Annotated in this window: 60 protein-coding genes (2 of these 60 only partly in view); 24 read left to right on the forward strand and 36 right to left on the reverse strand. The window is 33.0% G+C overall.

The window, feature by feature from the left end; translation table 11 throughout:
• The 3 genes in view from LX95_RS08725 to LX95_RS08735 are tightly spaced (at most 6 nt apart) and all read right to left on the reverse strand, a layout consistent with a single transcriptional unit that may run on beyond the window.
• A protein-coding gene (locus LX95_RS08725) for a peptidylprolyl isomerase (protein ID WP_111541054.1) crosses the window boundary here: on the reverse strand, nucleotides 1-514 show its 5' end (the start). It extends 569 nt beyond the left edge of the window; only the first 514 of its 1,083 coding nucleotides appear in the window; the start codon lies at nucleotides 512-514; the stop codon falls past the left edge of the window.
• Between the two features lie 6 nt (nucleotides 515-520).
• Entirely contained in the window at nucleotides 521-1,090 is a 570-nt protein-coding gene (gldI, locus tag LX95_RS08730) for a gliding motility-associated peptidyl-prolyl isomerase GldI (RefSeq protein WP_245924746.1), read from the reverse strand.
• On the reverse strand, nucleotides 1,065-2,093 hold the full coding sequence (locus tag LX95_RS08735) for a DHH family phosphoesterase (RefSeq protein WP_111541056.1): 1,029 nt from the start codon (nucleotides 2,091-2,093) through the stop codon (nucleotides 1,065-1,067). Before LX95_RS08735 ends, gldI begins: the two co-directional genes overlap by 26 nt.
• A 182-nt stretch (nucleotides 2,094-2,275) precedes the next feature.
• Between LX95_RS08735 and LX95_RS08740 the strand changes: the two genes are divergently transcribed.
• A complete protein-coding gene (locus LX95_RS08740; RefSeq protein ID WP_111541057.1) occupies nucleotides 2,276-2,695 on the forward strand; it encodes a nucleoside-diphosphate kinase in 420 nt (139 codons plus the stop codon).
• A 66-nt stretch (nucleotides 2,696-2,761) separates the two neighbouring features.
• Here LX95_RS08740 and LX95_RS08745 read toward each other — a convergent pair whose 3' ends face one another.
• The 3 genes from LX95_RS08745 to recF are packed head-to-tail and all read right to left on the reverse strand — an operon-like array spanning nucleotide 2,762 to nucleotide 4,555.
• The gene (locus LX95_RS08745; RefSeq protein ID WP_111541058.1) at nucleotides 2,762-3,058 is read right to left on the reverse strand and encodes a DUF721 domain-containing protein; all 297 of its coding nucleotides are present in this window, start codon (nucleotides 3,056-3,058) and stop codon (nucleotides 2,762-2,764) included.
• Nucleotides 3,042-3,470: a hypothetical protein gene (locus LX95_RS08750; RefSeq protein ID WP_111541059.1), complete on the reverse strand. Its 429-nt coding sequence runs from the start codon at nucleotides 3,468-3,470 to the stop codon at nucleotides 3,042-3,044. Before LX95_RS08750 ends, LX95_RS08745 begins: the two co-directional genes overlap by 17 nt.
• 2 nt (nucleotides 3,471-3,472) lie before the next feature.
• Nucleotides 3,473-4,555, reverse strand: a complete 1,083-nt coding sequence (gene recF, locus LX95_RS08755; RefSeq protein ID WP_111541060.1) for a DNA replication/repair protein RecF — start codon at nucleotides 4,553-4,555, stop codon at nucleotides 3,473-3,475.
• A gap of 144 nt (nucleotides 4,556-4,699) precedes the next feature.
• Here recF and LX95_RS08760 point away from each other — a divergent pair, with 144 nt between their 5' ends.
• The 7 genes from LX95_RS08760 to LX95_RS08790 all read left to right on the forward strand — a co-directional run bounded on the left by LX95_RS08760 (nucleotide 4,700) and on the right by LX95_RS08790 (nucleotide 10,902).
• Complete coding sequence (locus LX95_RS08760) at nucleotides 4,700-5,482, forward strand: tetratricopeptide repeat protein (RefSeq protein WP_111541061.1); 783 nt, start codon at nucleotides 4,700-4,702, stop codon at nucleotides 5,480-5,482.
• 3 nt (nucleotides 5,483-5,485) lie between these two features.
• Nucleotides 5,486-5,992, forward strand: coding sequence for a 6,7-dimethyl-8-ribityllumazine synthase (gene ribH / locus LX95_RS08765; protein ID WP_111541062.1), 507 nt, complete (start codon nucleotides 5,486-5,488; stop codon nucleotides 5,990-5,992).
• 87 nt (nucleotides 5,993-6,079) lie between these two features.
• Complete coding sequence (locus LX95_RS08770; RefSeq protein ID WP_111541063.1) at nucleotides 6,080-6,364, forward strand: riboflavin synthase subunit beta; 285 nt, start codon at nucleotides 6,080-6,082, stop codon at nucleotides 6,362-6,364.
• 3 nt (nucleotides 6,365-6,367) lie between these two features.
• A complete protein-coding gene (gene mutL / locus LX95_RS08775) occupies nucleotides 6,368-8,227 on the forward strand; it encodes a DNA mismatch repair endonuclease MutL (RefSeq protein ID WP_111541064.1) in 1,860 nt (619 codons plus the stop codon).
• Entirely contained in the window at nucleotides 8,228-8,974 is a 747-nt protein-coding gene (locus LX95_RS08780; RefSeq protein ID WP_111541065.1) for a rhomboid family intramembrane serine protease, read from the forward strand.
• Complete coding sequence (locus tag LX95_RS08785) at nucleotides 8,974-9,867, forward strand: rhomboid family intramembrane serine protease (protein ID WP_111541066.1); 894 nt, start codon at nucleotides 8,974-8,976, stop codon at nucleotides 9,865-9,867. Before LX95_RS08780 ends, LX95_RS08785 begins: the two co-directional genes overlap by 1 nt.
• A gap of 6 nt (nucleotides 9,868-9,873) precedes the next feature.
• Nucleotides 9,874-10,902 carry an endonuclease/exonuclease/phosphatase family protein gene (locus LX95_RS08790; RefSeq protein WP_111541167.1) on the forward strand — a complete coding sequence of 343 codons (1,029 nt, stop codon included), beginning with the start codon at nucleotides 9,874-9,876 and terminating at the stop codon, nucleotides 10,900-10,902.
• Between the two features lie 7 nt (nucleotides 10,903-10,909).
• Here the strand turns inward: LX95_RS08790 and LX95_RS08795 are convergent, their stop codons facing one another.
• The 16 genes from LX95_RS08795 to LX95_RS08870 all read right to left on the reverse strand — a co-directional run bounded on the left by LX95_RS08795 (nucleotide 10,910) and on the right by LX95_RS08870 (nucleotide 27,756).
• Nucleotides 10,910-11,539 (reverse strand): WbqC family protein, encoded by a 630-nt coding sequence (locus tag LX95_RS08795; RefSeq protein ID WP_111541067.1) that lies wholly within the window; start codon nucleotides 11,537-11,539, stop codon nucleotides 10,910-10,912.
• A 12-nt stretch (nucleotides 11,540-11,551) separates the two neighbouring features.
• Entirely contained in the window at nucleotides 11,552-13,132 is a 1,581-nt protein-coding gene (lepB, locus tag LX95_RS08800) for a signal peptidase I (RefSeq protein WP_111541068.1), read from the reverse strand.
• A 39-nt stretch (nucleotides 13,133-13,171) separates the two neighbouring features.
• Nucleotides 13,172-13,891, reverse strand: a complete 720-nt coding sequence (gene dapB, locus LX95_RS08805; protein ID WP_111541069.1) for a 4-hydroxy-tetrahydrodipicolinate reductase — start codon at nucleotides 13,889-13,891, stop codon at nucleotides 13,172-13,174.
• Nucleotides 13,892-13,894: 3 nt separating this feature from the next.
• On the reverse strand, nucleotides 13,895-14,476 hold the full coding sequence (locus LX95_RS08810) for a DUF5683 domain-containing protein (protein ID WP_111541070.1): 582 nt from the start codon (nucleotides 14,474-14,476) through the stop codon (nucleotides 13,895-13,897).
• Nucleotides 14,466-15,374 carry a ParB/RepB/Spo0J family partition protein gene (locus LX95_RS08815; RefSeq protein ID WP_111541071.1) on the reverse strand — a complete coding sequence of 303 codons (909 nt, stop codon included), beginning with the start codon at nucleotides 15,372-15,374 and terminating at the stop codon, nucleotides 14,466-14,468. The genes LX95_RS08810 and LX95_RS08815 overlap by 11 nt, the downstream gene beginning before the upstream one ends.
• Before the next feature lie 6 nt (nucleotides 15,375-15,380).
• Nucleotides 15,381-16,145 (reverse strand): ParA family protein, encoded by a 765-nt coding sequence (locus LX95_RS08820; RefSeq protein WP_111541072.1) that lies wholly within the window; start codon nucleotides 16,143-16,145, stop codon nucleotides 15,381-15,383.
• A gap of 81 nt (nucleotides 16,146-16,226) precedes the next feature.
• The gene (locus tag LX95_RS08825; RefSeq protein WP_111541073.1) at nucleotides 16,227-17,108 is read right to left on the reverse strand and encodes an SDR family oxidoreductase; all 882 of its coding nucleotides are present in this window, start codon (nucleotides 17,106-17,108) and stop codon (nucleotides 16,227-16,229) included.
• Between the two features lie 79 nt (nucleotides 17,109-17,187).
• Nucleotides 17,188-19,317, reverse strand: a complete 2,130-nt coding sequence (scpA, locus tag LX95_RS08830; RefSeq protein ID WP_111541074.1) for a methylmalonyl-CoA mutase — start codon at nucleotides 19,315-19,317, stop codon at nucleotides 17,188-17,190.
• Nucleotides 19,318-19,338: 21 nt separating this feature from the next.
• Nucleotides 19,339-20,700, reverse strand: coding sequence for a methylmalonyl-CoA mutase subunit beta (locus LX95_RS08835; RefSeq protein WP_111541075.1), 1,362 nt, complete (start codon nucleotides 20,698-20,700; stop codon nucleotides 19,339-19,341).
• A 3-nt stretch (nucleotides 20,701-20,703) separates the two neighbouring features.
• Nucleotides 20,704-21,024: an FtsB family cell division protein gene (locus LX95_RS08840; RefSeq protein ID WP_111541076.1), complete on the reverse strand. Its 321-nt coding sequence runs from the start codon at nucleotides 21,022-21,024 to the stop codon at nucleotides 20,704-20,706.
• An 18-nt stretch (nucleotides 21,025-21,042) separates the two neighbouring features.
• A complete protein-coding gene (udk, locus tag LX95_RS08845) occupies nucleotides 21,043-21,651 on the reverse strand; it encodes a uridine kinase (RefSeq protein WP_111541077.1) in 609 nt (202 codons plus the stop codon).
• Nucleotides 21,652-21,987: 336 nt separating this feature from the next.
• Nucleotides 21,988-22,584 carry an HD domain-containing protein gene (locus LX95_RS08850; RefSeq protein ID WP_111541078.1) on the reverse strand — a complete coding sequence of 199 codons (597 nt, stop codon included), beginning with the start codon at nucleotides 22,582-22,584 and terminating at the stop codon, nucleotides 21,988-21,990.
• A gap of 268 nt (nucleotides 22,585-22,852) precedes the next feature.
• Complete coding sequence (locus tag LX95_RS08855; protein ID WP_111541079.1) at nucleotides 22,853-25,351, reverse strand: heavy metal translocating P-type ATPase; 2,499 nt, start codon at nucleotides 25,349-25,351, stop codon at nucleotides 22,853-22,855.
• A gap of 68 nt (nucleotides 25,352-25,419) precedes the next feature.
• The gene (locus LX95_RS08860; RefSeq protein WP_111541080.1) at nucleotides 25,420-25,980 is read right to left on the reverse strand and encodes a helix-turn-helix domain-containing protein; all 561 of its coding nucleotides are present in this window, start codon (nucleotides 25,978-25,980) and stop codon (nucleotides 25,420-25,422) included.
• A 3-nt stretch (nucleotides 25,981-25,983) separates the two neighbouring features.
• Nucleotides 25,984-27,207, reverse strand: a complete 1,224-nt coding sequence (locus tag LX95_RS08865; RefSeq protein ID WP_111541081.1) for a permease — start codon at nucleotides 27,205-27,207, stop codon at nucleotides 25,984-25,986.
• Nucleotides 27,208-27,213: 6 nt separating this feature from the next.
• Nucleotides 27,214-27,756, reverse strand: a complete 543-nt coding sequence (locus LX95_RS08870) for a DUF3347 domain-containing protein (RefSeq protein ID WP_111541082.1) — start codon at nucleotides 27,754-27,756, stop codon at nucleotides 27,214-27,216.
• Nucleotides 27,757-27,938: 182 nt separating this feature from the next.
• Between LX95_RS08870 and LX95_RS08875 the strand changes: the two genes are divergently transcribed.
• Nucleotides 27,939-28,313 carry a S24 family peptidase gene (locus LX95_RS08875; protein WP_111541083.1) on the forward strand — a complete coding sequence of 125 codons (375 nt, stop codon included), beginning with the start codon at nucleotides 27,939-27,941 and terminating at the stop codon, nucleotides 28,311-28,313.
• Nucleotides 28,310-29,572, forward strand: coding sequence for a Y-family DNA polymerase (locus tag LX95_RS08880; RefSeq protein ID WP_111541084.1), 1,263 nt, complete (start codon nucleotides 28,310-28,312; stop codon nucleotides 29,570-29,572). Before LX95_RS08875 ends, LX95_RS08880 begins: the two co-directional genes overlap by 4 nt.
• Nucleotides 29,573-29,809: 237 nt before the next feature.
• On the opposite strand, the gene LX95_RS08885 is transcribed toward LX95_RS08880, so the two are convergent.
• The 3 genes from LX95_RS08885 to LX95_RS08895 form a co-directional block, all read right to left on the reverse strand.
• Nucleotides 29,810-30,511, reverse strand: a complete 702-nt coding sequence (locus LX95_RS08885) for a Crp/Fnr family transcriptional regulator (protein WP_111541085.1) — start codon at nucleotides 30,509-30,511, stop codon at nucleotides 29,810-29,812.
• Nucleotides 30,512-30,837: 326 nt separating this feature from the next.
• Entirely contained in the window at nucleotides 30,838-32,340 is a 1,503-nt protein-coding gene (locus LX95_RS08890; protein WP_111541086.1) for an aldehyde dehydrogenase family protein, read from the reverse strand.
• 211 nt (nucleotides 32,341-32,551) lie between these two features.
• Nucleotides 32,552-33,385 (reverse strand): helix-turn-helix domain-containing protein, encoded by an 834-nt coding sequence (locus LX95_RS08895; RefSeq protein ID WP_111541087.1) that lies wholly within the window; start codon nucleotides 33,383-33,385, stop codon nucleotides 32,552-32,554.
• 264 nt (nucleotides 33,386-33,649) lie between these two features.
• On the opposite strand from LX95_RS08895, the gene LX95_RS08900 reads away from it, so the two are divergent.
• From LX95_RS08900 to LX95_RS08940, 10 genes are all read left to right on the forward strand, one after another.
• Nucleotides 33,650-36,076: a heavy metal translocating P-type ATPase gene (locus tag LX95_RS08900; protein WP_111541088.1), complete on the forward strand. Its 2,427-nt coding sequence runs from the start codon at nucleotides 33,650-33,652 to the stop codon at nucleotides 36,074-36,076.
• 123 nt (nucleotides 36,077-36,199) lie between these two features.
• Entirely contained in the window at nucleotides 36,200-36,406 is a 207-nt protein-coding gene (gene ccoS / locus LX95_RS08905; RefSeq protein WP_111541089.1) for a cbb3-type cytochrome oxidase assembly protein CcoS, read from the forward strand.
• Between the two features lie 3 nt (nucleotides 36,407-36,409).
• Nucleotides 36,410-38,614, forward strand: coding sequence for a cytochrome-c oxidase, cbb3-type subunit I (gene ccoN, locus LX95_RS08910; RefSeq protein ID WP_111541090.1), 2,205 nt, complete (start codon nucleotides 36,410-36,412; stop codon nucleotides 38,612-38,614).
• Between the two features lie 2 nt (nucleotides 38,615-38,616).
• Nucleotides 38,617-38,811 carry a CcoQ/FixQ family Cbb3-type cytochrome c oxidase assembly chaperone gene (locus tag LX95_RS08915; protein WP_111541091.1) on the forward strand — a complete coding sequence of 65 codons (195 nt, stop codon included), beginning with the start codon at nucleotides 38,617-38,619 and terminating at the stop codon, nucleotides 38,809-38,811.
• Nucleotides 38,808-39,779 carry a cbb3-type cytochrome c oxidase N-terminal domain-containing protein gene (locus LX95_RS08920; protein WP_111541092.1) on the forward strand — a complete coding sequence of 324 codons (972 nt, stop codon included), beginning with the start codon at nucleotides 38,808-38,810 and terminating at the stop codon, nucleotides 39,777-39,779. The genes LX95_RS08915 and LX95_RS08920 overlap by 4 nt, the downstream gene beginning before the upstream one ends.
• Nucleotides 39,780-39,817: 38 nt before the next feature.
• Nucleotides 39,818-40,120, forward strand: a complete 303-nt coding sequence (locus LX95_RS08925; protein ID WP_245924748.1) for a cupin domain-containing protein — start codon at nucleotides 39,818-39,820, stop codon at nucleotides 40,118-40,120.
• 16 nt (nucleotides 40,121-40,136) lie between these two features.
• A complete protein-coding gene (gene ccoG, locus LX95_RS08930; RefSeq protein WP_111541093.1) occupies nucleotides 40,137-41,558 on the forward strand; it encodes a cytochrome c oxidase accessory protein CcoG in 1,422 nt (473 codons plus the stop codon).
• A 36-nt stretch (nucleotides 41,559-41,594) separates the two neighbouring features.
• Entirely contained in the window at nucleotides 41,595-41,735 is a 141-nt protein-coding gene (locus LX95_RS14600) for a hypothetical protein (protein ID WP_170116596.1), read from the forward strand.
• A 4-nt stretch (nucleotides 41,736-41,739) separates the two neighbouring features.
• Nucleotides 41,740-42,186: a FixH family protein gene (locus LX95_RS08935; protein WP_111541094.1), complete on the forward strand. Its 447-nt coding sequence runs from the start codon at nucleotides 41,740-41,742 to the stop codon at nucleotides 42,184-42,186.
• 2 nt (nucleotides 42,187-42,188) lie between these two features.
• Nucleotides 42,189-42,899 carry a sulfite exporter TauE/SafE family protein gene (locus tag LX95_RS08940; protein ID WP_111541095.1) on the forward strand — a complete coding sequence of 237 codons (711 nt, stop codon included), beginning with the start codon at nucleotides 42,189-42,191 and terminating at the stop codon, nucleotides 42,897-42,899.
• A 51-nt stretch (nucleotides 42,900-42,950) separates the two neighbouring features.
• Here LX95_RS08940 and uvrA read toward each other — a convergent pair whose 3' ends face one another.
• The 3 genes from uvrA to LX95_RS08955 form a co-directional block, all read right to left on the reverse strand.
• Entirely contained in the window at nucleotides 42,951-45,491 is a 2,541-nt protein-coding gene (uvrA, locus tag LX95_RS08945; protein ID WP_111541169.1) for an excinuclease ABC subunit UvrA, read from the reverse strand.
• A gap of 135 nt (nucleotides 45,492-45,626) precedes the next feature.
• Nucleotides 45,627-46,292: a DNA-binding response regulator gene (locus LX95_RS08950; RefSeq protein WP_111541096.1), complete on the reverse strand. Its 666-nt coding sequence runs from the start codon at nucleotides 46,290-46,292 to the stop codon at nucleotides 45,627-45,629.
• A 3-nt stretch (nucleotides 46,293-46,295) separates the two neighbouring features.
• Nucleotides 46,296-47,966 (reverse strand): tetratricopeptide repeat-containing sensor histidine kinase, encoded by a 1,671-nt coding sequence (locus LX95_RS08955; RefSeq protein ID WP_111541097.1) that lies wholly within the window; start codon nucleotides 47,964-47,966, stop codon nucleotides 46,296-46,298.
• A 729-nt stretch (nucleotides 47,967-48,695) separates the two neighbouring features.
• Between LX95_RS08955 and LX95_RS08960 the strand changes: the two genes are divergently transcribed.
• Nucleotides 48,696-49,553, forward strand: a complete 858-nt coding sequence (locus LX95_RS08960; protein ID WP_111541098.1) for a phosphatase PAP2 family protein — start codon at nucleotides 48,696-48,698, stop codon at nucleotides 49,551-49,553.
• A gap of 86 nt (nucleotides 49,554-49,639) precedes the next feature.
• On the opposite strand, the gene LX95_RS08965 is transcribed toward LX95_RS08960, so the two are convergent.
• The 7 genes from LX95_RS08965 to LX95_RS14610 form a co-directional block, all read right to left on the reverse strand.
• Nucleotides 49,640-50,179, reverse strand: a complete 540-nt coding sequence (locus LX95_RS08965; protein WP_111541099.1) for a hypothetical protein — start codon at nucleotides 50,177-50,179, stop codon at nucleotides 49,640-49,642.
• 47 nt (nucleotides 50,180-50,226) lie between these two features.
• The gene (locus LX95_RS08970; protein ID WP_317047025.1) at nucleotides 50,227-50,754 is read right to left on the reverse strand and encodes a DUF421 domain-containing protein; all 528 of its coding nucleotides are present in this window, start codon (nucleotides 50,752-50,754) and stop codon (nucleotides 50,227-50,229) included.
• Nucleotides 50,755-50,834: 80 nt separating this feature from the next.
• A complete protein-coding gene (locus LX95_RS08975; RefSeq protein ID WP_111541100.1) occupies nucleotides 50,835-51,269 on the reverse strand; it encodes a hypothetical protein in 435 nt (144 codons plus the stop codon).
• An 11-nt stretch (nucleotides 51,270-51,280) separates the two neighbouring features.
• Nucleotides 51,281-52,363 (reverse strand): AI-2E family transporter, encoded by a 1,083-nt coding sequence (locus tag LX95_RS08980; protein ID WP_111541101.1) that lies wholly within the window; start codon nucleotides 52,361-52,363, stop codon nucleotides 51,281-51,283.
• 86 nt (nucleotides 52,364-52,449) lie between these two features.
• Complete coding sequence (locus LX95_RS08985; protein ID WP_111541102.1) at nucleotides 52,450-54,594, reverse strand: catalase; 2,145 nt, start codon at nucleotides 54,592-54,594, stop codon at nucleotides 52,450-52,452.
• Nucleotides 54,595-54,791: 197 nt separating this feature from the next.
• Nucleotides 54,792-54,944: a hypothetical protein gene (locus LX95_RS14605; protein ID WP_170116597.1), complete on the reverse strand. Its 153-nt coding sequence runs from the start codon at nucleotides 54,942-54,944 to the stop codon at nucleotides 54,792-54,794.
• A 215-nt stretch (nucleotides 54,945-55,159) separates the two neighbouring features.
• A complete protein-coding gene (locus LX95_RS14610; protein ID WP_170116598.1) occupies nucleotides 55,160-55,309 on the reverse strand; it encodes a hypothetical protein in 150 nt (49 codons plus the stop codon).
• Nucleotides 55,310-55,536: 227 nt separating this feature from the next.
• On the opposite strand from LX95_RS14610, the gene LX95_RS08990 reads away from it, so the two are divergent.
• From LX95_RS08990 to LX95_RS09000, 3 genes are all read left to right on the forward strand, one after another.
• Complete coding sequence (locus tag LX95_RS08990; RefSeq protein ID WP_111541103.1) at nucleotides 55,537-56,088, forward strand: DUF421 domain-containing protein; 552 nt, start codon at nucleotides 55,537-55,539, stop codon at nucleotides 56,086-56,088.
• A 2-nt stretch (nucleotides 56,089-56,090) separates the two neighbouring features.
• Nucleotides 56,091-56,366, forward strand: coding sequence for a SemiSWEET transporter (locus LX95_RS08995; RefSeq protein ID WP_245924749.1), 276 nt, complete (start codon nucleotides 56,091-56,093; stop codon nucleotides 56,364-56,366).
• 219 nt (nucleotides 56,367-56,585) lie between these two features.
• On the forward strand, nucleotides 56,586-57,602 hold the full coding sequence (locus tag LX95_RS09000; RefSeq protein ID WP_111541105.1) for a helix-turn-helix domain-containing protein: 1,017 nt from the start codon (nucleotides 56,586-56,588) through the stop codon (nucleotides 57,600-57,602).
• 2 nt (nucleotides 57,603-57,604) lie between these two features.
• On the opposite strand, the gene LX95_RS09005 is transcribed toward LX95_RS09000, so the two are convergent.
• Nucleotides 57,605-57,671, reverse strand: the end of a protein-coding gene (locus LX95_RS09005) for a glycosyltransferase family 2 protein (RefSeq protein ID WP_111541106.1). It continues 791 nt past the right edge of the window; the window shows 67 of its 858 coding nt (coding positions 792-858); its start codon lies beyond the right edge, outside the window; it ends in the stop codon at nucleotides 57,605-57,607.

Raw genomic sequence — 57,671 nt, forward strand, 5'->3', positions numbered from 1 at the left:
CTTGTCCTATAGAATCAACAATGTCTTGTCCTACAACTATTTTACCAAAAACAGTATGTCTATTATCTAAATGTTTTGTAGGGGCAAGGGTAATGAAAAACTGGCTTCCGTTAGTTCCAGGTCCCGCATTAGCCATAGAAAGTATTCCTTTGCTTTCGTGTTTTAAGCTTTCGTCAAATTCATCTGGAAACTTGTAACCAGGTCCTCCAGCTCCAGTTCCATCAGGATCACCACCTTGAATCATAAATCCGCTAATGATACGGTGAAACGTTAAACCGTTGTAATACTTTTTACCTTTGTAAGTAGTATCGGCCATATCTTGTTTTCCTTCAGCTAGAGCTACAAAGTTAGCTACCGTTAGCGGAGTTTTGTCATAATACAATTCGGCTACAAAAGTTCCTTGGTTTGTTACAAATTCTGCGTACATACCGTCTTCCAAATCTGGATATTTGTCGTTGCAAGCGAACAAACTAAGGCTTGTAATTAATAGGAGTAGTAAAGTTTGTTTTTTCATTTTTATTTAAGGTTTGTATTGATTTTTTTCTAAAGTAATTGAATTTAATGTGATGGTTGAGCGTATAGGTACGTTTCTTCCAATTTTATCTAGATCGCCATAATAACCAAAAGCTTTGTGCGAAGGGAAAAGAAAAGTAACTGTTTCTCCTACTTTCATCAATTTTAAGCCTTGGCGTAAGCCGTTAAATACATTTTCTTTATCAATTACATATTCTCTCTTTCCTATTTCTTGTTTGGTGTAAATAGGATTTCCTTCGAGCGTAGAAATATTATATTCAAATTCTACAAGATCTCCAAAGTGCGGAGTGAGGGTGTCTTCAATATTTTGATCTTGATAATAGTACCAAAAACCATTAGATGAAGAGATGTAATTATTAGTAGTATCGGTCTTTATAATGTCCGATATTATTTTTTCTTCTTGAGCGACTAGTTTTTTATTCCGCTTGACGGATTCTTGTATAAAAGATCCCGATTTTGAAGCGACAGGTTTTCTGGCTTCGGGTGTTTTGCAAGCAAACGCACAAAGCAGTACTAAAAAAACATACAAATTATTCTTCCCCATGTTCCAATTCATTTTTATAGTTATTTAAAATACGCTCAAAAGAAGTTGTAGTTTCATTTAAAGATAAATCGCTTTTTCCTCCAGCAGCATTAATATGTCCTCCTCCTTCAAAATGTTCTCTTGCGAACTGATTTACATCAAAGTCTCCTTTAGAACGTAATGAGATTTTAACAATACGATCCTGCTTATTTTCAATAAATATAGCGGCAAAAATAATACCTTTTATAGATAAACTGTAATTTACAAAACCTTCAGTATCTCCTTTTTTAAATTGATGAGTGTCTAGCTCTTCTTGTGAGATTGTTATGTAGGCAGTTTTTAACTCTGGTAATACCTTCATGTTACTAAGAGCTACACCCAATAACTGTATTCTGTTAGTAGAATTGGTATCGTAAACCTTTTGATGAATTCTAGAGTTATCGGCGCCTTTATCTATTAAATTAGCGATTACTCTATGGGTAGTACTTGTGGTAGATGCAAATCTAAAAGAACCAGTATCGGTCATTATCCCAACATACAAACAAGTAGCGATTTCTTTAGTTACCTTGTGAGTATCGTCTAGCATTTCTAAAAAATGATATACCATTTGGCAGGTCGAAGAAATGCTAGTATCACTATAGGTGAATTTAGCGTAGTCTGCAGGTGCTTGATGATGATCTATCATTACATAAGTAGTATCGGTTTTATCTAAAACCTCCTGCATATCATTTCCAGTTCTAGAAAAATGATTAAAGTCTAAGGTGAAAATAAGATCGGCATTTGCGATAAGCTGCTTGGCCTTTTCATTATCTTCAGTAAATAAAACCATTTCATTTACTCCTGGCATCCATTTTAAAAAATCGGGAAAATCGTTGGGAGCTACAACTGTAGCATCATGACCTTCTTGTTTTAAATATTGCTGTAAAGCCAGTGTAGAACCAATAGCATCGCCGTCAGGATTTCTATGAGGTATGATAACCGTCTTTTTAGGTTGGGAGAGGAGTGCTTTTAATTCGGCTACTTTTTCATTTTCCATAGGGGTAAATATACAATTTCTTTGGATTTTGAAGGGAATTGACCTATAAATTTAAGCTAACTCAGCTTGCGGTGTTTTCTTTTCCGTCAAGCGGAAATTATTACAAGAATGTTTAAAATAGGGTTAAGACTTGTATATCACATATAAAAAGGTATTTTTGCACCAAAATTAAAAAAAATAACATGGCAGAAAATAGAACTTTCACTATGATTAAGCCTGATGCGGTAGAAAATGGCCACATTGGAGCAATATTAGAACAAATCAACTCTTCTGGTTTTAGAATCGTAGCGTTAAAATTAACGCAAATGACTAAAGCTGATGCTGAACAATTTTATGCTGTTCACAATGAGCGTCCATTTTTTGGAGAATTAGTTGAATTTATGACACGCGGACCTATTGTTGCGGCAATCTTAGAAAAAGAGAACGCTGTTGAAGACTTTAGAACTTTAATTGGAGCAACTAACCCAGAGGAAGCTGCTGAAGGTACCATTAGAAAAAAATATGCAACTTCTATAGGAGAAAATGCAGTTCACGGAAGTGATAGCAATGAAAATGCTGCTATTGAAGGAGCTTTTCATTTTGCAGGTAGAGAAATGTTCTAAACATTATTTACGAGATATGAAAAAGGCTGTCTAATTTAGACAGCCTTTTTTTTGTTTTCTACATTCTTACCTCAATACCAATTTATCAACCAGCTCTTCACCTAATTCTTCATTCATCATTTTTATGATTTTAGATTTTCCGTAGCTTAATTCTTCCCTTAAAACAGAAGAGCTTAATGCTACGAAAAGCGTTTTGCCTTTTAGCTCTATTTGAGTAGTGTATTTCGCTATGGCAGGTCCCATTTGGGCATTCCAAACATCCTTAACATTTACTTTATTTAAGCCTTTTTCTAATTTGTTCTTTTTGACAAATGCTTTAAGTACGTCACTTATATTTTGCTCTTCATTATTTCTCGCCATCAGTAATATATCCTTTAAAATTTTTATAGGTGTAGGTAATTCCGCTTTCGTTTTTCACGACTAGTTCTTCTTCGGTTAACCGAATTAAATATTCTTTCCATTGATCTTGTGAAGTCTCATAATAAATAAAAATACTGTCATTCTCTTCCTTTACGGAAACTTTTTCTTTTGCTCCATTGGTTTTATAACTACCATCAAATTGAGGCTGCATTTTTTGTCGAAAGCCTTTTAGATTTTCTAGATAGAAATAATCTACATTTTCATTAAAGCTAAATTTCTTTTCATTACCATTCTTCTCTTTTACTTTGCTTATTTCCCAGTAACCGTTAAGTTGATCAATTTGAGAAAGGTCTGGTGTGGAGTTGCAAGAGATAAGTAAAAAACTAATCGATAATATTAAAAATAGGTTTCTCATAATTAAGATAAATGAATCATTTGATATTCTTTTGCGTGGGTTTTTACCACATTTTCTGTCCTGTCGGCATGCGTATCGCTTATAAAAAGCTGACCTAGATCGTCTTGAGTTACTAGTTTAATAATCTGCGCTACACGCTCTTCATCTAGCTTATCAAAAACATCATCTAATAACAAGATAGGATTTACTTTGCTTTCTTGTTTTAGAAAATCATACTGAGCTAATTTTAAAGCGATTAAATATGATTTTTGTTGCCCTTGAGAACCGAATTTTTTTACAGGATAACCTTTAATCTTTAAACTTAAATCGTCTTTATGGGTACCTGCGCTACTGTATTGTAGTTTAAGGTCTTTTTGAAGGTGTTCTTGAAATAATTCCGTTAAGGAAGTATCTGTCAGCTGGCTTTTATATTTAAGTTTTACTTTTTCTTTGCCGTCACTAATCGTTGCATAGCGTTCTTCAAAAATTGGAGTGAAAATTTCTAAGAAAGCTTTTCTTTTTTGATGAATACTTTCCGCCAAGGGTAATAATTGAAGGTTGTATATTTCTAAGGTTTCCTTTTCAAAAACTCGATTTGCCGCAAAGTATTTAAGTAAAGAGTTACGTTGAGAAAGAACTTTGTTATAATTAATTAGAGTGGTTAAATATTGCTTGTCACTTTGAGAAATGATGCCATCAATAAATTTACGTCTTACGTCACTCCCTTCCATAATTAAGTCTCTATCTGCAGGAGAAATAATTACAACAGGGATTAAACCTATATGATCGCTAAATTTTTCATAGGCTTTTGCGTTTCTTTTAATGACCTTTTTTTGTCCTTTCTTAGCGCTGACCACTATTTTTTCATCTCTTTCACTTTTTTCAAACTCTCCATCGATGACAAAAAAGTCAGCTTTATGATTAATATTTTGACTGGTTACAGGGTTAAAATAGCTTTTTCCATACGCTAAGTGATAAATACTATCTAACACATTTGTTTTTCCCACTCCGTTAAATCCTACAAAGCAATTGATCTTTTCATTAAAACTGAAAGTAGTGTTTTCGAAATTCTTGTAATGGAGGAGAGATAATTTTTTTAAAATCATAAATGTTTTACAGTCTTCTTTTAAATTGATTTTAGAAAGGCTAAAAATACAAATACAATGCCTAACAACTTCTTTAAAATAACAAATAATTCTCTTTTATATATGAATAAAAATTTTAATTTTGCGGTTCATTAACTAATTTTTATGGCAACATATAAGAAAAGGGGTTACAAGCCTAAAGCAACTAAAAAGAACGATGAGGTAGAAGACAACTTCAACGAAGAAGAATCTACAACCGCAGAAGTTTTCAATAACTTAGATGAAGGTGCTAACAAAACAGAAGAGTGGGTTGCAGGCAACCAAAAACCTATTCTTATTGCAATAGGAGTAGTAGTGGTAGCTGCATTAGCTTACCTAGGTTACTCTAGATTTGTAGAGCAACCAAAAGAATTTGAAGCTGCAGATGAAATTGCACAGTCTCAAATCTATTTTGAAAATGCTTTAGATGCTACTAATAAAGATCAAGATTCTTTATTTAATCTAGCGTTAAATGGAGGAAATGGAAAATACGGACTTTTAAAGGTAATTGATAATTACGGAGGAACTTCTTCTGGAAACCTTGCTCATTATTATGCAGGTGTAGCTTATTTAAACATTGGTAAATATAAAGAGGCTATAGATCAATTAGAAGATTTTAAAAGCGATGATGAAATTTTAGCTCCATTAGCTAAAGGAGCAATTGGTGATGCTTTCATGCAATTAAATCAACCAGAAGAAGCTTTAGGTTACTATGAAAAAGCGGCTTCTATGAGAAAAAATAAATTCACGACTCCTAAGTTTTTAATGAAAGCAGCAATCACTGCTATTCAACTGAAAAAGGGAGCTGATGCAGAAAAGCACTTATCTAAAATTGAAGAAGAGTATAGCGATTCTCCAGAAGCTGAAAATGTACCAGTTTATTTAGGACAAGCACAAGGTTTACAGTAATCTATGGCAACAGCAGGAAAAAACTTATCTGAATATAATAAAGACACTATCCCAAACGCGAAAGATTTTCGGTTTGGGATTGTTGTTTCAGAATGGAATAGTGATATTACTGAAGGATTGTTTCAAGGCGCTTTTAATGTTTTTATAGAGAATGAGGTCTTAAAAGAGAACATCGTTCGCTGGAATGTCCCTGGTAGCTTTGAGTTAATTTATGGTTGTAAAAAGATGCAAGAGTCTTTTGAAATGTTAGATGCCATAATTGCAGTAGGGAATGTCATACAAGGTGAAACTAAACATTTTGATTTTGTTTGCGATGGTGTAACTCAAGGAATTAAAGATTTAAATATCCAGTCTGATATTCCTGTAATCTTTTGTGTGTTAACCGATAATACCAAGCAACAATCTATAGATCGTTCTGGTGGTAAACACGGTAATAAAGGAGCCGAAGCAGCTGTAGCAGCAATTAAAATGGCTCAACTTAGAAAAGACGCCAAATTCTATAAAGGTTAATTTTTTAAAACTTCTTTTCTTTAAAATTTAACCAGGCTTTCTCGGCATTGTTTTTGATTTTCCATAACTTTGAAGCAATAGGAAATCATGGGAATTTTAAAGCGACGTAAGAACAAGAAATTTAGCTATAGCCCTCGTTATTACAATGACGAAGGGAAAGGTAGTCCATATCAATTAGAACATAAATTTGATAAATTCCGTAAAACTGCGGGAGATGCCGGAGGTTTAGTTTATCGGTTTAAATCGGCTTGGTCTGAATTTAGAGATGAATCTGATAAACAAACCAATAGACGTGTGCTTTGGATTATACTTATTTTAGTGTTTATTTTTTTATTTATTATTGATTTTGATCTTTCTATTTTCTTTAGCTAATTCATGACAGATATTATTCAACTTTTACCAGATCATGTGGCCAACCAAATTGCTGCAGGAGAAGTCGTACAGCGTCCAGCTTCTGTGGTTAAAGAGTTGCTCGAAAATGCCATTGATGCTGGTTCTACAAGCATACAACTACTCATAAAAAATGCTGGTAAAACGCTTATTCAAGTTGCCGATAATGGTAAAGGAATGAGTCTTACCGATGCTCGTCTTTCTTTTGAACGCCACGCCACTTCTAAAATTAAATTGGCAGAAGATTTATTTCAGCTCCAAACTAAAGGGTTTAGAGGGGAAGCATTAGCTTCTATTGCGGCGATTGCTCAAGTAGATTTAAAAACTAAGCAAGAAGAGGAAGAGGTAGGTACTCATATTCAAATAAAAGGTAGTGAAGTAGAGTCTCAAGAGGCTTGTGTTACTCCTAAAGGAACGGTTATCCACGTTAAAAATTTATTTTACAATATTCCAGCAAGGAGAAATTTTTTAAAGTCTACCTCTGTTGAAACACGCCATATTATAGATGAATTTCAGCGAGTGGCTTTGGCGCATCCTTCGATTGCTTTTAGTATGCACCATAATGGAAGCGAGATGTTCCAGCTACCGGTAAGTAATCCGCGGCAGCGAATTGTAAATATTTTTGGTAGTAAAACCAATGAAAAGTTAGTGCCCGTAGAGGAAGATACTGAGATGGTGAAAGTGACTGGTTTTGTGGGTAAACCCGAATTTGCCAAGCGAACTCGTGGAGAACAGTTTTTCTTTGTAAACGATCGTTATATTAAATCACCTTATTTAAACCATGCGGTAACCGCTGCTTTTGAAGGTTTACTCAAAGATAAAGCACATCCTTCTTATTTTTTATACTTACAAGTAGATCCTAAGAGTATAGACATCAATATTCATCCTACTAAAACCGAAATTAAATTTGATGATGAACATGCTTTATACGCTATCTTAAGAAGTGCAATTAAGCATAGTTTAGGACAATTTAGTGTAGCTCCAGTATTAGATTTTAATAGAGATTCTAATCTAGATACTCCTTATGAATTTCAACAAAAACAAGCTGAAACCCCTAAAGTGGAGGTAGATAGAGATTTTAATCCGTTTAAAGAGGTAAGTACGAGGACTTCTTCTGGTTCTTCAGTTGGATTCCAATCTAGAAGACAAAGCGCTCCGCAAGAAAGTTGGGAGGCTTTATATACTGGTTTGAACGATCAAAATGATGAAAAAGATTTTTCTAAAGTAGAGTTTGAAAGTGATGTGGTGACGGGTCAACTTTTTGATTCTTCAGCTGTAGCAACTTCATCCACTACATTTCAATTACAAAAAAAATATATTATAAGTCCGTTTAAAAACGGAATGATACTTATTGATCAGCATAGGGCGCATTGTAGAATCTTGTATGAAGATTTATTGAAAAGTATTACCGTAAAAGCAGCTGTAAGTCAGCAATTATTATTTCCATTATCCTTACAACTTAACGCGCAAGAAACCCAAATGCTTCAGTATTTAAGGGAATCATTAGAGCAAACTGGGTTCATTTTTTCAAAAATGGAAGAAGAAGAAATTGAGATTACAGGAATCCCAACGTTAATTCCAGAGAGTGAAGTTTCTATTTTATTAGATCAATTACTTTCTGATTTTGAAAATGAAATTCCTGAAAGTGGATTCCTACAAACCGATTTACTCGCAAAATCATTGGCGAAAAGCATGGCGATAAAAGCAGGAACACATTTAGATACCGTAGAGCAAATTGCGATCGTAAATGGTTTATTTGCTTGTAAAGAACCACAATTAACTCCGTCTAATAAAAAGATTTTTATAACGCTACAAGCGGAAGACATCGAGAAAAAATTCATGTAAATGGGAAATATAACCGAAACCGTAAAAGTTTTATTAATTGCTAATATTCTATTTTTTGTAGGGAGTCAGTTTCTAGGTGACTATGCTTATCAATTATTAGCATTGTGGTTTCCTGAAAATGAGAATTTTCAACTTTGGCAAATAGTAACACACATGTTTATGCATGGTGGTTTTTCCCATATTCTATTTAATATGTTTGCTTTGTATATGTTTGGAAGTGTCTTAGAGCAAACGTTAGGGCAACAGCGTTTTTTATTCCTTTATTTTTCTGCAGGATTGGGAGCTGCAGGTTTACAAATTTTATTTAGCTATTGGAGTTTTAACTCTGCAATGCAAACCTATTTAGACGCTGGTTTGTCTTCGCAAGAGGTCTATGACATGCTTTCTCAATATAGTACAACGGGAAAAGTGTATGCTTCTATTCCGCGTGAAGCAACTCAACAATTAATATCTACTTATATGACTCCAATGGTTGGAGCCTCTGGAGCTATTTTTGGTGTTTTAGCTGCTTTTGCGGTGGTTTACCCAAATTTACCTTTATATTTAATGTTTGTACCTATTCCAATTAAAGCAAAATATTTGATTGGTGGTTATTTTGCTATAAATGTATATTCTGCTGTCACAGGAACCACTTTATTAGGTCCTTCTAATACCGCATATTGGGCTCACATAGGAGGGGCAATTATCGGCTTTATCACTATGTGGTATTGGAAAAAAAATAGTTTTAACTCAAATCGCTGGAATTAATGCGTTGGCAAGATCAATTACGTTACCGTTACAATATGGCTGGAGTTTTAGAAAAACTCATTGCTGTTAATGTAGTTGTTTTTATCGTTCAGTTTTTTTTACAAACTTTAGGGTTTCTATTTAAAACTAAAATTAATTTTATTTTTGAATGGTTTAGTTTTCCAACCCATTTACAGGCTTTACTTTATAAACCGTGGAGTATCATTACGTATGCTTTTTTACACGGTGGTTTATTGCATTTGTTTTTTAATATGATGATTCTCTATTTTTCGGGAAGGTTATTTCTTACTTTTTTCTCCCCGAAGCGATTATTGAATTATTACTTCTTAGGTGCTATTAGTGGAGCATTGTTATTTGCTTTAAGCTATAATTTATTTCCTGCTTTTGCGGGAGTAGGAAACGTCCCTTTAGTAGGAGCATCGGCAGCAGTAACTGCGATCCTGGTAGGAGTAGCAACTCAAGCTCCTCATATGCAAGTGAGAATGATGTTTATAGGAAATATAAAATTATGGTGGATTGCTGCTTTCTTAGTGGTGGTAGATTTTATACAAATTCCTTTTGGAAATGCCGGAGGCCATATTGCTCATTTGGGAGGTGCTTTTTTGGGATATATGTATACTACACAGTTATCTAAAGGAAACGATATTGGTGCTTGGTCTCAAAAAATTACCGATATGGTAGTAGGCTGGTTTCAACCTTCTAAGAAGAAACCTTTTAAAAATGTATATAGAAATACTTCATCGGTAAAAAATAAAAAGGCCGCTTCTTCGTTTTCAAATCAAGAAGAAAAGCAAAAGAAAGTGGATTCTATTTTAGATAAGATAAGTAAAAACGGTTACGATAGTTTAACTAAAGCAGAAAAAGATTATCTTTTTAAAGCGGGGAAAGATTAATTGCCTATGAAAGGCTTAAACCTTATAGATAAACTTATTTTCATTGTAAACTCATTGTTTGCAACAGCTCTTTTATTAGCTTATCTATTGCCTTATATTCCTCCCAACACATTTCCGTTTTTATCGGTTTTAAGTTTGGGAATGCCTCTTTTGTTGATTATTAATTTTATCTTTTTCCTTTTTTGGGCTATTCGGTTTAAACGCCAAGTACTTCTTTCTTTTTTTATCTTACTTATAGGGATTAACCATATACTTTCTTTATACAAATTCTCTAACGATCAGCTTAAAGCGGATACCAACGACGATAAGACTTTTAGCTTGATGACCTACAATGTTCGTCAGTTTAATCGTTACGATTGGATTAAAGACTTTAGTGTAACTAAAGAAATCATCACTTTCGTGGAAAAAGAGGATCCAGATATTCTTTTGGTGCAAGAATTTCATGAAAGAGAAGATGTTAACTTTAAAACCTACCCGCATAGTTATGTGAAGTTAGTAGGGGAAAATTCGACATCTGGGCAAGCGATTTATTCTAAATATCCTATTGTAAATAAAGGTTCATTAGATTTTCCGAAGACGGGAAATAATGCTATTTATGTTGATGTTCTTATTCATAAAGACACTATACGTATTTTTAATTTACATTTAGAAAGTTTGAAGATTAATCCAAAAGTAAAGGAGCTTCAAAATAATAGTGAAAAATTAATTGGTAGGGTAGGGAACTCTTTTAGAAAACAGCAAAAGCAAACCGAAATGGTGTTAGCCAAGGTTGATGAAACTTCATATAAAAGCATCATCGCTGGCGATTTAAATAATAGTGCTTTTTCTTACGTATATCAAAAACTTTCTGAAAATTATACCGATGCCTTTAAAAACGCAGGAAGTGGTTTTGGGAAAACCTTCGACTTTGATTTTATCCCTTTACGGATTGATGTAATTTTAGCAGATAAACAGATTAAAGTGAAGAAATTGATCAATTACGATCAACAATTATCAGATCACTACCCTATAATGAGTGTGTTACAATTAAAGTAATCTCTGCCTATTTAATGCTTTGATTTTCTAGATACATTAAACTATTTGGACCTTCATTAAACAAAAGATCTAAAATAGATAAATCTGGAATAAAACCTTTTTTACTATCAAAAACCTGTGTATAGGTTTCTAAACTTAACGTTTCTCTATTTTTAGCATTTATCAAATTCCTAGCATCAATAACATTTTCCTCGTTGCTATAATCTTTTAAAAATACCTCAGTTTTTTCTATGGGTTTTTCTATTTGAAGGCAAGAAAGCAATACTTCTAAACAAGCATAATTAAAATCGAGCAAGTGGGTATAGGTTTTGTCATAAAGAGGCTGTAATTCATCTTCATAAAATTCAAAAAATGGAGAGGTTCTATAGGCTGCTTCTAAAGAACGCCAATGAATCGTTTGCCAATTAAAATCGTTTTCAATTTTTATCTCTTTATATTTTTGACGCTTATCTTTAGAGTGCTTGATGGGGATGTTTAATAGAAGTTTTCCATTAGCACCATAGATGTATTGTCTACTTCGGTAGCTTTGTTTTTGATAATTATCTTCATTTTCAAAGCAAATTTTTTCCGCTTTAGCGAAATAAACAAATTGCTCAATAGAGCCGAAATAGGCGGGATGAAGGATTAACGTATTCATAAATTTAAAAAACTATGATTCCTTATTTTTCTTCTTTTTCCAGAAGAAATTAATTCCGAAAACAATCACCAACAAGATAAGGAAATGGAAAAAGTATGAAACTGGCTTTCCATCACCACCAACGGTAGTAAATAGGCGATCCCAGCGAATTTTATTGCTAAAACCTTGTCCGTTTCCATCCCAACTCATCCATATCAATACAGGCTTTCCTACTACGTGATTTTCTGGAACGTAACCCCAATAGCGGCTATCTTCACTATTATGACGGTTGTCTCCCATCATAAAGTAGTAATTTTGCTTGAAGGTATAAGAATCTATAGGGCTTCCATTAAGTAAAACTTGAGTTCCTTTAGTAGTAACCTTATTATTTATGTGCATTTCTTCTCCTTCATAAGTTTCGATAATGCGCTTATAAAATGGAAGAGATTCTCTAGTAATACTTACTGTTTTTCCAGCTTCTGGGATATATATAGGTCCGAAGTTGTCTTTATTCCAGCCCGTTTTCCCTGTATTCGGGAAAGTTCCTCGATCTTGCTTTCCTACCGAATCAATTATTCTTTCTACCGACGCTACATTAGGATGATTTTTAAATCGCTCTACAGTTTCTTCCGATAAGGAAGTGAAATAATATTGCTTTTTGGTCTGATCGAACCAACCTACAGGGTCTGTAATGTCGTAAGTTTGATATAAATTTTGAAGGGAAAACCCTTTTCCTTTTCCTTGTACTACGTAAGAATATTGAGGCTTAGCTCTTTCTGGTAATTGTAAAGGTTGATTATTAATATGAATTTTACCATCTACGATTTTTAATGAATCTCCAGGAATACCCACAGTTCTCTTAACGTAATTCGATTTTTTATCGATAGGCTTGGTGTAACTTTCTTTTCCGCGGTAACGGAAATAAGGTACTGTATCTACTGGCCAGTTAAAAACTACAATGTCATTTCTTTCGATACTCTCGAATCCTGGTAATCTAAAATAAGGAAGCTGTGGCCAATTGGTGTAAGATTTAATTCCGGCAACGGGAATAGTATCGTGTACCATAGGAAAAGAAACTGTTGTTTTGGGTGTTCTTGCACCGTAGTGAAACTTACTTACAAATAAGAAATCTCCTACCAATAATGTTTTTTCTAAAGAAGAAGTAGGAATAGTAAAAGGTTGTATAAAATACGTGTGAACGATGGTTGCAGCAACGACAGCAAATAGAATAGAACTTACCCATTCACCAACCTCTGTTCTAGGTTTTAGACTGCGATCCTCTACATAAGTAACATCTAAGGCATAATTTACGTAATAGACATAAAAACCTAAAGTTAAAATTGCTAACCAAGTATCAGCTTTAGTGTGTTTACCAAAACTACGAATCGTTTCTACCCATACTACCGGAAACATTATAAGGTTGACTATAGGTACAAAGAGTAAGATCGTCCACCACCAAGGACGATTAATAATTTTCATTAAAATTACTGCATTGTAAACGGGTACAAAAGCTTCCCACGCTTGCCTACCTGCTTTTATATATAATTTCCAAGTTCCTAAACCATGAATGGCTTGTATCGCCAAGAAAAATATAAACCACTGTACAATTGTCATCTTTGTTTTGTTTTATAAGTAGTAAACAAGCTAAACTTGTTACAAATTATTTAGTTGTAGCACATCTTTCATGCTATACATTCCTTTTTTTCCATTAATCCATTCTGCTGCAATTACTGCACCAAGAGCAAAGCCTTCTCGAGAATGAGCTGTATGTTTAATTTCTATATCGTCTACGGCAGATTTGTAGCTAATACTGTGCGTACCAGGAACATTCTCTATGCGTTTTGCCGTTACCGGAATTGATTTGCCTGCATTTTCATCTTCTTGCTCAACCAGCTTCCAATCGGTTAAAGAGGAGTGGTTGATAATACCTTCAGCAAGACTTATAGCAGTTCCGCTAGGTTCATCTAATTTTTGTGTATGATGAATTTCTTCTAAACTTACTTGATATTGCTCATGATTTTTCATCAATTTAGCAAGGTGTTCATTGAGATTGAAAAACAAGTTTACTCCTAGGCTAAAATTGGAAGCGTATAAAAAGGTTCCGTTAAGTTGATTGCAAGTTTTAACCACTTCGTCATAATTTTCTAACCAACCTGTAGTACCCGATATAACGGGAACTTGGAGTTTAAATGCCGAAGTTATATTTTCTATTGCTGCTGTAGGAATACTAAAATCTATCGCAACATCTGCCTGTTGAAGTTCTTCTTTATTAATTCCAGAAGAAGTTTTGTATACAATAGTATGGTTTCTTTCTAAGGCTAATTTTTCAATGGTTTTCCCCATTCTTCCGTAACCTAATAGAGCAATTTTCATAAGTTAAAATTTTAAATTTAAGGATAAACCGTAATTTGCTCTTCCGGTGAGTTCATCTACATTTAGATTAGGTTGTACACTTAAATCTTCATCTACGTTAAACTGTCTTAAATGCGCATCTACATTGGCATCAATAATATTAAGAATGTAAATAGCGGCAGTGACTAGAATTGATATTTCTTTCTGTCTTCTAAATTTTTCTTGAGCAGAAATTAAGGTAGCGTCTTCTAAAACTCCTTGAAACTCATCATCACTATAGCCTGCGAGTCTTCTTTTATAAGCATCTCTATAGCGGTTGTATTCACGATCATTTACCGAATAAAAATAAATTCCAGCTCCAATTCCTGCATAAACAATAGGAATTTTCCAATATCTTTTATTGTATGCTTGCCCTAAACCAGGTAAAACAGCCGAATAAAATGCAGCTTTTGCTGGAGCTAAGGGATTATATTCTACTTTGGCTTTTAGATTTTTCTTTAAAGCCACTTCTTTACTTGTCTTAAGTTGCAAAGAATCTTCTTGAGCAAAGATTTGAAAACTTAAAAACAGAAAAAAAACAGAAAAATAAAAGCAGCTATTTTTCACTATGGATGAGTTTAGTTAACCGCTCAAAATCTTCTTGAGATGAAAAAGGAATAATCACCTTACCATTTCCTTTCTTACTGACTTTTACATCTACTTTAGCGCCAAAATAACTAGAGAAATCTTTGACAGACTCCTTAATTTCTTTAGGGACTTTAGGAGTGTTCTTAGTTTTTTCTGAGGAAAGAGAACCAGAAGACTGCACACTTTTTACTAATTTTTCAGTATCTCTTACTGAAAGTGAGTCTGCTAAGACTTTTTCATATACTTCTAACTGAAGTTCTAAATCATCAATATTTATTAAAGCTCGACCATGTCCCATACTTAAGAAACCATCTCTCATTCCTGTTTGAATGATAGGATCTAGTTTTAATAAACGCAAATAATTAGCAATAGTAGATCTATTTTTACCAATACGATCACTCAGTTGTTCTTGAGTAAGGCTAATTTCGTCTATTAATCGCTGGTAAGAGAGTGCAATTTCTATAGGATCTAAATCTTGACGTTGAATATTTTCAACCAATGCCATTTCTAACGATTCTTGATCGTTAGCAATTCTAATATAAGCAGGAATGGTATTTAGACCTACCAATTTAGAAGCTCTAAACCTGCGCTCACCAGAGACTAATTGAAATTTATTAAAATCAATTTTTCTAACCGTTATAGGTTGTATAACGCCTAACTCTTTAATAGAAGTGGCAAGTTCTTGTAAGGCACTTTCGTTAAAACTAGTTCTCGGCTGAAAAGGATTGACCTCAATTGCATCAATATCTAATTCTACTATACTGCCAACGACTTTATCTGCATTTTTATCTTTTGCAGAATTGATATCATTTTCGGGATCTTTCAGTAAAGCAGAAAGGCCTCTTCCTAAGGCTTGTTTTTTTGTTGCTTTCGCCATAAATCCTTATAGATTTTTTTTAATAATTTCTTCCGCTAAGCTAAGGTAATTGCTAGCGCCTCTACTACCTGCATCATAATTAATGATACTTTCTCCATAACTAGGAGCTTCGCTTAAACGAACATTTCTTTGAATGATGCTTTTGAAGACCATCTCGTCAAAGTGTTTTTTTACTTCATCTACCACTTGATTAGAAAGTCTTAGGCGAGAATCGTACATTGTAAGTAAAAGCCCTTCAATATCTAATTTATCATTGTGTATTTTTTGAACACTTTTAATAGTGTTAAGGAGTTTTCCTAAACCTTCTAAAGCAAAATATTCACATTGAATTGGAATAATAACCGAATCTGCAGCTGTGAGGGCATTTAAAGTTAATAAGCCAAGAGAGGGGGCACAGTCAATTAAAATATAATCGTAAGACTCTTTTAAGTGTACAATTGCTTTTTTTAGCATGGACTCTCGTTGATCTTGATCTACTAACTCTATCTCTATCGCTACCAAATCAATATGTGCAGGGATAATATCTAAATTAGGAGAGTCTGTGGGAATAATTGCTTCCTCTGCTTTTATGGTATGTTCTAATAGTTGATAGGTTCCTTTTTCAATTTCTTCTACATCAATCCCCAATCCAGAACTAGCATTAGCCTGCGGATCTGCATCTATTAATAGAACCTTTTTTTCGAGAACTCCCAGAGAAGCCGCCAAATTAACAGAGGTCGTAGTTTTTCCAACCCCTCCTTTTTGATTTGCAATTGCAATGATTTTACCCATTAACTCACCATTCGTTTAGACAGTAAAAATACAATTTATTATTCCATTTTAAAACGGAATTTGTTAACAAGTGTTGATTGATTATTTTTTACCTTTATTTTTAATCATTTGTTCTAATTGATCCCACATTTCTTCAGGAATTTCTTCTAGCAAATTAAATTGTCCCGCACCTTTCAACCATTCACCTCCGTCAATGGTAATTACTTCTCCGTTCATATAGGAAGCAAAATCAGATACTAAATAAGCAGCCAAATTTGCTAATTCTTGATGTTCTCCTACACGCTTAAGCGGAACCTTTTTCGCTAAGTCAAACTTTTCCTTTAGATCTCCTGGTAATAATCTATCCCAAGCACCTTTGGTAGGAAATGGTCCTGGCGCTATGGCATTAAATCTAATCCCATATTTGGCCCATTCTACAGCTAATGAACGTGTCATCGCTAATACGCCTGCTTTCGCTGTCGCGGAAGGAACCACGTATGCAGAACCTGTCCAAGCGTAAGTAGTTACAATATTTAAAACGGTTTTGTTTGTTTCTTTTTGATCTATCCAATGTTTACCAAAAGCGAGTGTACAGTTTTTACTTCCTTTTAAAACGATATCTATAATAGTATCAAAAGCATTCGCTGAAAGTCTTTCGGTAGGAGAGATAAAGTTCCCTGCGGCATTATTAAGAAGAATATCAACGCTTCCCATCTTAGCGATAGCTTCATCCCGCATATTTTCAACTTGATTGTAGTGTCTTACATCACACTGAATTGCAAAACATTTTCCGCCTGTTTCGTCTTCTAATTCTTTAGTAGTATGTTGTAATTTTTCTAGATTTCTAGAAGTAATTGCAACTTGTGCACCTAGTTCTAAAAAGTATTTAGTCATGGCTTTTCCTAGTCCGCTTCCGCCGCCGGTTACCACAATATTTTTTCCGCGTAAAGCGTCATCACGTAACATTTTCTTAGTGTAGTCCATTTTTAAATCATTGTTTTTGTAAAGCTAATGATTTCTCTTATAAAAAAGCATTATAAAATTATTAAACTAAGAAGAGGAGTTAAGCCACAGAATCTATTAAAATCTCTAATATTTGTATGGCAGCATCACTAATTTTAGTTCCTGGGCCAAAAACGGCAACGGCACCAGCATCGAATAAAAATTGATAATCTGCAGAAGGAATTACGCCTCCTACGATAACCATAATATCTTCTCTGCCTAATTTTTTTAATTCTTCAATCACTTGCGGAACTAAAGTTTTGTGTCCAGCTGCTAAAGAAGAAACACCAAGTACATGAACATCATTTTCTACTGCTTGTTTCGCTGCTTCTTGAGGCGTTTGGAATAACGGACCTATATCTACGTCAAAACCAACATCGGCATAACCTGTAGCGACTACTTTTGCTCCACGGTCGTGACCGTCTTGTCCCATTTTTGCAATCATGATTCTTGGTCGGCGACCTTCTAAATCTGCAAACTTATTAGCTAATTCTTTAGCTTTACTAAAGGAAGAATCGTCTTTTATTTCTTTACTATACACGCCGCTAAATGATTTAATTTGTGCTTTATATCTACCAAATTCTTTTTCGAGCGCATCGCTTATTTCTCCAATACTTGCTCTTTCTCTGGCAGCTTCTACTGCTAAAGCTAATAAATTACCCTCACCCGTTTTAGCCGCTTGAGTTAAATTTTGCAAGGCTTGGTTTACTTTTTCTTGATTTCGAGAGCTTTTAATCTCTTCTAAGCGTTCTATTTGTTGCTTTCTTACCGTTTGGTTATCGACCTCTAAAGTAACGATAGGATCTTCTTTTTCTCTGCGGTATTGGTTAACACCAACAATTATATCTTGTCCGCTATCTATCCTAGCTTGCTTTTTAGCTGCAGCTTCTTCTATACGTAGTTTAGGAATACCAGCTTCAATGGCTTTAGTCATTCCGCCAAGTTCTTCTACTTCTTCAATAAGTTTCCAAGCTTCATCCATAATATCTTGAGTCAGCTTTTCTACGTAATAACTTCCAGCCCAAGGATCTACTGTTTTAGTAATCTGCGTTTCATCCTGTAAGTAAAGTTGTGTGTTTCTGGCAATTCTTGCCGAAAAGTCTGTAGGCAAAGCAATAGCTTCATCTAGAGCGTTGGTGTGTAAACTTTGAGTTCCGCCAAAGGCTGCCGCCGAAGCTTCAATACAAGTACGAGCTACGTTATTAAAAGGGTCTTGTTCCGTTAAGCTCCAACCACTCGTTTGACAGTGGGTTCTTAAGGCTAATGATTTAGGGTTTTTAGGATTAAATTGTTTTACCAATTTTGCCCATAGCATACGCGCAGCACGCATTTTGGCAATTTCCATAAAATGATTCATTCCAATAGCCCAAAAGAAGGATAAACGTGGAGCAAAGGTGTCAATATCCATTCCTGCTGCTAATCCTTTACGGATGTATTCTAGACCGTCTGCTAGGGTATATGCTAACTCAATATCACAGGTTGCTCCAGCCTCTTGCATATGATAACCCGAAATACTAATACTATTAAATTTGGGCATATTTTGAGAAGTAAACTCAAAAATATCTGAAATAATTTTCATGGAAGGTGTAGGTGGGTAGATGTAGGTATTACGCACCATAAACTCTTTAAGAATGTCATTTTGAATGGTTCCCGCCAATTTATCTGGAGAAACGCCTTGCTCTTCCGCAGCGACGATATAAAATGCCATAATAGGAAGTACAGCACCATTCATGGTCATAGAAACCGACATTTTATCGAGTGGAATTTGGTCGAAAAGAACTTTCATGTCTTCCACTGAATCTATGGCTACACCAGCTTTTCCTACATCTCCAACCACACGATCGTGATCACTATCATAGCCCCTATGAGTAGCCAAATCGAATGCGACCGATAGTCCTTTTTGTCCTGCAGCTAAATTTCTTCTATAAAAGGCATTGCTTTCTTCGGCTGTAGAAAATCCAGCATATTGTCTAATTGTCCAAGGACGTTTTACGTACATGGTAGAGTAAGGTCCTCTTAAAAATGGAGCAATTCCTGCGGCGAAATTAAGGTGTTCTACTTCTTTTAAATCCTCCTTTTGATAAGTGGATTTTATATTGATATTTTCTGCCGTATTGTAACTGCTACTCTCTGTTTTTTTAACAGAATTGCTTTTTAATTCTATATCTTGAAGGTTTTTTCTTTGGCTCATCTCTTTCGTATTTATAGAATTTTACTCTTGTTTTAATCTCGACTGCTCTAAACTCTCTGCTAAACGCCTTTGAATAATAGGAGGTAGGAGGGTTTTTCGTTCTTTCTTTTCTAAAAATGGAGAAATTTCTAATTCATTTTTCATTTTATCTTCAACATTCTCGTACTTATTGGTCCCCACCAAAATGGTTTTTCCTTCATTAAAATCTTCTTGCTCTTTTTGTGCAGATTCTTTAATTTTTCTTTGAATGGTTCCTTCTTTTAGTTGAACTAAAAATCCGCCTCCTTTTTCTATACTTTTAAAAAGCTCTAAAGCTTTTTCTGAAAGTTGTTGGGTAAGGTTCTCTATGTAGTATGCTCCATATGCAGGATTACTTACTTTATCGAAGTAACTCTCATTTTTCAAAATAAGAAGTTGGTTGCGAGCTATTCTACTTCCGAATTCATTCTCTTTATGGAAAATTTTATCGTAAGCGTTATTGCAAATAAAATCTGCTCCGCCCAAAATAGCACTCATACATTCGGTTGTTGTTCTTAACATATTTACATTGTAATCGTAAATAGTTTTGTTGCGATTGGTAGGGAATGCAAGTATTTCTATCTTTTCAGGTAACTGATAAGCATCGGCTAAGGTTGCGTATAAATTCCGTAAAGCCTTTATTTTAGCAATTTCAAAGAAGTAATTAGATCCTAGGGCAACTTTAAAAATAATTTTTTTGTTTTTTAAAGCTTCACTGTTATGATTTAAATATTCATTGGTGTGGGAAAGGGCGTAGGCTAATTGTTGGATGGTATTTGCTCCTGCGTTTTGGTAAATATTAGTGTTAATGCTTAACTCAACAGGGATTTCTATGTGTTTAAATATATAATCTAAAGCTTCGTGATCATCTTTTAAAGAATGATGCCAATTGCCCGTGGCAGCAAGATTTCCTATAATATCAATTCCTATACGGATTTGGTGCTTCTTTCCTTTTAAGAATTCCGCGAAAGCGATAATGTATTTGGGTTTAAGAAAATTAAACTCTATATAGATAGGAGTTTTTTCAATATCAATACTTTTTAAAAGCGCAACAAGATTGGTAGATTCACTTTCAATGATTAACCAAATTGCTTCGGTGCCCTTACTTAAGCTATAGCTAATTTTTTCAATTGTACTTTCTAAATCTTTAACCGTTAATCTTTCGGTTATATGCCATTGGTTTGGGGTAGCAACCGAAATATTATTGGGGGTATCCTCGTGATGATAGAAAGGTTTAATGTCTATCCCTTCAAGTGTGTGAGTAATTAGACTCTCATAATCGGCTCCTTTTAAGTCTACCTGTATTTTTTGTCTCCATTCTTTAGCGGTAACCGCTTTAAAATCGTTCATTAAATGTTTTGCCATGGCTTATTTTTTTGGAGTACTATCGTATTCTATAATGTAGATTTCTTCGTTTTTTTTCTTCATAAAATATTCTTCCCGAGCAAATTTCTCTAAGGCAGAAGAATCTTTTAATCCGTTTATAATAGTGGTATCGTGTTGAATTTCGGCTCTATAAAATGCTTTGTTATCTTCTAACTCTTTAATTTCTTGGTTTAGTTCTCTATGTACTAACCAAGAATTACTGTCTAGAAAAAGCATCCAAACACCAAAAAGCAATAAAATAAGAACATATTTATTGCTAATGATTTTAAACCATTTATTATTTAAAAGTGCTTTGAGACCCATATGGGCGAAGATACAAAATTAGTCTAAACGCTGCTTGATAATTGTTTGGACAATATCAACAGCTACGGTATTGTAGCGATTGTAGGGAATGATAATATCTGCGTATTCTTTGGTAGGTTCAATAAACTGTTGGTGCATAGGTTTTAAGGTAGTTTGGTATCTATTGAGTACCTCATCGATATCTCTACCTCGTTCATTGATATCTCTTTTTAAACGTCTAATTAACCGTTCGTCACTGTCGGCATGTACGTATATTTTTATATCGCACATTTTTCTTAATTTAGGATTGGTGAGAATTAGAATGCCTTCTACAATCATTACCTTTTTAGGTAAAGTTTTAAGTGTTTTCCCTGTGCGATTATGTTCTACGAAAGAATAAACGGGTTGCTCTATAGCGTTTCCTTTTTTTAATTCTTTTAGATGACTGACTAATAAATCGAAATCTATAGATTGGGGATGGTCAAAATTAATTTGAGTGCGTTCATCATAAGATAAATTACTAGTATCTTGGTAGTAAGAATCTTGAGAAATTACTGCGACTTCTTCGTGTTGTAATTCGTCAACAATAGTATTTACTACAGTAGTTTTTCCTCCACCTGTACCTCCGGCAATCCCTATAATTAGCATAACTTAGTCTTTATAAGTTTGCAAAATTAATATTTTTAAGAAGTAAATCTATTTTTTTTACCAACAATGATGAATTTCCTTTTCAAAAAAGAATAAAAATTTAAGCCAAACAATTCTTATTTGTAAAAGAAATACTAAGATGATCTACCTTAAAAACATGCTACAAGTAAAGAAAATTAAAATTCAGTTACTTAATGTTCACATAATTAAAGCATAGTAATGTTACTCACTTTTTATACGTTTATCACTAAATCCTTGAATTAATAAAGATTCAATCTATATTTTTGATAAAGCTTTGATATAAGGTTTTAGTAATATATTAAGATGTATTAACTCTTAATAAATCTCAGCAAACTGTTGTTTCAAAATTTTAAGATTTCTTTCTTTTTGTGGCTGAAGTTCTTTTTTACCGTAAGCCGTGAAATATCTATGACATTCTAAAAAATCGATATTAAGTTTTACCCATTCTTTATTGCTGAAACACATTTTTAAATGTTCGCTCCACTCTTCTCTAAGTAGCTTATTTTTAGAAATAAAGTTCTCTTTACCTAAATGAGATAAATCTGCATCACAAATAACTTGTTCTAAAATATTTGTTGGGGTTTGAGGCATTTTAGTTGCTAAAATACATTTCACAACCTTTTCTGTTTTTTGTGGATCAAAACCAATTTGAGTTAAATACTCAGAAGCTTTGTGAGCACTAACATCTTCGTGACCATTAAAACAATCTATATTTCCCGTATCATGAAATAAGGCAGCTAAAAGAACTATCTCTAACTCTTCCTTGTTCAGATTAGAGTAGAAGCCTATCTTTTTTACGGCAGCAAAAACTTCTTTTGTATGTTGAGTGTTATGAAAAGAAAGCTCATTGCAGCGACTTTGTAAAAGTAATTGTGTACAATGTTCTTTGGTTTTATCAAGTAACGCATTCATAGTTTATAAAAATTAAAAGTAGCTTTTGTTACATAGGCGTTTTAACGATGTATAAAGATTTTTTATAATAACTAAATTAAGGAAAAAATATTGTTTAGAAAATGAATTGACTCCTATTTAATTTTTTTTTAATAATTTTTTATGGAATCAACAGCAATATGGATTTGAGATTAGCATGAAATTTCTATAAGGAAGAAGGAAATTAAAAAGGTGTATATAACAATTTTATAAACTGATATATACACCTTTTTTAATTAAATTTTTTCAGTTAATCAATACTAGCGCCACGTAGACGAAGCGCGTTGGTAATTACCGAAACAGAGCTAAAACTCATCGCCAAGGCGGCAATCATAGGTGATAATAAAATCCCAAAAAATGGAAATAATATACCTGCAGCAATTGGTACACCTATGCTATTATAGATGAGTGCAAAAAATAAATTCTGTTTGATATTTTTAATCACTTTCTCACTTAAATGAATAGCTTTTACAATTCCTTGTAAATCGCCTTTTACAAGGGTGATTTCTGCACTTTCTATAGCAACATCTGTACCCGTTCCCATCGCAATACCAATATTACTTTGTGCTAAGGCAGGAGCGTCATTAATACCATCACCAGCCATCGCTACTTTTTTTCCTTCTTTTTGGAGACTTTTTACTTCATCTTGCTTAGCTCCAGGAAGCATGCTTGCTTTAAAAGTATTTACACCAATTTCATTAGCCACCGCAGCAGCGGTTTGCTCATTATCTCCAGTAAGCATAATTACTTCAATACCTTTATTTTGAAGTTCTTGTACCGCTTTTTTAGAACTCTTTTTAATAGGATCGCCTATTATTACATAGCCTAAAACTTCTTTATCATTAGCGAGGTAAGAAACTGTTTTTCCTTTTTCTTGTTGCTGAATGATTTCTTGTTGAAACTCTTCTGAAATTGAAATAGAATGTTCTTCAATTAAACGTTTATTCCCCAAAAAGTAGAAATTATTTTCAATTTCACCTTGCACACCTTTTCCTGTAATAGCTTCAAAATTTTCAGTTTTTAGTAAAGGTGTATTTTTTTCTTCAGCATATTGAAGTGTAGCTTTAGCTAAAGGGTGCTCACTATATTGATTTAAGGAAGCAATTACTTTTAATACCGTTTCTTCAGAAGAATTTTTATTAAAACCTATTTTTTCTATTTTAGGCTTTCCTTCGGTTAATGTCCCCGTTTTATCTACAATAAGTACATCTATTTGATTGAGTTTCTCTAGCGCTTCTGCATTTTTTATTAATACTCCGTTTTGCGCTCCTTTACCAATACCAACCATAACAGACATTGGAGTTGCTAAGCCTAACGCACAAGGGCAAGCAATTATTAATACGGCAACGGCATTTACAAACCCAAAAACATAGGCCGGTTCTGGTCCAAAAATAGCCCAGATAAAGAAGGTGATGATAGAAATAATAACAACCACGGGTACAAAATAAGCAGAAATTCTATCGGCTACTTTTTGAATAGGAGCTTGACTTCTACTGGCTTTATTTACCATTTCTATAATCTGAGCCAAAAGAGTTTCGTTACCTACTTTTTTAGCTTCCATTAAAAAGCTTTGTTGCCCATTTATAGTTCCAGAACTTACTTGGTCACCTTTATTTTTTTCTACTGGAATAGGTTCTCCAGTAATCATAGATTCATCAATAGAGCTTGTCCCCTCAGTAATTACACCATCTACAGGTATTTTTTCTCCGGGTTTTACACGTAGTTTGTCACCAACTTCTATTTGATCTACAGAAATTTTTTCTTCTTGATTGTTAACAATTCGTGTAGCTTCATTGGGACTTAGTTTTATTAATTCTTTTACTGCAGAATTTGTCTTACTGTGTGCTCTGGCTTCCATAAGTTGACCTAATAAGACCAGCGTTAAAATTACGGTAGCAGCTTCAAAATAAACATGCACAGTACCACTTTCAGTTTTAAATTGTTGCGGAAAAATATCTGGAAATAAAAGCGATACCACACTAAATACCCAAGCTACACTAGCACCAATACCAATGAGGGTAAACATGTTTAAATTCCATGTTTTTAATGATTTATAAGCCCGCTCAAAAAACATCCAAGTAGCATAAAAAACTACAGGAATAGAAAGAACAAATTGAATCCAGTTCCAATACTTTAATTCTAAAATATCATATAAAGGATTGTTAGTGATCATATCTGACATAGAAATGATAAATACGGGAAGCGTAAAAGCAAGCGCAATCCAGAATTTTTTACTGAGTTGAGCATAGGTTTTTTCTTCAGCCGAAAGGTCTGGCTTTTTTGGTACAAGGTCCATTCCGCATTTGGGGCAATCTCCAGGTTGATCTTCAATAACCTCAGGATGCATTGGGCAGGTATATGTTGTGCTTGTAGGTTGTGTAGAAACTTCTTCAACCAAATCCATTCCGCATTTAGGGCAATCACCAGGCTCATTGTAAGTTTTATCACCCTCACAATGCATAGGACAATAATAAATACCTGTACCGTTTCCTTGTTTTTTGTGAATAGAAGACTCTTTTTTAGGCTGAGGTTTTTCGTCTTGATGATGGATAGAGTAATGCCCTCCATCATTTTTTAAAGCTTCTTGAAATTTTTCTAACGGAATGTGTTTTTCCATTTCAATTTCAGCTTCAGCTTTTTCTAAATTTACATCTACATTTTTAACTCCGTTTACTTCTGCTAAGGCCTGCTGTACGTGGTTTTGGCAACCACCGCAAGACATTCCGTGTATATGATAAGTATGTTTCATTTTGCTTTCTTTTGTTAGCAAAGTTAAGGAGAATGCAGGGTAGAGGTTTACATAATTATAGGTATGGTTTACACAATTTTGTCTAGTGAGGTTCTATTCCAATCTTGGTTATTTTTATAATCACTCATCGTGGTTCCTGTTATCGTTTTAAATTGCCCAGATAAATGATTGATAGTTTTGTAGTCTAATTGATAAGCAATTTCTGAAAATGAAAATTTATTCATTTGTATTAGCTCTTTTGCTTTTTCTATCTTCAGTTTGATAAAGTATTTTTCTATGGTTTGTTCTTCAATTTTTTTAAAAGTTTTACTTAACACGGTATAATCTTTATGTAAAACTTTACTTAGGTAGGTAGAAATTTTTTCTTCTGAAATATGCTCTTCAATAAATGTAATGAGTTTAATTTTAATCTCTTCTGTAAGTTTGATTTCTGGATTTTCTATTAACTCAAAACCGTTATTCTCTAAAGCATTTTTAAATTCTTTAAAACGGAATGAATGATTTGTTTCTAAAAGAACTCTACCTAACTGAATCTCTTCAACCTTAGCTTGAAAACTTTCTGCTGCTTTTTGCACTGCAATTTTGCAGCGATCACAAACCATATTTTTAATGTAAAATTCTTGTTTCATTTTTTAGGAAATGTATTTTACAGCCAATCCTCCTGTTAACCAAATATAACAAGCGAAGGCAACATATTTTAAAACAGTTTCCAATAACTGACTTTTAGGTGCCATTTTACTCATATCGTGCTCTACATCTTTCTTTTTAAAGAAACCTAAGTAAATTAAATACCCTGAAATAGCGAGGAATCCTAAATTTAAAAATAAGGTATAATCAACTTTAAAGAATTCTTGATCATGAATTTTAACTTGGGAAGGATCTGGAAGAACACTGAATAAATCAAAAGTATAATGCAGTGCTAATGATGCGCCAATTAAAGCTGTAAATAATAAAAATACAATAAAGATAGACATTTTCCACCCATAATATTTAGCATTGATGCGCAATACAGGAAATACTACCAAATCACTAAATATAAAGGCCATTACTCCTGCAAAACTAACGCCTTTGCCAAATAATAACGCCGCTAGCGGAATATTTCCCATAGAACCAATGAAAGTTAAAAATGCCGCTATAGGACCAACAATAACATGTTCTAGGACTTCAAAAAATGTAAAATCTGTATTTCCTTGTCCGCTATTTATAAATAAAGTTTGAAAAAAAGAATCAGGCACAAAAGCAGCAACTATACCAGCAATGGTAAAACCAACAGTTACGTCTTTCCAAACCATTTGCCATTCCATTTTATATTTTTTAGCCACACGTGCCCAACTTTCTTCTTTTTTTATCTGCTTTTTCCAGTTTTTAGAATTATTAGAAGCATTATTATCTTCACTTTCTAAATTTTTACGTGCTTTTTTAATTAGCTTTTTAGGATTGAGAATACGAATTAATGCCCAACAAATAAGTATTAATAAAATACCACCTACATATTCTCCCACAACAAATTGCCAACCCAAAAAGATAGAAATAATAATACCTAATTCGATAACAAGATTGGTGGAAGCCAGTAAAAATGCAATGGAAGAAACAAAACTAGCTCCTTTTTTAAAAATAGATTTAGTAGAAGCAAGTGCGGCAAAACTACATGAACTACTTATAAAGCCAAAAAATGTACCTAACAGTATACTTTTGCCTTCATTTTTGCCCATAGATTTCTGCATCCGTTTTTCGGTTACAAAAACTTGTATTACACTACTAATTATATAGCCAAGAATAAAAGCCCACAATGCCATCCAGAAAAACCCTAGAGTGGTATTGGCCGCTTCTCCCCATTGTCTTAAAAAGGAGTCCATAACTCCTTATTTTATGGTCCCTTGAATAGAGCCACAGTGTAGCATTTTGTCTCCAAAATATGGATTCATAATTTCTTTAGATTGAGACAGCCAAAAAGCGCCTTTTCCATCAAAAGCCATAGGGCAATATTGTTTGTAGACTACATCTTTACTTGTTGAATCTTTTAAGTATTTCTCCATTTCAACAGACAAAGCATTAAAATGATGTCTTTGATCTTCTAGTGTTGATGAATTTTGGATATTCTCTACATGGGTTTTTATAGCTTGATTTGAATAATCAATTTTTTCTATAAATTTAGTTGCAACGGATTTAGTTTCTTCCAAATTAGAATTTATTAATCCTCTCTTAATTTTTCTATAGTACAAAAAAATATTTTGAGAATCTTCATGACCAAGGGATAAATCTTCATTCTTTTGTGACAAAGAGTTACTTACCTCTGTTCCATTTTTTGTTTTCTGATTTTGCTTATTATTTTTTTCTTCTTCATTGCATGATATAGTGCTTAAACCTATTAAAATGCTTGTCATCAAAATTAAATGAGTTTTCATAAGAGTATTTTTAAAGAAAATTATTTTTTTTAAAGATACTTTGAAACTAGAAAATAATGTCCCAAGTGTATAATAATTTTTAAAAGAATAATTAAGAATTACCTTATAAACAAAAAACTTTAGAATTAAATATCACAATGGATATAATCCTATTTTTAAGAATATATCCATATATTTGAATTATGGAAATAAAAGAATTTGGTAAATTACAAAGTAATAGGAAGAAGCATAAGGCTGAAGTCTCCATGCAAACAGGGTTTCCTAGTCCAGCCACACATTATTTAGAAAACACAATAGATTTATCTGAAGTTTTCGTGAAAAATAAAGAAGCAACTTTTTACATAAGAATAGGTGGAAGTGTTTGGGAAAATTTAAATATTTATAAAAATGATGTGCTTATTATCGATCGTTCTTTAAAATTTTCTCGTAGAACCATGGCGCTAATTGTAAAAGATGGAAGCTTCGATATAATAAAGTATCCATCATTAGAGAATAAAGAAGATTTAGAATCTATAGAACTATGGGGTGTCATCACTTACATTATCCATAAAGTATGATAGGTATAATAGATTGTAATAGTTTTTATGCTTCTTGTGAGCAAGTATTTAGACCCGATTTACGAGGAAAGCCAGTGGTAGTGTTGAGTAATAATGACGGATGCGTAATTGCGGCAAATAAAGAAGCTAAAGCTTTAGCTCATATCCCTATGTTCGAACCTGTGTTCAAAATAAAGGATCAACTTATAAAGAACAATGTCACCTTTTTTTCTTCTAATTATACCTTGTATGGAGAAATGTCTAATCGTGTGATGCGTATTTTAAAAGAATTTTCTCCAATCGTAGAAATTTATAGTATTGATGAAGCTTTTATAGATCTTTCTGGCTTAGATCATATAGATCTCGAAGATTATGGTCACGAAATTAAGAAAAAAATTATGCGCTACACGGGTTTGCCTGTGGGAGTTGGGATTGCGCCTACTAAAGTTTTAGCTAAACTAGCTAATCGTAGATCTAAAAAAGAGATCTCAAATAATCATGTTTACGTCATAAATTCAGAAGAAAAAAGAATTGATACACTACATTGGGCTAAAATAAAAGATGTTTGGGGTATCGGAAAAAAACATACAACAAGACTTCAGGAAATAGGAAAACATTCAGCATACGACTTTACACAATTGCCTTTAAGTTGGGTGAGGAAAAATATGACTGTAGTGGGGGAGCGTACGTGGAGAGAATTAAGAGGAGAATCTTGTTTAAGTCTGGAAGTTATGCCTAAACCTAAAAAAGCAATAGGAACAGCAAAATCTTTCGGAAAAAAATTGACTAGCATTGAGCTTATAGAAGAAGCTTGTTCTTATTATATAAATGAGGTGAGTGAGGTTTTGCGTAGCCAAAATTCTTGTGCTAAATACCTACAGGTTTTCTTACAAACCAATTACCATAGTAATAATGACAAACAATATCATAATAGTATTACGGTTACACTCGAGACCCCTACAAATAATACCTTTATATTAAATACTGAAGGAAAAAAGGCTCTGCATCGCATCTTTAAATCGGGTTATCGCTATAAAAAAGTGGGAGTTTGCCTTAGCGGAATTGTTCCTGAAAATTACGTTCAAACTAATTTATTTCATCAAACTAGTGAGAAAAAAGGTTTAATGGAGGTTTTTGATAAAATTAATCAAAAATTTGGGAAATCTACTCTATCTCCAGCTCTGTTAAATAAATCTAAAATAAAAGAGTGGGAGTTGGTAAAAGAACAACGAAGTCCCAGATACACCACTCAATGGGAAGATATTTTGAAAATTCAATAAAAATTTAAATTATAACTGTAAATATTTGATAAATTATTTTTCATTAATAGTTTAATAAGTGATTAAAAAAAAAACAGCTTGTTAGAGTAAAATTACAATGCGTTTCGATTAAAGAAAAGATAAAAAAATGTAATTGAAATGATTCAATTTTTCAGGAATCAAACTAAAAATTATGGTAGAAAAGAGTGAAAATTATTTATTAATAAAAATAGAAAAGTTTAAATTTTCGCTTAAATTTTATAAACCTTCAACGATATGAAGAAGAGCTTTTTTATCGAGTATTTGGATTCGTTTTCCGGCTGTTAAAACCAACCCTTCTTTTTTCAATTTAGTAAGTGTGCGAATTAATAATTCGGTAGCAGTTCCAACTACATCAGCAATATCGGCTCTTGAAAGTTGGAGGTATAAATAACCTTCTTTATCTGTTCCAAAATTTTCTTCTAAATAAAGTAAAATTTCAGCTAATCGCTGTCTTACTGTTTTTTGAGCCATATTAACAATAATGTCATCTGCAAACTTTAGTTCTTGTGCCATATGCTTTAAAACGGCATTGGTGAAAACAGGATTGGTTTGCAATGGCTCTTCAATGTGTGATTTAGGAATAAAACAGACTTCCATATCTTCAAGGGCTACGGCGCTTAGATTAGTGGCTTCTGAAGAAATAACTGAACGATGACCTAATACCTCTCCTTTAGTAGCAATTTTCACGATTTGATCACGTCCATTATCACTCATTTTAGAAAGTTTGGAGATACCATTTCTTACGCAAAACACGCCACCTAAGCGTTCTCCTTCTTTGAAGATGATATCACCTTTTTTAATGGTTTTGGTTTTTTTATTATCGGCCATTTGCTTTAATTCCTCTTTTTTTAAGGCTTTAAAGCTATTCATTTGTCTGATAATACAATTCTCGCAACGCGAATGTTCGTGATCACTCATAGAGATACAAAAGTATAGGAAATTAAATACATATACTCAGAAATTTTAACCATTAAGTGAAATTTTTTGATTTTTACTAAATTCTTATTACTTATTTCAGGTTAAAATTAAAACCTTTATTTATTGTTGATTTCAATAATATGGATATTACTTCTAAAAAACCAAAATTCAATTTTCCTACAAATCCATTCCATTAAATAAGAGATTCTAATAGTTTGAGGGTTTTATGGAGTATGTTAAAAGATAAGTATGCTTTTTTTTATTATAAATAAGAAAACCCCAGATTAATCTGAGGTTTTGTATAAAAATCTATAGGTTTATTTTAATTAAAAGAATCCCATTGGTTTTTTATCATAAGAGATTAACATGTTTTTTACAACACGATAATGATCTAAAGCCATTTTATGGTTTTCACGACCAAAACCAGATTCTTTTACTCCACCAAAAGGTGCGTGAGCAGGGTAGGTATTGTATTGATTTACCCAAACTCTACCAGCTTGTATAGCACGTGGTACTTGATATAATTCGTGCGCATCACGAGACCAAACACCAGCGCCTAAACCGTAAGGTGTATCGTTTGCAATTGCAATAGCTTCTTGTGTAGTTTTAAATGTTGTTAGTGCTACTACAGGTCCAAAAATTTCTTCTTGGAATACACGCATTTTGTTATCTCCTTTTAAAACGGTTGGTTGTACGTAGTAACCATCGGCTAATTCACCTTCATAGTTACCAGCTTCACCACCAGCTAAGACAGCTGCACCTTCTTCAATACCAATTTTAATATAGTTTAATATTTTTTCGTATTGCGCTTTAGATACCTGAGAACCAATCATTGTTTCTGGATCTAATGGGTTTCCTGGTTTAACTAATTTTAGACGTTCTTGCATTTTTTCAACAAAACGATCTGCAATATCTTCGTGAACCAAAATACGAGAAGGAGAAGTACATATTTCACCTTGATTTAAAGCAAACATTAAAGCACCTTCTACAGCCTTGCTGAAGAATTCATCATCTTGATCTGCTACAGATGGGAAGAAAATATTAGGAGATTTACCACCTAATTCCATCGTTACAGGAATAATATTTTCTGCTGCATTATGCAATACCGTACGTCCAGTTTCTGTAGAACCTGTGAAAGATAATTTAGCAATTCTGTTAGATGTTGCTAAGGCTGCACCAGCTTCTTTACCAAAACCAGTGACGATATTTAGTACACCTGCAGGTAAAATATCACCAATTAGTTCCATCAAGGCCATAACACTCGTAGGTGTTTGTTCTGCGGGTTTTACCACAGCTGTACAACCTGCTGCTAAAGCTGGAGCAATTTTCCATGCTAACATTAACATAGGGAAGTTCCAAGGAATAATTTCACCAACTACACCAACTGGCTCGTGTAATACAATACTAACAGTGTCTTTATCGTGTTCTGAAATACTACCTTCATCTGCACGAATAACTCCTGCAAAATAACGGAAGTGATCTATACAGTAAGGAATATCTGCCGCACGTGCTTCACGAATTGGTTTACCATTATCAATAGTTTCTAGCGTTGCTAAATACTCTAAGTTATCTTCCATAACCTGAGCAATTTTTAATAACGCATTGCTACGTTCTGTTGCAGATGAGTTGCTCCACGCTGGGAAAGCCTCGTGTGCTGCATCTAAAGCAAGATCGATATCTTCTTGTGTAGATCTTGCTGCTTGGGTAAATACTTTTCCATCTACGGGAGATCTGTTTTCAAAATATTGACCTTTAATTGGGTCAACAAATTTACCTCCAATAAAGTTTCCGTATCTTTCTTTAAAATCGGGTTTTGTTACATTTGCCATATTACTGTGTTTTAATTTTTTTTAAATTCTGCTTGAAAAACCAAGCGTTTGTAATGATGGTACAAATGTATAATGGAAGAGGAGTTTCTTATTTATTGAAATGGTTCAATAACTTATGAAAACAGTTCAAGTTGTGTTTTTTAATGTTAAGTAAATATTGATGTAAGTTTAAGTATTTGAAAATCAAATTATTGTAAATGTTTTGTGTTTTTTACATTTCCGTTGGACTAATTCCAAACTTGTTTTTGAAGGCTATGCTAAAATTAGATAGGTTATTATATCCTATATCTAAATAAATATCAGACGGTTTTAAATCGCCTCCCTGTAAAAGTTCTTTAGCCTTTTGTAGTCGTTTATCTTTTAACCATTTGCCAGGCGCTTCTTTGTATTCTGCAGTAAAGTGTCTTTTAAACGTAGATAAGCTCATATTACACAAAAAGGCAATTTCCTCTAATTTTAAATTAGAGTATATGTGATCTTCTACTATATTTTTAAAAGGCGATACTTCTTTAGATATTAAAGCGTGTAAGTAATGTTCAAATTCGCTGCCATATTTGTCTAGTAAATACAAAAGAATTTCTTCAAATTTAAGTGATAACATCGCATCGCAATAGGCACTGTTTTCAAAGGTCTTAGACGATAACGAGCTTATAAAAGAGGCAATATAATTATCGTTTTCAATCACAAAATAAGGTACTTTTTCTTGATATGGCTTAACGTCTTTAGTGTACTTGCTTAAAAAACCGGTTAGTTTTTTTTCAGAAAAAAAGAAGAGTTTACAATAGTAAATCGCTTGGGTATCTAACAGTTCTGTCCACAACCAGTTTCCTTTTTTTAATAGTAATGACTGTTCGCTATTAACAGCTTTAGAAGTATTGGCAAAGTGTACTTGCTTTTTTCCTACTTGAAGAAAGCTAAACATATTCATACTTAAATTTACCTTACTTTTAACCACATCACTAGTCATTTTAAAGTCGTACACAAAAATGTCTTTACTTTCGGTAGGATTATCTAGGTAGATTTCAGGAATATTTTCTATAGCCATTCAAGTTCTTTTTTTAGTCTATGGAATAATCTATAAAACCAAGTCGGCAAGTTAGCGCGTATTTTTCAGTAGTCAATGAAAGAGACTAAAAGATTCCAATGCTTTTTTGATTATATATATTCAAATATTGATGTAGAATTTTCCTTAATGAGCCTATTTTAGTAATAATATTATCCAACGATTAATTCTAAAAAGTGAAACTGACAAAAGTCATCTTTTTAAGACTTCATTCTCTAGACCTTTGCTATAAGTTTAGAGGAAGTTATGGAAAATTGTTATCACTGTGGAGACGCTTGTGCCGATAAGACGATTGAGCATCAGAATAAATTTTTCTGCTGTAATGGTTGTAAAACTGTATTTGAAATTCTGCATGAAAATGACTTAACGTATTACTACGATTTACAAGCAAATCCAGGTAAAACACCCCTAGAAATAGAAGGGAGGTTCGATTTTCTCGACAACCAAAACATTTTAGATCAATTATTAGAGTTTAACGAGCAAGATACTCAAATTGTCTCCTTTGTGGTTCCTCATATTCATTGTAGCTCGTGTATTTGGGTATTAGAAAATTTAAATAAAATTCACCCAGCGATAAAAAATGCTCAAGTTAATTTTCCGCAGAAATCGGTTAGAATTACCTATAATAATTCAGAAATAACACTAAAAGAACTCGTCTTATTACTTTGTAAAATTGGTTATGAACCAAGCATTTCACTTGAGGATTTTAATAAAAAAGAAAAGAAAATAGACCGTAGCCTTATCTATAAGTTGGGCGTGGCTGGTTTTGCCTTCGGAAACATTATGTTTTTATCTTTTCCGGAATATTTTGAAGTGAGTGAATTTTGGCTAGATCAATTTAAAATACTTTTTCGGTGGTTAATGTTTGCATTTTCTGTGCCTGTGGTTTTTTATTCAGGTAGAGATTATTTTATTTCAGCATATAAGGGTTTACGTTCTAAGATTTTAAATATAGACGTTCCTATTGCTATAGGTATTTCGGTACTGTTCTTACGATCTACCCTAGAAATTGTAATGGATTGGGGGACTGGCTTTTTTGATAGTCTTGCGGGATTAGTTTTTTTCTTATTGTTAGGTAAATTTTTTCAACAAAAAACATATGCGTTTCTTTCTTTTGAGAGAGATTATAAATCTTATTTTCCGATAGCTGTCACTCAATTAGTTGAAAACTATCAACACGATCAAAAAAAATCAGATAAAACTAATTTCAGTAAAACTGAAATTCAAACACCCGTTTACGAACTTGAGCCGGGCAATCGCATTTTAATACGTAATAATGAACTTATCCCAACCGATGGAATTCTTATAAAGGGAGCTGCACTGATAGATTATAGTTTTGTCACTGGAGAAGCAGCACCTGTAGTTAAACACTCTGGAGATAAAATATATGCCGGCGGAAAGCAACAAGCAGGAATTATTGAGATTGAAGTAACCAAAAAAGTAGAACAATCTTACTTAACACAGTTGTGGAATAATGAGGTGTTTAGTAAGAACAAAGCCCTCACTTTTGAAAATATTACCGACCAAATAAGCCGAAGATTTACACTCGTCATTTTAAGTATTGCGGTACTATCTACTATTTTTTGGCTTTTTAAGGATTTGAGTATTGCTTTTAATGTCTTTACAGCGGTTCTTATAGTTGCTTGCCCTTGTGCAATTGCACTTGCAGCACCTTTTACATTGGGTAATATGCTACGCATTTTTGGAAAACACAATTTGTACCTCAAAGAAAGTTTGGTTATCGAACAGATGGCAAAAGTTGATACAGTAGTTTTTGATAAAACAGGAACTCTTACTACGCATAGCAAAAACTTAATCAGTTATCAAGGTATATCGCTCACAGAGATTGAACAAAAAGTCCTAACCAGCACTTTACGAGCATCTAACCATCCATTAAGTCGAGCTTTGTATGAATTTCTTCAAGGAAATGAGATCTATACTTTAGATGATTTTGAAGAAAAGACTGGAAAAGGAATTTCGGGACTTTACGGAAATACAAGCGTTAAAGTTGGGAGTTATACGTTTGTAGGAAACAAAAATCTAATTTCTGAAACCGAAACGACCCAAGTTCATATAAGTATAAATGAAGACTACAAAGGTTGTTACATACTGCATAACAATTATCGGGAAGGAATGAAAAAACTCTTTGCGAAATTGAGTGAAACCGCAAATCTTGTGGTGCTTTCAGGTGATAATGATGGCGAAAGAGAATTTCTTAAGAGTCAATTACCACCATTCTCACAATTAAAATTTAACCAGAAACCAGACGATAAACTCCGTTACATTAAAAAATTACAAGAGCAAGGTAAAAAAGTAATGATGGTTGGTGATGGATTGAATGATGCCGGAGCACTAGCTCAAAGCGATGTTGGTATAGCAGTGTCTGAAGATATAAATGTTTTCTCCCCAGCATGTGATGGGATAATCGATGCTAAAAAATTACAAGGGTTAGCTCAGTTTATGTCGCTTTCGCGGAAATCTATACGAATTATTAAATACGCATTTGTTTTCTCTCTTTTTTATAATCTAATAGGATTAGGTTTTGCCATTACAGGTAATCTAGCTCCTGTAGTAGCAGCTATTTTAATGCCCCTTAGCTCGATAAGTATTGTTGTATTTACCACTATTAGTACGTATTTGCTAGAGCGGAAAACAACATTCAAAAACTCTTGATAATGAAAAGAAGTTAAGTCGTTTTTAATTAAAAAATGAATTCAAATAAATTTTCTTTAACTGACAAAAGTCATCTTTTAGGAAACATCATCACGGTAATTTTACACTATCAATAAAGTAAGCATGAGTATCATCTATGTATTAATTACCGTAAGCGTTATCGTAGCTATCATATTCTTTATCGCATTTATTTATTCCGTAAAGAAAGGGCAATACGATGATACTTATACGCCATCCGTGAGAATGCTATTTGAAGATGAACTTGTTCATCCAAAAAACAATAAAAAGGAAACTAATAATAAAGATTTAATTAAAACCAGTAACCAATAAATTATGCAAACAGAACAATTTTACTACGATAATAAGATCGTAAAAAAGTTTGTGAATGCCACTATCTTCTGGGGTATTATCGGAATGTCAGTTGGACTTCTGCTCGCTTTCATGTTTTTATTTCCCAATGTAACCGATGGTATTTCTTGGTTAAGTTTTGGGCGTTTACGACCCTTACACACCAATGCGGTAATCTTCGCTTTTGTAGGGAACGCAATTTTTGCAGGGGTCTATTATTCTTCCCAGCGATTGCTTAAAGCAAGAATGTGGAAAGATTGGTTAAGTAATTTAAATTTTTGGGGTTGGCAAGCCATTATTGTAGGAGCTGCGATCACATTACCATTAGGTTATACCACTTCTAAAGAATATGCCGAACTAGAATGGCCATTTGATATTGCAATAGCATTAATTTGGGTTGCTTTTGGAGTTAACTTAATAGGAACTATCCTAAAAAGAAGACAGCGTCATTTATATGTAGCTATTTGGTTTTATTTAGGAACTTTTGTAACCGTTGCAGTTTTACATATTGTAAATAGTATAGAACTTCCTATTTCGGCATTAAAGAGTTATTCTGTATATGCTGGGGTACAAGATGCTTTGGTACAATGGTGGTACGGACATAATGCAGTTGCATTTTTTCTAACCACTCCTTTTCTTGGATTGATGTATTATTTTGTTCCGAAAGCTGCCAATAGACCTGTTTATTCTTATAAGTTGTCTATTGTTCATTTTTGGTCCTTAATTTTTATCTATATATGGGCAGGACCACATCATTTACTGTATTCTTCATTACCCGATTGGGCGCAAAATCTAGGAGTAGCATTTTCTATTATGCTTTTAGCACCTTCTTGGGGAGGTATGATTAACGGACTTTTAACCTTGCGTGGTGCTTGGGATAAAGTGCGTACAGATCCTGTACTTAAATTTATGGTTGTGGCAATTACCTGTTACGGGATGGCTACGTTTGAAGGGCCTATGTTATCTCTAAAAAATGTAAATGCGATTGCTCACTTTAGTGACTGGGTTATTGCACACGTTCACGTAGGAGCATTAGGTTGGAATGGTTTCTTAACCTTCGGGATGATTTACTATTTGGTACCTAAACTTTTCAAAACCAAATTATGGTCAACTCAACTAGCCAATGCACATTTTTGGGTAGGAACTTTAGGAATCATTATGTATGCACTTCCTATGTACGTAGCTGGATTTGTACAAGCTTCTATGTGGAAACAGTTTAACCCTGATGGAACTTTAACTTATGGAAACTTTTTAGAAACTTTAAATGAAATCATTCCTATGTATTGGATGCGTGCTATAGGAGGTACTTTATTTATCGTAGGTTCATTTATTATGTTGTACAACATTGTAATGACTGTTCGTCAAGGGAATGAAGTAGAAGATGAACTAGCAGAAGCTGCACCATTACAAAAAGTAACTAAAAAACGTACCTCAAAAGAAGGTTACCATACTTGGTTAGAAAGAAGACCTGTAAAATTAACCATTTTTGCTACGATCGCAATATTAATAGGAGGTATGGTTCAGATTATTCCTTCCTTAATGGTAGATGAATATGTACCTGTTATTTCTACGGTAAAACCTTATACGCCTTTAGAGTTAGAAGGTAGAGATATTTATATACGTGAAGGTTGTGTTTCTTGTCATTCTCAAATGATAAGACCTTTCCGAAGCGAAGTAGAGCGTTATGGGGAGTATTCAAAATCGGGAGAATATGTATATGACCATCCATTTTTATGGGGTAGTAAAAGAACGGGTCCAGATTTAATGCGAGTAGGGCAAAAGTATAGCGATAATTGGCACTTAAATCACTTTTATGATCCGCAAAGTACAAGTTCTGGTTCTATTATGCCTTCATACAAATGGCTTATAAAAAGTAAGTTAGATAAATCTCAAACTGAAGATAAGATGGAAGCGATGGTTTCTCTTGGGGTGCCTTATACACCAGAGGAAATAGAGCGCGCTCAACAATGGATGGATGAGCAGGGAACACAAATAGAAAAAAACCTATATGCAGATCCAGATTTTGTTAAAACCTATGAAGCCGATAAAAAATATGCTCAAGAAAACGGAGAAACATTTATTGAAATGCGTAATCGGGAAGTGGTAGCACTTATTGCATACTTACAGAGGTTAGGTACAGATATAAAAATTAAGACTCAAGACGAAATAACTGCTAACAAAAATCAATAGTTATGCTAAAATTTATAAAAGGTAACTTAGAAAACATAGATGGGGTAGCAATCTACCCTATCATATCTCTGCTTATTTTTTTCATCTTTTTTGTAGTGCTTTTTTGGTGGGTTTTTACCGCAAAAAAAGAACATATCACAGAAGTAAGCAACATTCCATTAGAATTAGATAAAAATCAAAAGGAATTAAACCTATGAAGACAACAGCAATTTTAAGAATAATAGGATTTTCAATTTTTGGTTATTTTTTCCTGAATTGGATTGGTACTACAGGAGAAACATCGGTTTTTGAAGAACAAGCGTGGTGGTGGGCTCTTTTAGGTTTTTTAATCATAGCCTATGCAGCAGCTGAAATTTGTGTAGGAGCCTTAGAAAGTGTTCTACGCCGAAGCTTGAAACCAGAAGCTCTAGTGGAATACGATGAGAAACGTGTATTAGAGAAAAAGAATCAATTTAGATGGTTAAAAGAGACTTATAAAAATTTATTAGGAAGCCAACCCATAGAGCAGGAAGGAGAAATTATTCTTGACCATAATTATGATGGTATTCGTGAGTTGGATAATAAATTACCACCGTGGTGGGTATATGGTTTCTATGCCTCTATCATTTTTGCGGTGGTATATATGGCGCGCTATCATATTTTTGATGGCATAAACCAAGATGAAGAATATCAAATAGCTGTAGCAGAAGCTAAATTAGAGATTGAAGAATACAAAAAAAATGCTAAAGATTTAGTAGACTTTAATACGGTTGAACTATTAACCGATGCTGGTGATATTAAAGCAGGTGAAACCATTTTTACAGGTAATTGTGTTGCTTGTCACAAAGTTGGTGGAGCAGGAGGTATAGGTCCAAACCTTACCGATGATCATTGGATTTTAGGAGGAGGAGTTAAGAATGTTTTTAAAACAATTTCAGAAGGAGGACGTGCAGGAAAAGGGATGGTTTCTTGGAAATCCGACTTAAAACCTTCCGAAATGGCACAAGTAGCTAGTTATGTAATTAGCTTACATGGTTCAAATCCACCAGACGCTAAAGAAGCTGAAGGCGAAATATGGGTAGATGAAAATGCACCTGTAGAAGAAATTCAAGTCAAAATGATAGACAGCACCAACGTAGAAGTGATTATAGAAGATCAGCCTGTAACAGAAGATGTTATTCAATAATTTTTAAAAAGTTATCCTGAATCAAAAAATATTAAAAAATGATGACCGAATTAGCTAAAAGCTTAAAGTTGAGCGATCAACCTGTGATCAAAAAAATACTTGACGAAAATGGCACAAAAGTTCTAGCCATAGGATTAAAGCGTGGTGTAGAATTAAAAGAACATGTGGCTCCGTGTAAAGCAAAATTATTGGTCATAAAGGGTGAGATAGACTTTAATACAAATTTAGAAAGTCGTCGATATGCTTGCTATGAAAGTTATGATATTCCAATCAACCTAAAACATAGTGTAGTGGCCTGGGATGACGCAATATTCTTATTGTTTTTAAATACTAAAAAATAAAGAATTACAAAAATTAATGGCAGAGCAGGGAAAAGATAATTTTAGAGATACCATTGGGACACTCAATGAAGAAGGAAAACGAGCTTGGGTTTTTCCTAAAAAGCCTGTAGGTAAGTGGTATGAATATAGAAAGTATGTGAGCTATATTCTTTTACTATTTTTATTTACTGCTCCTTTCATAAAAATAAACGGAAATCAATTCTTACTTTTTAATGTATTAGAACGACGTTTTAACGTTTTTGGATTTCCTTTTTGGCCGCAAGACTTCTATATTTTCGTTATGGTCATGTTGGTAGGAGTACTGTTTGTAATTCTTTTTACAGTGGCTTTCGGTCGGTTATTTTGCGGTTGGATATGTCCGCAAACTATTTTTATGGAAATGGTTTTTCGCCGAATTGAGTATTGGATAGATGGAGATCGAGGCAAACAAATGCGATTGGCTAAAATGCCGTGGAATAAAGAAAAAATTTTAAAACGTACTTTAAAATGGTCTATATTCCTAATAATTTCATTTTTAATTGCCAATATCTTTTTAGCCTACTTTATCGGAAGCGATCGGTTAGTGCGTTATATTACTGATGGACCTTCCCAGCATGGGAGCACTTTAATCTCCCTTATTATTTTTACGGGTGTATTCTATTTTGTGTTTGCATGGTTTCGTGAGCAGGTATGTATAATTGTTTGTCCTTATGGTAGGTTACAAGGGGTTTTACTCGATAAAAAATCTATTGTGGTAGCTTATGACCATAAACGTGGAGAAAAAGAAAAAGGCCGAGCAAAATTTAAAAAGAAAGAAAATCGAGCTGCAACAGGAAAAGGCGATTGTATTGATTGTTCTCAATGTGTACAAGTATGCCCTACAGGTATAGATATACGTAACGGTACACAGTTAGAGTGTGTAAACTGTACAGCTTGTATTGATGCTTGTAACAGTATGATGGAGGCGGTAGATTTACCCAAAGGTTTAATACGATATGCTAGCGAAGAAAATATCGAAGAGAAAACTAAATTTGAGTTTTCTCCACGTCTAAAAGGATACACTATCGTTCTTGGAATCTTAATCACTGTTTTAGTAGGAATGTTGTTTTTACGAAATGATGTTGAAGCAGATATTTTACGACTACCAGGCCAGTTATACGAACGCAAGGCAGATAATATTATAAGCAATGTTTACACTTACAAATTGGTAAACAAAACCAATAATGATATTGAAGATGTCAGTTTTAAACTATTATCTCATAAAGGAAAAATAACAGTGGTAAGTCATGATACTTTTTCTGTTCCAGCCGGAGAGTTCGCAGAAGGTACGCTATTTATAGAGGTAAATGCAAGTGCGTTGAGTGGAGATAAAGATAAAGTAGTTATAGGTGTATTCAGTAAAGAAGAACAAATAGAAACTACCAGAACCGCATTTTTAGGTCCAAGAAGTTATAAATGATGCTTATTAAAATACTTTACATAAATATTAGAGTAAATGGAAAATCAAAATAAAAAAAATTGTTGTAACGGATGTCAAAAAGGTCAACCTGGCAATAATGCCTCTTGCAAAGCCAAACAAATGGCTGAAAAGTTAAAAGAGGAAAAAGAAAAAAGAATGATAAGCACTAAAAACTAAACATATGAAAATTAATTGGGGAATGGGGTTAGTTATAGTAATGACCCTTTTTATAGGGTTTATTTCATTTTTTGTATATCGTATGACGACAGATCATAATTTAGAACACGATTTAGTTACTGAAGGATATTACCAAAAAGAAATGGAATTGCAAGGTAATATTTATGCACAACAAAATACAGCCGCTATGGAAAAACAAATAACGGGAATTAAAAATAAGATGGGTTATTTGCTTCAGTTTCCTGAAGGGTTCGATCCACATAAAATAAAAGGGATAGTGTCTCTATATAGACCATCTAATAAGAAACTGGATTTTGAAATTCCCTTAGAGCTTACAGATTCTAATTTGCTTATACCTGGCAGCCGATTGTTAGAAGGACGCTGGAATATTACTATAGATTGGGAATATGAAGGGAAAAAATACAGATTCAAAAAACAGATAACGTATTAAAAATGTTGCTATCAGCACTCATATTTGGTTTGTTAGGAAGTTTTCATTGTGTAGGCATGTGTGGTCCTATAGCTTTCTTACTTCCAGTAGATAGAAAAAACTCCGTAAAGCGAGTATTGCAAGTGTTGAGTTATCATGCCGGAAGATTATTTACTTACGGAATTATCGGACTGTTGTTTGGATTTTTAGGAAGACGTTTACAATTATTTGGTCTTCAACAGCATATTTCAATAGCCATTGGAGTACTTATGATCTTAGTCATTTTATTGCCTTCTAATATTTTTAGTAAATACAACGGCTCGAAATTTATATATAAATGGGTGGGAAAAGTTAAATCTGCTTTAGGAAAAGAACTCAAGCGAAAATCAATGGATAGCTTTTTTACCATAGGATTTTTAAATGGTTTCTTACCCTGTGGTTTAGTTTATATGGCTGTCTTTGGTAGTCTTGCATCGGGTAGTTGGTGGGAGGGAAGTCTCTATATGGTTTTCTTCGGAATAGGAACCATCCCCTTAATGACTACTGCAACCTATATTGGAAATTTTCTTAATACAAACTTTAAGAAAAAAATAATGAAAGCTATTCCAGTTTTCGTGATTATTATGGGAGTACTATTTATATTGAGAGGTTTAGGATTAAATATACCTTATATATCTCCTTCATCAACAGTATCTATTGAAGAAGTTTCGGCTAATCAATCCTGTCATAAATAAACCAGTAAATTCATAACTATTGAATTTACTGATTATCATATTTTTATAAAATTAATATTGACCATACAGCGTTTGATGCAAGTAAGGGGCAGTTTTACTTTGCTTGTTTTTTGCAACTGTCTCTGGTGTTCCAGCCACAACTACTTTTCCTCCTTCATCTCCTGCTCCCGGACCAACATCAATAACCCAGTCGCTTGCAGCAATAATTTGCATATCGTGTTCTACCACAATAACAGTATTTCCTGCGTTTACTAATTTAGTTAACTGAATTTGTAATTTTTCAACATCAGTGGGGTGTAATCCTGTTGTAGGTTCGTCTAAAATATATAACGTGTTTCCACGGTTTGCACGTTGTAATTCTTTAGCTAACTTAATGCGTTGGGCTTCTCCGCCCGAAAGTTCTGTGGCAGATTGTCCTAATCGTAAATAACCTAAACCTACTTCTTGTAATACTTGAAGAGGACGTTTAACACGATCTTCATCTTCAAAAAAGGATGAAGCTTGATCAACTGTCATATCTAGAATTTGAGCGATATTCTTTTCGCGATAAGTAACCTCTAAAGTTTCCTTATGATAGCGAGAACCTTCGCAAACAGGACAAGGAGCATATACACTTGGTAAAAACAGTAACTCTACCATGACAAAGCCTTCTCCTTCACAATTAGGACAACGTCCTTTTCCTACATTAAAAGAAAATCGACCTGCAGTATATTTACGTGACTTTGCGAGTTCGGTAGAAGCAAATAATTTTCTTACGACATCAAATAAACCAGTGTAGGTGGCTAAATTAGATCTAGGTGTTCTACCAATAGGTTTTTGATTGACCACGATCATACGTTGAATCATTTCCGCGCCAGCGATAATTTCTCCCTGAAGAGTTTCTATAGGATTTTGTTGTGAGGCTTCATCAAGTTCATCTTCAGATGAGGTTTTATTCCCCAGGTGTTGATTCATTAAATCGACTAAAACCTGACTTACCAAACTACTTTTTCCCGATCCTGAAATTCCCGTTACACTGGTTAATGTCCTTAGCGGAAAAGAAATCTCTAGGTCTTCTAAATTATTTCGAGTTACTCCGCTTAATTTTAACCAAGTCTCAGGTTTTCTAATCTGTGTTTTTTCAAAAGAGTTCTTATTGAAAAGATGAATGCCTGTTTTAGATCTTTCTATGTTTTTTAAGCCACCGGGAGGACCACTATATAAAATTTCTCCGCCACCTTCACCAGCCTCTGGGCCAACATCAACGATCCAATCGGCCTGATGAATTACATCTATTTCATGCTCCACTACAAAAAGTGAGTTTCCGCTTGCTTTTAATCTATCTAAAGTCTTCAATAAAGCTTTGGTATCAGCTGGATGCAAACCTGCAGAAGGCTCATCTAAGACATATACCACTCCGAATAAATTACTACGTACCTGGGTGGCGAGTCTTAGACGTTGATGTTCGCCAGGAGATAGAGTAGGTGTACTGCGTTCTAAAGATAAATAACCTAATCCTAACTCTAATAAAACTGAGACTCGACCAATTAAATCCTCGGCAATACGCTGCGCAACTATTCCTTTTTCTTGATGTTTTTCACTTAATTTATTTAACTCTAAAGCAGATCCATCACTGTAAGGTAAAAAAATGGAGTATAATTTTTTTAAAGGTAACCTTGAAATTTCTGCTATGTCATATCCCGCAAATTTGACAGATAGTGATTCTTTACGCAGACGTTTACCGTGACAAGCAGGACATTCTTTACTAAGCATGTATTTTTTTACACGCTCTTTCATAAGTTTACTTTGAGTATTTGAAAACGTATGTAACACGTGTTTTTTTGCCCCTGTATAAGTTCCCATATAACTAGGTTCGCTTTTTTGTTCTAAAGCTATTTGAACTTCTTCTCGATTTAAATTGCGATAAACAGGAACTTTAGGTTGTTCTTCCGTAAATAAAATCCAATCGCGATCTTTTTGCGGAAGGTCTTTCCATGGTATATCTATATCATAACCTAATGTTACTAAAATATCTCTTAAATTTTTGCCTTGCCAAGCTGTTGGCCAAGCAGCGATAGCTTTTTCTCTAATCGTTAAAGTATCATCAGGAACCATACTTTCTTCGGTTACTTGGTAAACCTTACCAAGACCGTGACATTCTGGACAAGCACCTTCTGGAGTGTTGGTAGAAAAAGAATCTGCATATAAAAGAGGTTGGCCTTTAGGGTAATCACCAGCTCGAGAATAAAGCATTCTAAGTAAATTAGATAAAGTAGTAACCGAGCCTACAGAGGATCTTGTAGTACCCGAACCCCTTTGTTGTTGTAAAGCAACCGCCGGAGATAGACCTTCAATTTCATCCACCTCAGGAATGGGCATTTGATTAAAAAGCCTTCGAGCATAAGGAGATACGGATTCTAAATATCTTCGTTGTGCTTCGGCATATAATGTACCAAATGCCAAAGATGATTTTCCAGATCCAGAAATTCCTGTAAATACCACCAAAGCATCTCTAGGTATTTCTAAGCTTACATTGTTGAGGTTATTTTGTCTGGCTCCCTTTATGGTTACAAAGCCTTTTTTATATTCTTTATGTTCTTTTGGTAGTTCCATGGCATCAGTTTGAACAAATAACATACCAACAAATTCTCAAGTAGTAATTTTGAAATAAAGAATTTTTATTTGACTGATAAAACCAATTTAGAACAGAATTATTTACCTGCTATAAAATTGTTAAATAACTCTCTTTTATATAAAACCTAAATCTTTTAACATGCTTACAAGGTGAGTTACATTATTAGCCTGAAACTGTATACGTAATTTATTAAGTCGTTTTTCTATAGTACTTAAACTATTAGGACTCATATTCTTTGCTTTTAGTAAAGAAGAAATTTGTTCTTGTGATAATCCTTTTGATAAAGCACTAATAATTTCTAAATCAAGGTCATCTATTTCTAACTGATTCGGATCTGAAATAGCATCTTTTACCTCTAGAGATAGGAAAGTTTTATTATTATAAACGTTAAGAATGGCTTGTTCTAGTTCTTGTAAGCCTTTTCTCCCTTTACATACATAAGCATCTATTTTTAACTGTGTAAAAAGAGAATTGATTTTTTGTGCTCTATCTTCTATAGAGTAGGCAATTATCTTTAATTGAGGATATTCCTTTTTAATTTTTGCGATAAGTTCTTCACCACCTTTTAATTCTTCGTTTCGGTAATCTTTTTTAAAGGAAAGATCGGTAATTAATAATTGAAAAGGTTCTTCGTCTATAAATGAACGTTTAAGTTTAAGATAGGCATCATCGCAATATTGAGAATCAACTCTATTTTTAATATTTAATTTATCTAATACACTTATAACACCATGATTGATGCTTTTTAGATCTTCGGCTACTAATACTTTTGTAAACATAAACTACAGTTTTAATACGGCTTTAAAACCCTGTTGAGGTTGTGTATCAAAAGTAATACTTCCTCCAATAGACTGCATACGGGTTTCCGCATAATGCAAACCATTTTTATCTTTTAAGAGAGTTCCTAAACCATTATCCTTATAAGTAATAAATATTTTTGAGCTATTTTGTTCAAACTTAAAAACGACTAATTTAGCTTGGCTGTGCTTTTTCATATTGATTAATAACTCTTGCAATACACGGTAAATAGTTATTTTTTTTACTTTAGATAAGTTTTTCCAATTGACTTTGGATAGAGGAGTATGAACAATAGAAGTTTCGTTAGTTTTAAAGTTTAAAAATAAGTTTTGAAGTATGACATCAAAAGGTTCTTCAAGCAGGAGTACACTGTTTTCTCTAGAGATATCTCTTGTTTTATTATAGATTTGGTTTAAATCATCTAACCACGGGTGAGTGGTTGGAGATAATGTTTGTGTTTGCACTTTTGTCATTAATTGATAAACATCGTTTGCTACTTCATCATGAATTTTTTTAGCAATTCTCCCTTCACTTTTAATAACTTCATTTAATTTATCACGTCTATGCCGCATTTTAAGAATAAAAAAGGTAGCAATAGAAATTACCAATAATAGAAGACCGCCACTTTGATAAAATATTTTCTTTTTTTGCTCCCGTTCTTTTAAAAGTTCATTTAAATCGGCACGTTCTTTTTCTTTTGCTTTCTCATATTTAAAAGATATGTATTTATTAGCAGCAGTGATTTCCGCGAACGCGATACTATCTTTTATATGTTTTAAAGCTTGATAGTCTATATCATTTTTAAGATCCATTTTTAAAGTTAGAACTTCTTCAATTGCAGGTATATTTTGCGTTTCTTGAGCAAGTTGGCTAGCCTTTTCTATCCATATTTTAGCAGTTTCTAGATCATTATTATGCTTAAAGTAAGTGCCTAGATGAAGGTAACTGGTGAGTAGTGCACCCGTAAAACCTATTGAATCTCGTAATTCTAAAGCTTGGTTTAAATGTGTTAAGGCATCTGGATGTTCTTGTCGGGTTTGTAAAACTCCTAGATTATCTAAAGCTCTTGCTTGCTGAATAATGTCTTTAGATTGCAAGCTCAATTGATAGGCTTTTCTTAAGTAATTTGTAGCTTCGGGATAATTATTTTCTTTGGCATAAGTTACTCCCAAATTATTAATTAAGGTAATTTTATATTTATCAGAGTCGGTTAAAGTGAGCGCTTTTTGATAATAGGAGCGTGCTTTAGAGTAATTTTTATATTCTCTGTAGGTTTTACCTAAATGATTATTTAAGCTCAGTTGAATTTGCTTAACTTGAGTAGAGGTAGTTTTAACTTCTTCTAAGAGTTTTAAAGCTTCTATAGCAGATTGTTCGCTATCGACTAAAAATCCTAATTTTTTCTGAATTATAGCTTGATGGTTATAAGCTAAAGCTTCCTTTAGTTTTTTATCTTGAGAGTGTGCTATTTGTTGTGACCTATCAAAAAAATCATAGGCTTTTAAAAGAGACTCAGTATTTTGGCTAGTTAAATAAAGTTTTTGATAATAGGAAGAACTATCTTTTAATTGCTCTTGTCCCTTAACGGAAAATGGAGTAATAAATGCTACTAAATAAAAGCATAAAAAAAGGAATGAAATATAGCTTTTTTTCATTCCTCGAAAATACAAACTAAAATTTAAAATTCTGTCGTCTTAATCTATTAGATTAAAATAGATATATGAGTACTTAGAACAGTGTTTTATTAAGTTTTACATTTATTATTCGTAAATGAATACAAAGCAGTTTATCATTTTCTTTGAGGTATAATACAAACGTAATTTGTGGTATAAGCTTAGTTTAAATTACTGTTCTTTTTTTACTGAAAAATGAATTCTTTTTAAATTAATTACTACATAGCCACTATCTTTTAATTTACTAGGTTCATTTAATTCTAGTTTTTTTGTACGGTGAGTTAATTCATTCGTCAAAGGTTGAGTAGTATAATTATTTATAATGTTGCTTACAAAAATTATACTGAGTATTGGAGTTAATAGAAAGGGGAGTAAGGGATTCAAGTTTTAATTTTTTGGGGATTACTATCCTTACAAAAATTTAAAACTTTACTAGACTTTCCTTACGGCTTACCGTAATGCATAGCATTTGTATCTCAATTTTTTCAGATTCATATATTCAATCAAAATACTTTTTTCTGAAGTTAAGTTTAAAATGAGTGGCTATTTGTTAAATAATTTTTTTAGCTTTTTTAGAGCTAACTTTAAAGAAATATATCTTTTCTTCATTTATAATATGTTATTCGTATTTTTGTCTGATAATTATTTCAATAATTAAGTATTTTATAAACTGTTATCAACCCTTTTTAATAGATCTCTAAAACACTCTATATGATGAAGTCTTTTCTTTTACTATTAAGTATTTTTTTCACCATACAAATTACAACTGCACAAGAGAATAAATTAGAGCTATCTAATAAGAAAGAGACCACCACCTGGGGATTAGCTAAGAATGATGCTAGACTTATGTGGGGAGGATTTAAACATGTTTACACGCGACCTTTAGAGTGGGATCAAGACGATTTTGCAGTTTTAGGAGGTGTAATTGTAGGTACAGCAGGATTAAATATTTTAGATGAAAGAGCTAATAGGTATTTTGATGATCAATCAGAAGATATACCTAGTATTATTAAAGATTTTGGTTGGTATTTTGGAAGTCCTCAAAATAATTACGGAGTAAATAGTGCTATTTATTTAGCTGGCTTATTTACAAAAAATAAAAAACTTCGAAAAACAGGAATATTAATGATTACTTCTGCAAGTGCTGCTGGTCTTATCCAAACTGTAAGTAAAACGGTAGCTGGTAGAGCAAGACCTAACGCTGGGGGGAGTTTATCTTTTAAGCCTTTTAGTAGTGAAGGAGGATATCATTCATTTCCTTCGGGACATACTATACTTTCATTTACCACCTTTTATGCTTTATCTAAGCAGTTTGATAATATTTGGGTAAAAGGAGCTTTAATTGGTGCAGGTATGGTTTCACCTGTATCTCGTTTATGGTCAGAGGCACATTGGCTTACCGATGTAGCTTTAAGTACAGCACTTACTGTTTTTGTTGTAGATGCTGTAGATAACTATTTAGATAAGGCTATGAATGAAGACCTAACTCAAGCTGAAAAAAAACAATCTAGGGTCTCTTGGCAATTACGCTTTGGAGGAACTCAAATAGGTGTAGTAGGAACTTTTTAAGAATTTCTTGGAATGAATTATTTTAACCCCTGTAGATGGGTGCGATTTATCTATACAAGTTAGTTCAATTTAATACAGCATAAAAATCATTCATCCTCATCTTGTAATTCAGGGTGATCTTCTACTTTTAAGCCTACAATAGAAATAAGTGTGGTAATGGTAAAATATAGCATAATAATTACTGCAACAATGGCACCGCACACAATGCTAGAAATAGAGGACCATACATAATAAAGGTAACTGTAGTATTTCATATCAATGCTGTCTGCCTCTATCAACGGGTTATTCATTAATAAAAAAGTGATAACGCTCACTATAAAAACACTAGCATCTAATTTTGCAATTTTAAGAATTCTCTTATAGTAAGTTTCTTTTAAAGTTGATTGTGAACCTGAACTAATATTAGTCAAAGTAAGTAACAGAGTTAAAATTGTAGCCGATCCCAGTACCACTGTATTAAAAAAGGTGTTGAGTCGTGGGAGGGAAGAAGTGATTAAATCTTTTGCTTCTAGACCAGATACGTGTCCCATTAAAAACATACCAGTGGATGTAATTATAGTAGCTAATAAACCGCCAACAAATGCAACTTTGTCAAACTTATCAATATTTGAATTAAATAATTTCATCTTTATAAAATTAAAGTGATGCTAAGAAATAATTTAGAAATTAATTGCTATTCTTTTACATCTTCTAATAAATAACTATTCAATGTTTTTGAATGATCTGATGTATGCAACACAGAAACACCTCCTGTAGTTTCAAATACAACAGCTCTAATTTCAGTCAACTCAATTACTTTAGCTTCTCTTAATTTGGCACGTAAATCAGATTCTGTAAGGCGCGCTTTCCGTAAATTTTCATGTAAGATGGTTTCTCCGTTCATTAATAGAAGTGGACGATTATCAACTAAAGATTGCACAAATTTAAACCTCCTTAATAATGCTACCGACATTTGTAAAAGGTACAACATAGCCAATCCGATAAGGCCTTTAGTTAGATTAACCGAAGAAGATAATATTACAGTTGCAAATAAAGATCCAATTGCTACAGTCATGGCAAAATCAAAACTAGACATCTTTGAGAAACTTCGTTTGCCAGACCATTTTGTAAATAGGATAATCCCTATATACAAGCCTACTGCACAAAAAAACATAAACACTAAGGTTTGGGTGGAGATGTTAAATAACTTATTAATCATCATAATTTCTTAATTTAAATAAACGTTTGTAACACAACTGACTCTCTAAATATCCTAGATTCTTTAAGTTTTATTATTAACAATCAGGTTAAAAATTTTAAGTAACCAACACTACTTGCACCAAAAATAATATGCGCTATAAGTAACTGAAAGTAGAAATGAGAAAACTCAATTGAAGGAGGTTTTGGATGAAGGTAAAAGACAATTTTCCAACTTAAAACACCTGTAATGCCAGCTAGCAACCCTAAAATGCATCCGTTTAACCAAGAAGCAGAAAGTACTGTAAATTCCCAGGTAATAAAAAATAGGTAAGTAAAAACAAATCCTATTAGATAATGTATGATCCAACCTAACAGATTACTTTTTCCGATTGACAATGATATTTTTGGAAGTCGGTTGATTAAAATATTGATTAGTTGTGGTTCTTTAAATTTTTCTTCCTTTAATTCAGAATATATATAGCTGAATAATGTCATCATTGTAGTGGCTATAATGCTAGAATTTATAATTGTAAGCATAGTAGAATTTTTTAATCTGATTTTTTTATTGACTCATTTTGAAATAATTCTCCCACCAGTTTTAAACTTGGTATGTGTAATACAATTGTAGTGAAGATGGCTGTAAGTGGAACAGCTAATATCATTCCTGGAATTCCCCAAATCGCACTCCCTAAAATAACCATTAGGATAACTAAAAAAGGATGAAGGTTAACTCGTCCTCCAATAATATAGGGTTGTAAAACATAACTTTCTAAAAATTGAGAAATAGTAAAGGTTATAATAACACCTATGAGTACTCCAATCTCTCCTGAAACTAAATAACCAAATGCTAAAGCAAGACAAAACCCTATGATATTTCCTATGTAAGGAATCAAAGTAAGAAGAGAAGCTATAATACTAACCAAAATAAAATTTTCTACTCCAGATATTCCCAATCCTATACTGTAAGCTATGGCAAGAATCCCCATTAGAGATAATTTACCAATTAAATATTGAGAAATTACTTGTGTGAGCTCACTGGAGGTTTCTTCAATTTCATCTTTGTGTTTATTGGGAAATAATCTTATTAAGAAAATTAGAAAACGCTTTCTATATCTAAGTAAAAAGAAAATATAGATAAACACCAAAAGATAATTAGCAATAAAAGCACTGGTACCACTTAAGAAAAGCATTGCTTTACTACCTGGTTTATTAACTAAAGAACCAATACTACTTAATCCGTTATTGCTAGTAATAGTTTCTATGTCTCCAGAATTTATAGGAGTATTTTCAATAGCAAAGTTTTTTAATTCTTCAATTTTAGGCTTCATATTTTCCTTAATTGTAGGCCATTCTTCTATAAAACCTTGAAATTGGAAAAATACAATAGCTAGAATACCTAAGGAAATTATAAATAAGGTGATAGATGAAATTAAACAGGCTAATGATTTTGAAAGTCTAGTTTTTTCTAACTTTTTACAAAGCGGATAAATCAATAAACTTAAAACTCCTGCAATTACTAGTGGAGCTAGAAAACCTTGAATTTGAATAAGACCCATGATTAAAAAATACAAACCCAAAATTAAAGCGGTACCTATAATTATAGGATGATATGAAATTTTCTTGTTTTGCATTTTTTAAAGGAATTAATGGTTTTAAAATATAAACTAAAGGCCATGTATGTAACATAGCCTTAGTTAAATAATTAATAATTGTTTATTTAAGCAGGAATGTTTTTCGCTTTTTCTTCTCTATCCCAATTACGATGTTGGGCAATACCTCCAATAAATTTATCTGCGTCTTTATTGATAAATACACTAGAATCATCTTTAAAATCTTTACCGTAAGTTGCATCAAATAGCTCTTCACCTTCATTACTTATAGCAATAGGCTTGCAGTGTTTTAATGATTCATTGATAAACTTTTTCGCTTTAGCTTCATCTAATAAAGACTTTATACTTTTTTCACCTCCAGGAATATAAAGAGCATCAAATAGCACACTTTCTGTAGTTAATAAAGCTGCGTCAACTTTATGTTTTTTATCCTTATCACAAGAAACCTCTCCTCCATGCGGAGCAATTAAATTAACAACAGCACCTTTATTTTCTAAAGCTTTTTGCATAGTATCTAATTCTTTTCCGCTAAACCCGTCGCTTACTAGGACTGCAATTTTACGACTTACAATACTATCGTTTTTTAAAAAAGTTTGACTTAGAGCAGATGATTTCTCTAAATAATTTTTCTTTTGTCCAGGTTGATGTTTTTTAACATCGGCATCTGCACCAATAGCTTGATTTACGGGTTGTTCAATATTGTTTGGAATTTCAAGCCCTAAACCTTTAGCTACTTTTTGAGCGAGATCATTGTCTATTTGTGCAATTAAATAGAGCATTCTCTCCTTTATATGCTCATAAGTACATTTTCCTATTTCAAAGGTATAAGCATCAGCAATATGATTTTTTTCCCAATCCTCTAAACTTCGATAGAAAAGAGCAGGTTGACTGAAATGATCGTTAAAGCTTTCGCTTCTATCACGTACTTTTTTGGCGTCAATTCTTTCTTCGTAAGAAGTAAATCCTCCTTGAGCCATTTTTGCAAGATGAGGGCAACCTCCTCCAATAGAATTTGGGAAATATGCTGTTTTACCTTTATTAATAGTCATTCTCATGTGTGCATCACGTTGATTGTTGTGCACTTCGTTTACAGGTCGGTTGATAGGAATTTCATGAAAATTAGGACTTCCTAAACGTGATAATTGTGTATCGGTATAAGAAAAAAGTCTTCCTTGTAATAAAGGATCATTTGTAAAATCAAGTCCTGGTACTAAATGCCCTGGATGAAAAGCAACCTGTTCTGTTTCCGCAAAGAAATTATCTGGGTTTCTATTTAAAGTCATTTTTCCTATGCGTTGTACAGGGACCATTTCTTCAGGAATCAATTTGGTAGGATCAAGAAGGTCAAAATCAAACTTATGTTCATCTTCTTCAGCAACAATTTGAAACCCTAATTCCCATTCAGGATAATGACCAGCTTCAATAGCATCCCATAAATCTCGACGATGAAAATCTGAATCGGCTCCATGAATTTTAACAGCTTCGTCCCAGGTTACCGAATGAACTCCTAATAAAGGTTTCCAATGAAATTTCACAAAATGTGATTTACCTTCAGCATTAATAAGCCTAAAAGTATGTATTCCAAAACCTTCCATCATTCTAAAACTTCTAGGTATAGCCCGATCGCTCATTACCCAAATATGATTATGTAAAGTCTCTGTGGTGTGAGATACAAAATCGTAGAAAGTATCGTGTGCCGAAGCAGCTTGAGGAATATCACGATCTGGTTCAGGTTTTACAGAGTGAATTAGATCTGGAAACTTCATCGCATCCTGAATAAAGAATATAGGCATGTTGTTTCCTACCAAATCAAAAATTCCTTCTTCGGTATAAAATTTAGTTGAAAAACCTCTAACATCACGAGCTAAATCTGCCGAACCTTTATTTCCGGCAACGGTAGAGAAACGTACAAATACGGGTGTTTTTCTTGAAGTATCGGTAAATATTCCCGCTTTGGTATATTTTTCTTGATTTTCATATAATTCAAAGTAACCGTGAGCGCCACTTCCTCTTGCATGTACAATACGTTCTGGAATACGTTCGTGATCAAAATGGGTGATTTTTTCTCTTAGAATAAAATCTTCTAAGAGAGTGCCTCCGCGTTCTCCAGCTTTTAAAGAATTATTGGTATCATTTACTTTAACCCCTTGATTGGTGGTCATAGTTTTGCCTTTTCCTTGTTCTAAATTTTGCTTTAGATCTTTTGATTTTGAGGTAGAATTTTTATTTTGGTGATGGTTAGAATCATTCATGGGATGTGATTTACGGATTAAAAAAATTTAATTATAAATACTTCACAGAAACTGAAGAGATAAGATAATATGAAGCATCGTACTCGACGTTTATCTTAAAGACGAAGCATTGTGTATTTAAATTTTATAGGGTCTCGGCTAATGAAATAAACAGTTATTTAATTCATAATGAAACCCTATAAAATCAAAAAAGTGATTTACTCTGATTTTTTAGACTTGTCACCAGAGTTATATTGAACGCCTTTTTTAGTAGAGTTATCCTTTTCACTATGTACAGTTTTACCAGCGTTAGGAGGGTTCATTTCGGTGTTTTTAGAATTTTCTTTTTGCTTTTCGTCTTTCTTGCTCATAATGTTATAATTTTAAATTAAATTGAATAATTTCTTCTAAATTAATATATGGACTAGTGTTGTATTAACACGATTAACATAATTATTAGCAATATTGTCGTTTTAACAATTTAATGGTATTGATAGAATTTGCTGTCATCTCTAAATACATATAATTCTATTCAAATCTTTTTGATTAAATTCTCAAAATTAATATAGATATTTTCTAATTAAATTTAAAAGTCGTCTAAACCTGCCATTTTACGTAACCTTTGAATGGCTATTTCTTTTTCACGTAATTCATTTTCTTTTTTTAAAATCTTGTAGGCTTGAACCCCCAAAATCCCAATGGGAATAAGCAATAGTAAGTAAGCTTTTTTATTCATTTTTCTTTTTATGATTCACTAAAATACAATAAGCCTCTTTTTTTACATAGACCAATACATATATTTTAACATAATTATAGCATCTAAATAATTGTGTTATAAACCGTGCGGAATGAGTTATCAGCATTTTTGATTAATACCTAGTTTCGCGAAATTTTGTATATATTTAGTTTGCTTAGACTCTCATACAGATTTATATATTAATTTCTTAAACTGAATAAAAAGCTATGGAAAATTGGATCTACACTTCGCTTCCTACATTATTAAAAGTGATTATAAGTGTTTTTGTGATTTTTACAATTATTATCATTATCACTCGAATTTCTGGTTTAAGAACATTTGCTAAAATGTCTAGTTTTGATTTTGCATCAACCATTGCTATAGGTTCTATTTTAGCTTCGGTAGTTATGAATACAAATCAATCATTATTAAAAGGAGGTTTAGCTTTGGCTGTAATTATTATCTTTCAAACTATTTTTTCCTATAGTGTTAGAAAATTTGAAAGTTTTAAAAAAGCTTTTACCAATAAACCTTTAATGCTCATGGTTGATGGTAAAATCTTGTATGAAAATCTCGAAAAATCGAATGTTGGAGAAGAAGATTTAATAGCCAAATTAAGAGAGGCAAATGTTATTCATTTTAGTGAAGTCTTAGCAGTAATATTAGAATCAACAGGAGATATGTCTGTACTTCATTCCTCAGAAAAATCTGAGCTTCAAGATAAATTACTTTTGGGAGTTGAAGGAATACCTTCTAACAGTAAATATTTAAATAGGTAATTATGCTAGTAGAAGTAATAGGTTTTCTCGCAGGTATTTTTACAACTCTAGCCGCTTTACCCCAGATTATACGCACGTTTAAAGAAAAGAAGGTTGAAAATATTTCTTCTTATATGTTTATAGCTTTATGCATAGGGGTGGGGTTATGGACTGTTTATGGCATTATGAAAGCAGACTGGCCAATTATCTTAACTAACGGAACTTCTTTTATCCTTAACGGAATAATGCTATTTTTTAAAAAAAAGTATTCTGTTAAAAGGAAAAATTCTCCCTCTTAACCTAAAACTAATTTCTTCTTGTTTGCTCTTGTAAATAAACTTCTAAGTCGTTTTTGATAGTAAGCATTCGCAGTTTGTAGCAATTGTGTTAATCTTTTTTTTCATCGAGCTAAACATTTATCGTAATAGAGGCTAATATTGATTTTTTTATCAAAAATAAAATCAAGTATTGTTAGTCGCTGCAAGTCATTACGTTATCTCTAAACACTTTATTCATTAATGAACTTTATTTATACAAAGTCGGTATCGCTACCTCATATCATTATTGATATTGCAAAAGAACTAAAAACTACTTTTAAAGAAAAATGCGGAGAATATAGTTTAGAAATCCCTTCAAGTAGTGGAGAAGGAGTAATTAAAGTAAATTCTTTTAAAAACGGTTTAGCATTGCTACAATGGGATTGTTGTTTTCATAAAACATTAGAACTTCAATTTTCTAAACAAAAATGTCATTCCTTAAAATTTATATATTGTTTGGAGGGGGAAGTAATCCATTATTTTGAATCACAAAATGAACCTCATACTCTAGCTCAATATCAACATGCCATCGTTGCTCCTACTAGTGATTCTCACTATACCATTAGATTTAATAAAAATACAAGAATCAAAATATTTGGGATTGAGGTTATTCGGGAAGAGTTTTTACATAAAATAGATTATGATCTCCCAAGTTTTAATTTGCCCTTAGAAAATATTTTACAAGATGTAGAAGCAAATAGTTTTTTCTATTACCAAGGATTAAGAAATTTGGAGTTAGCCGATATGTATTCTGAAATAAATAGTCCTACATCACACAAATTTCTTGATAAAATTTTTCTCGAAGGACAAACCTATAGACTTTTGTCTCATCATATGTTAGTATTTATTCAAGAAACAGATTTTACGCACAAAGAAAATAATCTGCGTAAAGCTGAAATTACGCTAATTAAAAATGCTGCAACTTTAATTCTGCTCGAATTATCTCAGCCTCTAACCATAGAAAATTTAGCAAAAAGAGTAGGGCTTAACCCTAATAAACTACAAATGGGGTTTAAGACCATTTTTCAGTTAACTGTTAATAAATATATTAGAAGGAAAAGATTAGAACGTGCCAAATTATTACTAAAAACTACAGACTTAAATATTTCTCAAATATCTGAAGAGATAGGTATTAGCAGTGTAAGTTATTTTTCTAAAATATTTAAAGAAGAATACGGAAAAAAGCCTTCTAAATTTAAAGAAAAAACAAAGGTATAAGTTTATATAAAGGGTTCATTCTCAACTAAAGCTTGTTCAATTTCTTCTAAAGAAGGACTTTTTAGCGCA

Source organism: Mesonia algae (assembly GCF_003253545.1).
GTDB lineage: Bacteria > Bacteroidota > Bacteroidia > Flavobacteriales > Flavobacteriaceae > Mesonia > Mesonia algae.

Coding starts and splice junctions, on each gene's coding strand:
- gldI (WP_245924746.1), bottom strand. CDS start 1,090: ATGAATTGGAACATGGGGAAGAATAATTTGTATGTTTTTTTAGTACTG.
- LX95_RS08820 (WP_111541072.1), bottom strand. CDS start 16,145: ATGGGTAAAATCATTGCAATTGCAAATCAAAAAGGAGGGGTTGGAAAA.
- LX95_RS08975 (WP_111541100.1), bottom strand. CDS start 51,269: ATGCTTACAATTATAAATTCTAGCATTATAGCCACTACAATGATGACA.
- LX95_RS08815 (WP_111541071.1), bottom strand. CDS start 15,374: ATGGCGAAAGCAACAAAAAAACAAGCCTTAGGAAGAGGCCTTTCTGCT.
- LX95_RS08920 (WP_111541092.1), top strand. CDS start 38,808: ATGAAGACAACAGCAATTTTAAGAATAATAGGATTTTCAATTTTTGGT.
- LX95_RS08835 (WP_111541075.1), bottom strand. CDS start 20,700: ATGGCAAAACATTTAATGAACGATTTTAAAGCGGTTACCGCTAAAGAA.
- LX95_RS08865 (WP_111541081.1), bottom strand. CDS start 27,207: ATGGACTCCTTTTTAAGACAATGGGGAGAAGCGGCCAATACCACTCTA.
- ccoG (WP_111541093.1), top strand. CDS start 40,137: ATGGCAGAGCAGGGAAAAGATAATTTTAGAGATACCATTGGGACACTC.
- LX95_RS08860 (WP_111541080.1), bottom strand. CDS start 25,980: ATGAAACAAGAATTTTACATTAAAAATATGGTTTGTGATCGCTGCAAA.
- mutL (WP_111541064.1), top strand. CDS start 6,368: ATGACAGATATTATTCAACTTTTACCAGATCATGTGGCCAACCAAATT.
- recF (WP_111541060.1), bottom strand. CDS start 4,555: ATGATTTTAAAAAAATTATCTCTCCTCCATTACAAGAATTTCGAAAAC.
- LX95_RS08890 (WP_111541086.1), bottom strand. CDS start 32,340: ATGGCAAATGTAACAAAACCCGATTTTAAAGAAAGATACGGAAACTTT.
- LX95_RS08870 (WP_111541082.1), bottom strand. CDS start 27,756: ATGAAAACTCATTTAATTTTGATGACAAGCATTTTAATAGGTTTAAGC.
- LX95_RS08965 (WP_111541099.1), bottom strand. CDS start 50,179: ATGAAATTATTTAATTCAAATATTGATAAGTTTGACAAAGTTGCATTT.
- LX95_RS08780 (WP_111541065.1), top strand. CDS start 8,228: ATGGGAAATATAACCGAAACCGTAAAAGTTTTATTAATTGCTAATATT.
- LX95_RS08825 (WP_111541073.1), bottom strand. CDS start 17,108: ATGGACTACACTAAGAAAATGTTACGTGATGACGCTTTACGCGGAAAA.
- LX95_RS14610 (WP_170116598.1), bottom strand. CDS start 55,309: ATGAATAAAAAAGCTTACTTACTATTGCTTATTCCCATTGGGATTTTG.
- LX95_RS08925 (WP_245924748.1), top strand. CDS start 39,818: ATGATGACCGAATTAGCTAAAAGCTTAAAGTTGAGCGATCAACCTGTG.
- LX95_RS08895 (WP_111541087.1), bottom strand. CDS start 33,385: ATGGCTATAGAAAATATTCCTGAAATCTACCTAGATAATCCTACCGAA.
- LX95_RS08885 (WP_111541085.1), bottom strand. CDS start 30,511: ATGAGTGATCACGAACATTCGCGTTGCGAGAATTGTATTATCAGACAA.
- LX95_RS08760 (WP_111541061.1), top strand. CDS start 4,700: ATGGCAACATATAAGAAAAGGGGTTACAAGCCTAAAGCAACTAAAAAG.
- LX95_RS14600 (WP_170116596.1), top strand. CDS start 41,595: ATGGAAAATCAAAATAAAAAAAATTGTTGTAACGGATGTCAAAAAGGT.
- LX95_RS08785 (WP_111541066.1), top strand. CDS start 8,974: ATGCGTTGGCAAGATCAATTACGTTACCGTTACAATATGGCTGGAGTT.
- udk (WP_111541077.1), bottom strand. CDS start 21,651: ATGCTAATTATAGGGATTGCCGGAGGTACAGGTGGAGGAAAAACTACT.
- lepB (WP_111541068.1), bottom strand. CDS start 13,132: ATGACAATTGTACAGTGGTTTATATTTTTCTTGGCGATACAAGCCATT.
- LX95_RS08970 (WP_317047025.1), bottom strand. CDS start 50,754: ATGATGATTAATAAGTTATTTAACATCTCCACCCAAACCTTAGTGTTT.
- LX95_RS08915 (WP_111541091.1), top strand. CDS start 38,617: ATGCTAAAATTTATAAAAGGTAACTTAGAAAACATAGATGGGGTAGCA.
- LX95_RS09000 (WP_111541105.1), top strand. CDS start 56,586: ATGAACTTTATTTATACAAAGTCGGTATCGCTACCTCATATCATTATT.
- LX95_RS08990 (WP_111541103.1), top strand. CDS start 55,537: ATGGAAAATTGGATCTACACTTCGCTTCCTACATTATTAAAAGTGATT.
- uvrA (WP_111541169.1), bottom strand. CDS start 45,491: ATGGAACTACCAAAAGAACATAAAGAATATAAAAAAGGCTTTGTAACC.
- LX95_RS08995 (WP_245924749.1), top strand. CDS start 56,091: ATGCTAGTAGAAGTAATAGGTTTTCTCGCAGGTATTTTTACAACTCTA.
- LX95_RS08935 (WP_111541094.1), top strand. CDS start 41,740: ATGAAAATTAATTGGGGAATGGGGTTAGTTATAGTAATGACCCTTTTT.
- LX95_RS14605 (WP_170116597.1), bottom strand. CDS start 54,944: ATGAGCAAGAAAGACGAAAAGCAAAAAGAAAATTCTAAAAACACCGAA.
- LX95_RS08770 (WP_111541063.1), top strand. CDS start 6,080: ATGGGAATTTTAAAGCGACGTAAGAACAAGAAATTTAGCTATAGCCCT.
- ccoS (WP_111541089.1), top strand. CDS start 36,200: ATGAGTATCATCTATGTATTAATTACCGTAAGCGTTATCGTAGCTATC.
- LX95_RS08750 (WP_111541059.1), bottom strand. CDS start 3,470: ATGAGAAACCTATTTTTAATATTATCGATTAGTTTTTTACTTATCTCT.
- LX95_RS08950 (WP_111541096.1), bottom strand. CDS start 46,292: ATGTTTACAAAAGTATTAGTAGCCGAAGATCTAAAAAGCATCAATCAT.
- LX95_RS08955 (WP_111541097.1), bottom strand. CDS start 47,966: ATGAAAAAAAGCTATATTTCATTCCTTTTTTTATGCTTTTATTTAGTA.
- ribH (WP_111541062.1), top strand. CDS start 5,486: ATGGCAACAGCAGGAAAAAACTTATCTGAATATAATAAAGACACTATC.
- LX95_RS08985 (WP_111541102.1), bottom strand. CDS start 54,594: ATGAATGATTCTAACCATCACCAAAATAAAAATTCTACCTCAAAATCA.
- LX95_RS08960 (WP_111541098.1), top strand. CDS start 48,696: ATGATGAAGTCTTTTCTTTTACTATTAAGTATTTTTTTCACCATACAA.
- LX95_RS08840 (WP_111541076.1), bottom strand. CDS start 21,024: ATGGGTCTCAAAGCACTTTTAAATAATAAATGGTTTAAAATCATTAGC.
- LX95_RS08740 (WP_111541057.1), top strand. CDS start 2,276: ATGGCAGAAAATAGAACTTTCACTATGATTAAGCCTGATGCGGTAGAA.
- LX95_RS08795 (WP_111541067.1), bottom strand. CDS start 11,539: ATGAATACGTTAATCCTTCATCCCGCCTATTTCGGCTCTATTGAGCAA.
- LX95_RS08880 (WP_111541084.1), top strand. CDS start 28,310: ATGATAGGTATAATAGATTGTAATAGTTTTTATGCTTCTTGTGAGCAA.
- LX95_RS08940 (WP_111541095.1), top strand. CDS start 42,189: ATGTTGCTATCAGCACTCATATTTGGTTTGTTAGGAAGTTTTCATTGT.
- LX95_RS08850 (WP_111541078.1), bottom strand. CDS start 22,584: ATGAATGCGTTACTTGATAAAACCAAAGAACATTGTACACAATTACTT.
- LX95_RS08980 (WP_111541101.1), bottom strand. CDS start 52,363: ATGCAAAACAAGAAAATTTCATATCATCCTATAATTATAGGTACCGCT.
- LX95_RS08735 (WP_111541056.1), bottom strand. CDS start 2,093: ATGGAAAATGAAAAAGTAGCCGAATTAAAAGCACTCCTCTCCCAACCT.
- LX95_RS08855 (WP_111541079.1), bottom strand. CDS start 25,351: ATGAAACATACTTATCATATACACGGAATGTCTTGCGGTGGTTGCCAA.
- LX95_RS08875 (WP_111541083.1), top strand. CDS start 27,939: ATGGAAATAAAAGAATTTGGTAAATTACAAAGTAATAGGAAGAAGCAT.
- LX95_RS08790 (WP_111541167.1), top strand. CDS start 9,874: ATGAAAGGCTTAAACCTTATAGATAAACTTATTTTCATTGTAAACTCA.
- LX95_RS08900 (WP_111541088.1), top strand. CDS start 33,650: ATGGAAAATTGTTATCACTGTGGAGACGCTTGTGCCGATAAGACGATT.
- scpA (WP_111541074.1), bottom strand. CDS start 19,317: ATGAGCCAAAGAAAAAACCTTCAAGATATAGAATTAAAAAGCAATTCT.
- dapB (WP_111541069.1), bottom strand. CDS start 13,891: ATGAAAATTGCTCTATTAGGTTACGGAAGAATGGGGAAAACCATTGAA.
- ccoN (WP_111541090.1), top strand. CDS start 36,410: ATGCAAACAGAACAATTTTACTACGATAATAAGATCGTAAAAAAGTTT.